At 73.3% G+C, this 56209-nt stretch carries 51 protein-coding genes (1 of these 51 running past the window's edge); 29 read left to right on the forward strand and 22 right to left on the reverse strand.

The genetic code is table 11. The annotated features are described in order from the left end of the window. Positions 1-86: 86 nt before the first annotated feature. Both K5S26_RS15715 and K5S26_RS15720 read left to right on the forward strand, forming a co-directional pair. Positions 87-719 (forward strand): SDR family NAD(P)-dependent oxidoreductase, encoded by a 633-nt coding sequence (locus K5S26_RS15715; RefSeq protein WP_308123023.1) that lies wholly within the window; start codon positions 87-89, stop codon positions 717-719. Beyond that, complete coding sequence (locus K5S26_RS15720) at positions 719-1204, forward strand: hypothetical protein (RefSeq protein WP_221859913.1); 486 nt, start codon at positions 719-721, stop codon at positions 1202-1204. The genes K5S26_RS15715 and K5S26_RS15720 overlap by 1 nt, the downstream gene beginning before the upstream one ends. A 31-nt stretch (positions 1205-1235) precedes the next feature. On the opposite strand, the gene K5S26_RS15725 is transcribed toward K5S26_RS15720, so the two are convergent. Beyond that, a complete protein-coding gene (locus K5S26_RS15725) occupies positions 1236-1703 on the reverse strand; it encodes an Lrp/AsnC family transcriptional regulator (protein ID WP_221859915.1) in 468 nt (155 codons plus the stop codon). Between the two features lie 140 nt (positions 1704-1843). On the opposite strand from K5S26_RS15725, the gene K5S26_RS15730 reads away from it, so the two are divergent. From K5S26_RS15730 to K5S26_RS15740, 3 genes are read left to right on the forward strand one after another with little or no spacing between them, the layout of a single operon-like run. Beyond that, complete coding sequence (locus tag K5S26_RS15730) at positions 1844-3205, forward strand: flavin monoamine oxidase family protein (protein ID WP_221859918.1); 1362 nt, start codon at positions 1844-1846, stop codon at positions 3203-3205. Positions 3206-3252: 47 nt separating this feature from the next. Continuing rightward, positions 3253-4812: an APC family permease gene (locus tag K5S26_RS15735; protein WP_221859920.1), complete on the forward strand. Its 1560-nt coding sequence runs from the start codon at positions 3253-3255 to the stop codon at positions 4810-4812. Continuing rightward, entirely contained in the window at positions 4809-6167 is a 1359-nt protein-coding gene (locus tag K5S26_RS15740; RefSeq protein WP_221859921.1) for an NAD-dependent succinate-semialdehyde dehydrogenase, read from the forward strand. The genes K5S26_RS15735 and K5S26_RS15740 overlap by 4 nt, the downstream gene beginning before the upstream one ends. A gap of 123 nt (positions 6168-6290) precedes the next feature. Here the strand turns inward: K5S26_RS15740 and K5S26_RS15745 are convergent, their stop codons facing one another. Then, complete coding sequence (locus K5S26_RS15745; protein ID WP_221859923.1) at positions 6291-7175, reverse strand: Lrp/AsnC family transcriptional regulator; 885 nt, start codon at positions 7173-7175, stop codon at positions 6291-6293. A 227-nt stretch (positions 7176-7402) separates the two neighbouring features. Here K5S26_RS15745 and K5S26_RS15750 point away from each other — a divergent pair, with 227 nt between their 5' ends. The 3 genes from K5S26_RS15750 (at position 7403) to K5S26_RS15760 (ending at position 11284) form a co-directional block, all read left to right on the forward strand. After that, positions 7403-8947, forward strand: a complete 1545-nt coding sequence (locus tag K5S26_RS15750; RefSeq protein WP_221859925.1) for a purine-cytosine permease family protein — start codon at positions 7403-7405, stop codon at positions 8945-8947. 62 nt (positions 8948-9009) lie between these two features. After that, positions 9010-10038 (forward strand): dimethylarginine dimethylaminohydrolase family protein, encoded by a 1029-nt coding sequence (locus K5S26_RS15755; RefSeq protein ID WP_221859927.1) that lies wholly within the window; start codon positions 9010-9012, stop codon positions 10036-10038. Next, positions 10028-11284, forward strand: a complete 1257-nt coding sequence (locus tag K5S26_RS15760; RefSeq protein WP_308123026.1) for a M20 family metallo-hydrolase — start codon at positions 10028-10030, stop codon at positions 11282-11284. Before K5S26_RS15755 ends, K5S26_RS15760 begins: the two co-directional genes overlap by 11 nt. Before the next feature lie 129 nt (positions 11285-11413). Here K5S26_RS15760 and K5S26_RS15765 read toward each other — a convergent pair whose 3' ends face one another. Next, positions 11414-13099 carry an amidase gene (locus K5S26_RS15765; protein WP_221859929.1) on the reverse strand — a complete coding sequence of 562 codons (1686 nt, stop codon included), beginning with the start codon at positions 13097-13099 and terminating at the stop codon, positions 11414-11416. After that, a complete protein-coding gene (locus tag K5S26_RS15770; protein ID WP_221859931.1) occupies positions 13096-14169 on the reverse strand; it encodes an agmatine deiminase family protein in 1074 nt (357 codons plus the stop codon). Before K5S26_RS15770 ends, K5S26_RS15765 begins: the two co-directional genes overlap by 4 nt. 66 nt (positions 14170-14235) lie before the next feature. Between K5S26_RS15770 and K5S26_RS15775 the strand changes: the two genes are divergently transcribed. From K5S26_RS15775 to K5S26_RS15785, 3 genes are read left to right on the forward strand one after another with little or no spacing between them, the layout of a single operon-like run. After that, a complete protein-coding gene (locus K5S26_RS15775; protein ID WP_221859933.1) occupies positions 14236-14859 on the forward strand; it encodes a TetR family transcriptional regulator C-terminal domain-containing protein in 624 nt (207 codons plus the stop codon). A gap of 52 nt (positions 14860-14911) precedes the next feature. Beyond that, positions 14912-16024, forward strand: coding sequence for an L-cysteine desulfhydrase Cds1 (gene cds1, locus K5S26_RS15780; protein WP_221859935.1), 1113 nt, complete (start codon positions 14912-14914; stop codon positions 16022-16024). Next, positions 16021-16674, forward strand: a complete 654-nt coding sequence (locus tag K5S26_RS15785; RefSeq protein ID WP_308123027.1) for a nucleoside/nucleotide kinase family protein — start codon at positions 16021-16023, stop codon at positions 16672-16674. Before cds1 ends, K5S26_RS15785 begins: the two co-directional genes overlap by 4 nt. Positions 16675-16688: 14 nt before the next feature. Here K5S26_RS15785 and metX read toward each other — a convergent pair whose 3' ends face one another. After that, a complete protein-coding gene (gene metX / locus K5S26_RS15790; RefSeq protein ID WP_221859939.1) occupies positions 16689-17900 on the reverse strand; it encodes a homoserine O-acetyltransferase MetX in 1212 nt (403 codons plus the stop codon). A gap of 154 nt (positions 17901-18054) precedes the next feature. Further along, positions 18055-19386 (reverse strand): bifunctional o-acetylhomoserine/o-acetylserine sulfhydrylase, encoded by a 1332-nt coding sequence (locus K5S26_RS15795; protein WP_221859941.1) that lies wholly within the window; start codon positions 19384-19386, stop codon positions 18055-18057. 172 nt (positions 19387-19558) lie between these two features. Here K5S26_RS15795 and K5S26_RS15800 point away from each other — a divergent pair, with 172 nt between their 5' ends. The 4 genes from K5S26_RS15800 to K5S26_RS15815 are packed head-to-tail and all read left to right on the forward strand — an operon-like array spanning position 19559 to position 22240. Continuing rightward, positions 19559-20335 (forward strand): SDR family oxidoreductase, encoded by a 777-nt coding sequence (locus K5S26_RS15800; RefSeq protein ID WP_221859943.1) that lies wholly within the window; start codon positions 19559-19561, stop codon positions 20333-20335. Positions 20336-20360: 25 nt separating this feature from the next. Then, positions 20361-20861 carry a phosphoribosyltransferase gene (locus K5S26_RS15805; RefSeq protein WP_221859944.1) on the forward strand — a complete coding sequence of 167 codons (501 nt, stop codon included), beginning with the start codon at positions 20361-20363 and terminating at the stop codon, positions 20859-20861. Positions 20862-20881: 20 nt separating this feature from the next. Then, the gene (locus tag K5S26_RS15810; RefSeq protein WP_221859946.1) at positions 20882-21595 is read left to right on the forward strand and encodes a uracil-DNA glycosylase; all 714 of its coding nucleotides are present in this window, start codon (positions 20882-20884) and stop codon (positions 21593-21595) included. Between the two features lie 9 nt (positions 21596-21604). Further along, entirely contained in the window at positions 21605-22240 is a 636-nt protein-coding gene (locus K5S26_RS15815; protein ID WP_221859948.1) for a GNAT family N-acetyltransferase, read from the forward strand. Between the two features lie 16 nt (positions 22241-22256). On the opposite strand, the gene K5S26_RS15820 is transcribed toward K5S26_RS15815, so the two are convergent. The 10 genes from K5S26_RS15820 to K5S26_RS15865 form a co-directional block, all read right to left on the reverse strand. Continuing rightward, entirely contained in the window at positions 22257-23336 is a 1080-nt protein-coding gene (locus K5S26_RS15820) for a TIGR03364 family FAD-dependent oxidoreductase (protein ID WP_221859950.1), read from the reverse strand. Then, entirely contained in the window at positions 23333-25147 is a 1815-nt protein-coding gene (locus K5S26_RS15825) for a PhnE/PtxC family ABC transporter permease (protein ID WP_221859952.1), read from the reverse strand. Before K5S26_RS15825 ends, K5S26_RS15820 begins: the two co-directional genes overlap by 4 nt. Beyond that, positions 25144-26037, reverse strand: coding sequence for a phosphonate ABC transporter ATP-binding protein (gene phnC / locus K5S26_RS15830; protein ID WP_221859954.1), 894 nt, complete (start codon positions 26035-26037; stop codon positions 25144-25146). The genes K5S26_RS15825 and phnC overlap by 4 nt, the downstream gene beginning before the upstream one ends. Positions 26038-26125: 88 nt before the next feature. Next, a complete protein-coding gene (locus K5S26_RS15835) occupies positions 26126-27082 on the reverse strand; it encodes a PhnD/SsuA/transferrin family substrate-binding protein (protein WP_221859956.1) in 957 nt (318 codons plus the stop codon). Between the two features lie 268 nt (positions 27083-27350). Next, a complete protein-coding gene (locus K5S26_RS15840) occupies positions 27351-28160 on the reverse strand; it encodes an ABC transporter ATP-binding protein (protein ID WP_221859958.1) in 810 nt (269 codons plus the stop codon). Next, positions 28157-28972, reverse strand: coding sequence for an ABC transporter ATP-binding protein (locus tag K5S26_RS15845; RefSeq protein WP_221859960.1), 816 nt, complete (start codon positions 28970-28972; stop codon positions 28157-28159). Before K5S26_RS15845 ends, K5S26_RS15840 begins: the two co-directional genes overlap by 4 nt. Beyond that, positions 28969-29886 carry an ABC transporter permease gene (locus tag K5S26_RS15850; RefSeq protein ID WP_221859962.1) on the reverse strand — a complete coding sequence of 306 codons (918 nt, stop codon included), beginning with the start codon at positions 29884-29886 and terminating at the stop codon, positions 28969-28971. The genes K5S26_RS15845 and K5S26_RS15850 overlap by 4 nt, the downstream gene beginning before the upstream one ends. 1 nt (position 29887) lies before the next feature. After that, positions 29888-30838, reverse strand: coding sequence for an ABC transporter permease (locus tag K5S26_RS15855; RefSeq protein ID WP_221859964.1), 951 nt, complete (start codon positions 30836-30838; stop codon positions 29888-29890). A 30-nt stretch (positions 30839-30868) separates the two neighbouring features. Beyond that, positions 30869-32398, reverse strand: a complete 1530-nt coding sequence (locus K5S26_RS15860) for an ABC transporter substrate-binding protein (protein WP_221859966.1) — start codon at positions 32396-32398, stop codon at positions 30869-30871. Between the two features lie 49 nt (positions 32399-32447). Further along, a complete protein-coding gene (locus tag K5S26_RS15865) occupies positions 32448-33383 on the reverse strand; it encodes an alpha/beta fold hydrolase (RefSeq protein WP_308123028.1) in 936 nt (311 codons plus the stop codon). A gap of 214 nt (positions 33384-33597) precedes the next feature. On the opposite strand from K5S26_RS15865, the gene K5S26_RS15870 reads away from it, so the two are divergent. The 3 genes from K5S26_RS15870 to K5S26_RS15880 all read left to right on the forward strand — a co-directional run bounded on the left by K5S26_RS15870 (position 33598) and on the right by K5S26_RS15880 (position 35375). Beyond that, positions 33598-34098 carry a carboxymuconolactone decarboxylase family protein gene (locus K5S26_RS15870; protein ID WP_221859970.1) on the forward strand — a complete coding sequence of 167 codons (501 nt, stop codon included), beginning with the start codon at positions 33598-33600 and terminating at the stop codon, positions 34096-34098. A 7-nt stretch (positions 34099-34105) separates the two neighbouring features. Then, a complete protein-coding gene (locus tag K5S26_RS15875) occupies positions 34106-34819 on the forward strand; it encodes a tyrosine-protein phosphatase (protein WP_221859972.1) in 714 nt (237 codons plus the stop codon). Positions 34820-34883: 64 nt separating this feature from the next. Next, a complete protein-coding gene (locus K5S26_RS15880; protein WP_221859973.1) occupies positions 34884-35375 on the forward strand; it encodes an SIP domain-containing protein in 492 nt (163 codons plus the stop codon). A gap of 19 nt (positions 35376-35394) precedes the next feature. Here the strand turns inward: K5S26_RS15880 and K5S26_RS15885 are convergent, their stop codons facing one another. From K5S26_RS15885 to K5S26_RS15905, 5 genes are all read right to left on the reverse strand, one after another. Continuing rightward, positions 35395-35817, reverse strand: a complete 423-nt coding sequence (locus K5S26_RS15885) for a Fe-S oxidoreductase (protein ID WP_221860029.1) — start codon at positions 35815-35817, stop codon at positions 35395-35397. Positions 35818-35909: 92 nt separating this feature from the next. Beyond that, positions 35910-36734, reverse strand: coding sequence for an arginase family protein (locus K5S26_RS15890; RefSeq protein ID WP_221859975.1), 825 nt, complete (start codon positions 36732-36734; stop codon positions 35910-35912). Positions 36735-36885: 151 nt separating this feature from the next. Next, a complete protein-coding gene (locus tag K5S26_RS15895) occupies positions 36886-37623 on the reverse strand; it encodes a PspA/IM30 family protein (protein ID WP_221859977.1) in 738 nt (245 codons plus the stop codon). 122 nt (positions 37624-37745) lie between these two features. Then, positions 37746-39755 (reverse strand): TPM domain-containing protein, encoded by a 2010-nt coding sequence (locus K5S26_RS15900; RefSeq protein WP_221859979.1) that lies wholly within the window; start codon positions 39753-39755, stop codon positions 37746-37748. Continuing rightward, entirely contained in the window at positions 39755-41749 is a 1995-nt protein-coding gene (locus K5S26_RS15905; protein WP_246604112.1) for a TPM domain-containing protein, read from the reverse strand. The genes K5S26_RS15900 and K5S26_RS15905 overlap by 1 nt, the downstream gene beginning before the upstream one ends. A 249-nt stretch (positions 41750-41998) precedes the next feature. On the opposite strand from K5S26_RS15905, the gene K5S26_RS15910 reads away from it, so the two are divergent. The 5 genes from K5S26_RS15910 (at position 41999) to K5S26_RS15930 (ending at position 47684) form a co-directional block, all read left to right on the forward strand. After that, positions 41999-42832 carry a DUF3097 domain-containing protein gene (locus K5S26_RS15910; protein WP_221859982.1) on the forward strand — a complete coding sequence of 278 codons (834 nt, stop codon included), beginning with the start codon at positions 41999-42001 and terminating at the stop codon, positions 42830-42832. A 102-nt stretch (positions 42833-42934) separates the two neighbouring features. Beyond that, on the forward strand, positions 42935-43693 hold the full coding sequence (gene trmB / locus K5S26_RS15915) for a tRNA (guanosine(46)-N7)-methyltransferase TrmB (protein ID WP_221859984.1): 759 nt from the start codon (positions 42935-42937) through the stop codon (positions 43691-43693). Between the two features lie 99 nt (positions 43694-43792). Continuing rightward, complete coding sequence (locus K5S26_RS15920; protein ID WP_246604113.1) at positions 43793-44674, forward strand: CPBP family intramembrane glutamic endopeptidase; 882 nt, start codon at positions 43793-43795, stop codon at positions 44672-44674. Between the two features lie 39 nt (positions 44675-44713). Continuing rightward, positions 44714-46540 (forward strand): gamma-glutamyltransferase family protein, encoded by a 1827-nt coding sequence (locus tag K5S26_RS15925; protein WP_221859986.1) that lies wholly within the window; start codon positions 44714-44716, stop codon positions 46538-46540. A 73-nt stretch (positions 46541-46613) separates the two neighbouring features. Beyond that, entirely contained in the window at positions 46614-47684 is a 1071-nt protein-coding gene (locus K5S26_RS15930) for a serine/threonine-protein kinase (protein ID WP_221859988.1), read from the forward strand. A 289-nt stretch (positions 47685-47973) separates the two neighbouring features. Here K5S26_RS15930 and K5S26_RS15935 read toward each other — a convergent pair whose 3' ends face one another. Then, the gene (locus tag K5S26_RS15935; RefSeq protein WP_246604114.1) at positions 47974-48780 is read right to left on the reverse strand and encodes an SGNH/GDSL hydrolase family protein; all 807 of its coding nucleotides are present in this window, start codon (positions 48778-48780) and stop codon (positions 47974-47976) included. 143 nt (positions 48781-48923) lie between these two features. Here K5S26_RS15935 and argS point away from each other — a divergent pair, with 143 nt between their 5' ends. From argS to thrC, 6 genes are all read left to right on the forward strand, one after another. After that, positions 48924-50591, forward strand: a complete 1668-nt coding sequence (gene argS, locus K5S26_RS15940) for an arginine--tRNA ligase (protein ID WP_221859990.1) — start codon at positions 48924-48926, stop codon at positions 50589-50591. Between the two features lie 9 nt (positions 50592-50600). After that, positions 50601-51419 (forward strand): LmeA family phospholipid-binding protein, encoded by an 819-nt coding sequence (locus K5S26_RS15945; protein WP_221859992.1) that lies wholly within the window; start codon positions 50601-50603, stop codon positions 51417-51419. 209 nt (positions 51420-51628) lie between these two features. Continuing rightward, positions 51629-53119, forward strand: coding sequence for a diaminopimelate decarboxylase (gene lysA, locus K5S26_RS15950; RefSeq protein ID WP_221859994.1), 1491 nt, complete (start codon positions 51629-51631; stop codon positions 53117-53119). After that, the gene (locus tag K5S26_RS15955) at positions 53116-54465 is read left to right on the forward strand and encodes a homoserine dehydrogenase (RefSeq protein ID WP_221859996.1); all 1350 of its coding nucleotides are present in this window, start codon (positions 53116-53118) and stop codon (positions 54463-54465) included. The genes lysA and K5S26_RS15955 overlap by 4 nt, the downstream gene beginning before the upstream one ends. Continuing rightward, positions 54462-55469, forward strand: coding sequence for a homoserine kinase (gene thrB, locus K5S26_RS15960; RefSeq protein WP_221859999.1), 1008 nt, complete (start codon positions 54462-54464; stop codon positions 55467-55469). The genes K5S26_RS15955 and thrB overlap by 4 nt, the downstream gene beginning before the upstream one ends. A 49-nt stretch (positions 55470-55518) precedes the next feature. Beyond that, on the forward strand, positions 55519-56209 hold the 5' portion of the coding sequence (gene thrC, locus K5S26_RS15965) for a threonine synthase (RefSeq protein WP_221860001.1). It continues 761 nt past the right edge of the window; the window shows 691 of its 1452 coding nt (coding positions 1-691); the start codon lies at positions 55519-55521; its stop codon lies off the right edge, out of view.

The raw sequence follows: 56209 nt of genomic DNA on the forward strand, positions 1-56209 counted from the left end.
CCCCCCCGCCGGCCGGGGGGGGGGGGCGCGCCCCCCCCCCGCGCCGCCCCCCCCCCCCCGCCCCCCGCCCCCCCCCCCACCCGCGGGTGGTCGAGGTCGCACGCGGTCTCGCCGCCGCGTCCGGCTCCGACGACGCGGCGCACGGCCTCGTCTTCGACGCCGCGGACGAGCAGAGCATCGTCGAGCTCGTGCGCGACGCGACGCGTGTCCTCGGCCGGATCGACACGCTCGTGACGTCGCACGGCATCCTCACCGAGTCGCCGCTGCAGGACATGGCGCTGACCCAGTGGGACGAGACCCTGCGGATCGATCTGACGAGCGTCTTCCTCCTGTGCCGCGAGGTGCTGCCGGGCATGCGCGCCCGCGGGGACGGCCGGATCGTCAACGTGGCCTCGCAGCTCGGTCAGAAGGGCGGCGACGGGATGGCGCACTACGCGGCGGCGAAGTCGGGCGTGATCGCCATGACGAAGTCGCTCGCGCTCGAGGTGTCCCGCGACGGCGTGCTGGCCAACTGCATCGCGCCCGGCCCGATCAACACCCCCCTCGTGGAGGCGATCAGCGACGACTGGAAGACGGCGAAGCGCGAGGAGCTGCCCCTCGGTCGCTTCGGCGAGGTCGACGAGGTCGCGCCGACGGCGGTGATGCTCGCCTCGAGCCCGTTCGGCGACCTCTACGTCGGGCAGACGCTCGGGCCCAACAGCGGCGATGTGATGCCCTGATGTGCGGCGCGTGCGGCGGCGCGGTGCTGAGCGGAGCCGACAGGCTGCTCAACAGCGCCTACGGGCGCACCGTCGCCGCCGCGCTCGCCAACGAGCTGGCACCGCGCCTGGCCGTGCGGCCATGGGCGATCGGCTGGGTCGTCCGGACGCCGAGCGGAGGCGCAGGCAGCCCCGCCACGTCGGCCGAGCTGTTCGCGCGGCTCGCGGCGGGGCTGTCCGAGCGCCCCGGTGGCGAGGCATCGAGCCCGGTCGGCCTCCTCGCCCGCCTGCGGCAGCCGGCCCACAGGCCGGTCGAGACGGACCGCGCGACGTTCCCGGCGGCGGAGGTGCTCACTGCCGGAGGCGCGTCGCCCGCGCCTGCCGACCGAGTGCTCCATCACGTCTTCGCCGCGGGGCTCTCCGCGGCCCTCCGGGGCGTCGAGGAGCAGGTCGTGCTGGCCGATGCGGAAGGGGCATGGCGGCTGCGCTGCACGCCGCGTCATTGACTCCGCGGCCGGAGCCGCGGCGCGAGCGCGGTCAGCGGGTTCCCCAGTTGTACAGCTGCTTGTGCAGCTTCAGGTAGACGAGCGTCTCGGTCGACGTGATCCCCGGGAGCGTGCGGATCCGCGAGTTCAGCAGCTCGATGAGCTCCTCGTCGTCCTCGCACACCACCTCGGCGATGAGGTCGAAGGATCCGGCGGTGAGCACGACGTAGATCACGAAGGGCATGGCGCTGAGCGCCTCGGCGACGGTGCGGGTGTCGCCGGACACCCGGATGCCGACCATGGCCTGGCGTGCGAAGCCCATCTGCACCGGGTCGGTCACCGCGACGATCTGCATCACGCCCGACTCGGTGAGGCGCTGCACGCGCTGGCGGACGGCGGCCTCGCTGAGTCCCACGGCCTTGCCGATCTCCGAGTACGGGCGCCGCCCGTCCTCCTGGAGCAGCTCGATGATCGCCTTCGAGGTGTCGTCCAGCACGGGGGTCGCTCGTCGTGAGGCCATGCGACGAGTATCCCATTCGACGCGCGCCGGTGAAGATTCCTTACTCAAAGGCGTCGTTGGCTTCGAAATCAGTAGCTCAGATAAGTATCTGCAACGGATTTCGTTGTGCGGGGCGAGGCCGGTGGCCTATGCTCGCCCCCATGACGCAAGAGATCATCCGTGACGTCGCGATCGTGGGCGCCGGCCCCGCTGGTCTGACCGCCGCGACGCGGCTCAAGGCAGCGGGGCTCAGCGTGGCCGTGCTCGAGGCCCGCGACCGCGTCGGCGGTCGCACGTGGACAGACGACATCGACGGCGCGACCCTCGAGATCGGCGGCCAATGGGTGTCGCCCGACCAGGACGCGCTGCTCGAGACGCTCGACGAGCTCGGGCTCGAGACCTTCCCGCGGTACCGCGAGGGCGACAGCCTGTACATCTCGAGGACGGGAGAGCTCACCCGGTTCACGGGCGACATCTTCCCGGTGCCGCCCGAGACCGAGGCGGAGCTCGTGCGTCTCATCGGCACGCTCGACGCGCTGGCGGCCGAGGTCGACCCCGACCGCCCGTGGGAGCACCCACGTGCTGCCGAGCTGGACAGCGTCTCCTTCGAGGCGTGGCTCGAGGCCGAGACGACCGATCAGGAGGCACGCGACAACATCGCGCTCTTCATCGGACCGGCCATGCTCACGAAGCCCGCTCACGCGTTCTCGACCCTGCAGGCGCTGCTGATGGCGGCGAGCGCCGGCAGCTTCACGAACCTCGTCGACGCCGACTTCATCCTCGACCGGCGGATCGTCGGCGGCATGCAGGAGGTATCGGTCCGCCTCGCCGCGCAGCTGGGCGACGACGTGCTGCTGGGGCAGCCCGTGCGGCGCATCCAGCACGGGCCCGACGGCGTCGTGGTCACCAGCGACCACGCCGTGGTGCGGGCGCAGCGCGTCGTGCTCGCCCACGCCCCGGTGCTGTACAGCCGCATCACCTTCGACCCGCCGCTGCCTCGCCGCCAGCACCAGCTGCACCAGCATCTGTCCATGGGCCTCGTCATCAAGGTCCACGCCGTCTACGACCGGCCGTTCTGGCGCGAGGACGGCCTGTCCGGCACCGTCTTCAGCCCGTATGAGCTGTGCCACGAGGCGTACGACAACACCAACCACGGCGACGACCGCGGCACGCTCGTGGGCTTCGTCTCCGACCAGAGGGCCGACGGGGTGTTCGAGCTGTCCGAGGCCGACCGCCGCGAGCGGATCCTCGAGTCGCTGGCCGCGTACTACGGGCCCCAGGCGAAGAGTCCGGTCGTCTATTACGAGAGCGACTGGGGCGCCGAGGAATGGACGCGCGGCGCCTACGCCGCCAGCTTCGACCTCGGCGGCCTGCACCGCTACGGCGCCGACCTGCACACCCCGGTCGGCCCCATCCGCTTCGCCTGCAGCGACATCGCCGGCGCGGGCTATCAGCACGTCGACGGCGCCATCCGCATGGGCCGCCGCGTCGCGCAGGACCTCATCACCGAGCTCGGCACCTGACTCCCCACCCGGGACCGAGCGCACCCGACCCCAGAGGAAACCGATACATGACTCAGAGCACCCAGACCGGCGAACCCGGTCTCATCACGCAGGTGATCTCGAACAAGGGACTGGCGGTCGGCGCCGTCGGCCTGTTCGGAGCGACCGTGATCGGCGTCTCCACCGTCGCCCCGGCCTACACGTCCACGGCCTCGATCGGCCTCGCCGCGGCGGAGGTCGGGGAGCACGCGCCGGCCGTGATCCTGCTCGGCCTCATCCCCATGCTGCTGGTCGCGCTCGGCTACCGCGAGCTCAACCGGGTGATGCCCGACTCCGGCACCACCTTCACCTGGGCCACGCGCGCGTTCGGGCCGTGGGTAGGCTGGATGGCCTCCTGGGGCCTCGTGATCGCGACGATCCTGGTGCTCTCCAACCTCGCGGCCGTAGCCGTCGACTTCCTCTTCCTGCTCATCTCGCAGCTCACCGGCAACGCCGAGATCGCGAACCTCACGAGGAACCCCTTCGTCAACGTGGCCGTGTGCCTGCTGTTCATGCTCGGCGCGACCTACCTGTCGTACCGGGACATGAAGGAGTCGAAGGTCTTCCAGGTCGTGCTCGTGGTCTTCCAGGTCGCGGTGCTGCTGCTGTTCGCGGGGCTCGCGATCGGCGAGGCAGCGGCGGGCGACGCGCCGCACGCGATCCCGTTCGACATCGGCTGGTTCAACCCTCTCGGCGTCTCCGACCTCGGCGCCATCGTCGCCGGCCTGTCGGTGTCGATCTTCATCTTCTGGGGGTGGGACGTCACGCTCACCATGAACGAGGAGACGACCGACCCCGAGCGCACGCCCGGCCGCGCCGCCGCCCTCACGGTCGTCATCGTCGGCGCGCTGTACCTGCTGCTCACCGTCGCCTCGGTGATGTTCGCGGGCGTCGGCGACGAGCCAGGGGGCCTGCTGCACGAGGACGTCGTCGAGAACGTGTTCTTCGGCCTCGCCGACTCGGTGATGGGGCCCTGGGCGTTCCTGATCTCCCTCGCCGTCCTCGTCAGCTCGGTCGCCTCGCTGCAGTCGACGATCATCGGGCCCGCCCGCACCCTGCTGGCGATGGGCCACTACGGCGCGCTGCCCGCTGCCTTCGACTCGGTGAACCCCCGGCACAAGACCCCGGTGTTCGCGATCATCGTCTCGACCACGGTCGCGAGCGCGTTCTACGTGGTCATGCGCTTCGTCAGCGAGAACGTGCTGTGGGACACCATCCTCACGCTGGGCATGATGATCTGCTTCTACTACGGGCTCACGGCGTTCGCGTGCGTGTGGTTCTTCCGGCACCAGTGGCTCGACTCCGCCGGAGCGTTCCTGACCCGCTTCCTGGCGCCGCTCATCGGCGGCGTCACGCTGCTGGCGATGTTCGTGATGACGCTGCGCGACTCCTTCGACCCCGACTACGGCTCCGGCGCCAACATCGGCGGCGTGGGCATCGTGGGCATCCTCGGCGTCGTCATCCTGTTGCTCGGCGGGATCATCATGGCGATCATGGCTGTGCGCCGCCCGGCCTTCTTCCGGGGCGAGATCCTGCCGATGCAGTCGCCGGCGAGCCAGAGGACCACGAACGAGAGGACGAACCGATGACGTACGCCGTCGTGAACCCCGCCACGGGCGAGACCCTGGCCGAGTACCCCTCCGCGACCGACGCGGAGATCCAGGACGCGCTCGCCCGCGCGCACGCCGGCTTCGCCGCCTGGCGCGCGACGCCGGTCAGCGAGCGGGCCGCCACGGTCCGCCGCGTCGCCGAGCTGCACCGGGAGCGCCGCGACGAGCTGGCCCGCGCGATCGTGCGCGAGATGGGCAAGCCGCTCGCCGCGGCCGAGGGCGAGGTCGACTTCGCCGCGGACATCGTGGAGTTCTACGCGGACAACGCCGAGCGGATCACGGCCGACCAGCCGCTGGACATCCTGGGGGAGGGCTCGGCCGTCGTCCGCCGGTCGCCGCTCGGGGTGCTGCTGGGCATCATGCCGTGGAACTTCCCCGCCTACCAGGTGGCGCGCTTCGCCGCGCCGAACCTGGTGATCGGCAACACGATCGTGCTGAAGCACGCGCCGCAGTGCCCGGAGTCGTCGGCGATCCTCGCGGCGATCTACGCCGATGCCGGCCTGCCGGACGGCGGATACGTCAACGTGTACGCGAGCAACGAGCAGGCGGCGACGATGATCGCCGACCCGCGCGTGCAGGGTGTGTCGGTGACGGGATCGGAGCGCGCCGGCTCGGCCGTGGCCGCGCTGGCGGGACAGCACCTCAAGAAGGTCGCGCTCGAGCTGGGCGGCTCGGACCCGTTCGTGCTGCTGTCGACCGACGACCTCGACACCGTCGTGCAGAACGCGGTCGACGCCCGCCTCGACAACAACGGCCAGTCGTGCAACGGCGCCAAGCGCTTCGTCGTCGTGGACGACCTGTACGACGCGTTCCTCGAGAGGTTCGCGGCCGCGATGGCGGCGGCGCCCCTCGGGGATCCGCTCGCCGAGGACACGGTGCTCGGCCCGCTGTCGTCGTTCGCCGCGGCCGAGCGCCTGCAGGCGCAGGTCGATGGCGCCGTGGCGCAGGGCGCGCGCGTCGTCGTGGGCGGTGAGCGCTCCGGCGCCTACTTCCCGGCGACGGTGCTCGCCGACGTCACCCCCGACATGGACGTCTACCGCGAGGAGCTGTTCGGCCCCGTCGGCGTCGTCTACCGCGCAGCCGATGAGGCGGACGCGATCCGGATCGCGAACGACACCCCGTTCGGGCTCGGGTCGTACGTCTACACGACCGACCCGGCGCAGGCCGGACGCGTGGCGGACGCGATCGAGGCGGGCATGGTCTACGTCAACTGCGTGCTCGCCGACAGCCCCGAGCTGCCGTTCGGCGGCGTCAAGCGCAGCGGCACGTCGCGCGAGCTCGGGCTGCTCGCCGCCGAGGAGTTCGTGAACAAGAAGCTGATCCGCGTGGCGTGAGCCGTTCGTCTTCGCACGACGCAGGATCCACGTCGCATGACGCAGGATCCGGAGCGGCGGGCTCGGCACGCCGCCGGACGCCGTGTCCGTCCCCTCGGATCCTGCGTCGTGCGGAACGCGGCGTCACAGCGTGACGCGGGCGTAGGTCTCCTTCTTGACGTCGAGGTGCACCCAGGCCTCGGCGGTGCGCACGCCCGACCAGCCCCGCAGCTGCTCGACGACCGCCAGCAGCCGCGCCGCGCCCTCGGCGCGCACGGTGACGATGACGTCGAACGCCCCGAGCGACTCGGCCGCGAAGATGACCGAGTCGTGCGTCTGCAGCCGAGCGACGACGTCCGCGCCGGCGCCGTCGAGCACGATGCCGATGCCGAGCGCGGGCGTCCCGGTCGCCGAGCGATGCCGCACGACCGCTCCGATCCGCAGCGCCCGGGACGCGAGCAGGCGCACCACCCGGTGGCGCACCGCGGTGGGCGAACCTCCCACGCGGCGGGCGATCGCCGCGAACGGCAGCCGCCCGTCCTGCTCCAGCTCGGCGATGATGCGGCGGTCGCGCGCATCGACGGCGCCGTCGAACGGCCCGACCGGGCCGAGCACGTCCCGGACCACGGTGAGGTAGCGGGTCACGTCCGCGCGCCGGACGCCCGGCACCTCGCGGATCCGGGCGACGGCGCTCGCGATCGCGGCGTCGTCGCGCGCACGCAGCTCCAGCACGACCGGGGCGTCGCCCGTCACGAGCGACACGAACGTCGCGTCGTCCTCGGCGGCGACCGCATCGGCCACCGGCGCCGCGGGGCCGTCGACAGCGAGGCGCAGATACGCCATCGCGCCGAGGCCCAGCACGGCGGGATGAGCCGCCCCTCGCACCTCGAGCCGCCGCTCCGCGATCAGGCGGCGCACATGCTCGGCAGCCGTGGTGCGCGCCGTGTGCGTGGCCGCACCGAGCTGCGCGAACGACAGCCGGCCGTCGGCCTCGAGCAGGTGCACGATGCGCTCATCGAGGTCGTCCATGCGTATCCGCCTCTCCGTGGGCGCCGATCCCGATTCGCGGAAGTTCGGGCGCTGATCGATCGCATCGACCCGACATCCATCGGGATGAACGTCAGATTAGCGCTCATCCGACGTCGAATCGGGCAATGTTTCCGGCGCGTGACGCTCGACGTGATGTCGGCGCGACGTGCATCCCCTACAGTCGGGCCACGCTCGGCACACGCCGGCGCCCCGACGAAAGGCCCGCCATGGTCAGCACCGTCTCCGCCGCCGCGGGGCTCAACGCTCCGCCCTCGACCACCGTCATCGAGCAGTACGGCACCGGTACGATCCCCGACGCGGATCGCACGGCACGCCCGCTCGACCTGTTCCGCCTCGTCTTCGGCGGCGCGAACACGATCGCGACCGTCGTGCTCGGCACGTATCCGATCCTGTTCGGGCTCTCGTTCCGGGACGGCGTGATCGCGATCGTTCTCGGCCTCGTGGCCGGCGCCCTGATCCTCGCCCCCCTGTCGCTGTTCGGCCCGCGCAACGGAACGAGCAACTCCGTCGCCTCGTCCGCCCACCTCGGCGTCCACGGTCGTGTCGTCGGCTCGTTCCTGTCGCTGCTGACCGCGGTCGCCTTCTTCTCGATCTCGGTCTGGTCCTCCGGCGACGTGCTCGTGGGCGGGGCCGAGCTCGCGTTCGGACTGCCCGCGAGCGAAGGCAGCTACGCGGTCGCGTATGCGCTGTTCGCGGTGCTGGTGCTGGTCGTCTGCATCTACGGCTTCCGGTTCATGCTGCTGGTGAACAAGATCGCCGTGATCGCCGCGACCGCGCTGTTCCTGCTCGGCATCGTGGCCTTCGCCGGCACGTTCGACCCCGGCTACGCCGGCATCTTCGGGCCGGGGGCCGACGCCGCCACGCAGGCGCTCTACTGGCCGTCGTTCCTCGGTGCCGCGCTCGTGGTGATGTCCAATCCCGTCTCGTTCGGCGCGTTCCTCGGCGACTGGGCGCGCTACATCCCGCGCGACACCCCCAAGCGCCGGGTGATGGCCGCAACGTTCCTCGCGCAGGCCGCCACGATCGTGCCCTTCCTGTTCGGGCTGGTCACCGCCTCGATCGTCGCGACCGCGATCCCCGACGCGCTCGCATCGGGCGACTACGTCGGCGGCCTGCTGCAGATCTCGCCGTCGTGGTACTTCGTCCCCGTCTGCCTGATCGCGCTGATCGGCGGCATGTCGACCGGCACCACCGCGCTGTACGGCACCGGGCTCGACTTCTCGAGCGTGTTCCCGCGCTTCAGCCGCGTGCAGTCGACCGTGCTGATCGGCGTCATCGCCATCGCCATCATCTTCGCGGGCCGCTTCCTCTTCGACGTCGTCACCTCGATCTCGACCTTCGCCGTGCTGATCGTCACGTGCACCGTGCCGTGGATGGTTGTCATGATCGTCGGCTGGGTGACCCGTCGCGGCTGGTACGACCCCGACGCTCTGCAGGTGTTCAACCGCCGCCAGCGCGGCGGACGGTACTGGTTCGCGCACGGCTGGAACTGGCGTGGGCTCGCCGCGTGGCTCGTCTCCGCGCTGGTCGGGCTGCTGGCGGTGAACCTGCCGGGTCAGTTCGAGGGGCCGCTCGCTGCGCTCACCGGTGGAGTCGACCTCAGCATCCCGCTCGGGATCGGCCTCGCCCTGGTGCTGTACCTCGGCCTGCTGTGGCTGTTCCCGGAGCCTCGCGACGCGTTCGGCCCGGACGGGCCGCGGTTCGTGCCCGCCGGCCCCGCCGCCGGGATCCCCGTCACGGACGCGCGCTGATCGCGCCCACCCCCGCCGGCGCGACCTCGTCGGCATCCGCCCCACCTCGCAAGGAGAGCACCATGCCTGCTGCCCACGTCGTCGACCGGCCCGACCCGCTCGAGGAGATGAGCGACGGGCTGTTCCACGAGATCCTCGGCCCCGTCCCCTTCCCCGCGTTCTCCGAGCCCGATCAGCTCGAGCGCGTGTGGGGTCGGCGATGGGGAGCGGCCGACGAGGTCGGTCGGCTGCGCTCCGTGCTGGTGCGTCGCCCCAGCGCCGGTCTCGAGGCCATCGCTCGTGCCGGCCAGGCGGCGTACCGACCCGACCTCGGCGCCTTCCTCGACCCCGATCGGCGCTGGTACTGGGCCGGGCGCGAGCTGCCCGACCTCGAGACGCTGCACCGGGAGTACGACGGGTTCCTCACCGCGCTGCGCGCCGAGGACGTCGAGATCGTCGAAGCTCCCGCCCTGGAGGATCGCTTCACGAAGGCCGTGTTCACCCGCGACCCGCTCGTGACCATCCCCGGCGGCGCGATCATCGGACGGCTCGCCCCGGACATGCGCCGCGGGGAGGAGCTGTCGATCACGCAGACCGTCGCCGCGCACGGTCTGCCGATCCTCGGCACGATCACGGGATCCGGCCTCGTGGAGGGCGGTAGCTTCGTGAAGGTGCGGCGGGACCGCGCGTTCTTCGGGACGTCGGTGCGCTGCAACCCCGAGGGCTATCGTCAGCTCGCGCGCATGCTCGACCAGCACGGGATCGCGCTCGAGCGCGTGCAGATGCCCGGCTTCCAGATCCATCTCGACCTGTGCTGTCTGATGCTCGACGACGACCTCGCGCTGATCAACCCGCGCATCGCGCCGTACGACTTCCAGGTGCGGCTCCACGAGCTGGGCATCGAGACCGTCGCGGTCGAGCCGAGGGAGGACTGGGCGTGCAACGCGCTCGTGCTCGACCGGCGCCGGGTGCTGTTCCCGTCGCACCTGCCGCGCACGGCCGAGCTGCTCTCCCGGCACGGGGTCGAGGTCGTCCCGGTCGACTACCGGGAGATCAACAAGAACGGCGGCGGCCTGCACTGCTCGTCGATGGAGCTGCGTCGTGACTGGTGAGCGGATGACGACGGACGAGCGCGAGTACCTCGACGCCTTCGAGGCGGTGTCGCGGTTCGGCGCGACGCCGCGCCGAGGGGTGGACCGCGAGGCGGGCACGCCCGCGGACGGCGAGATGCGCCGCTGGCTGCGGGGCTGGCTGGCCGAGCGCGGCTTCCGGGTCGGCACCGATGCGATCGGCAACGTCTTCGGGCTGATCGAGTGGACGCCCGGCGCACCCTTCGTGCTCACCGGGTCGCACCTCGACAGCCAGCCGCTCGGAGGCCGCTACGACGGCGCCTACGGCGTGATCGCGTCGGCGTGCGCCGCGGCGCGGCTCGCGCGTCGAGTGGCGGCCGGGCAGGCCCCGCCGCCGTACAACGTCGCCGTCGTCGACTGGTTCAACGAGGAGGGGTCGCGCTTCCCGCCGTCGATGATGGGGTCGAGCGTGTTCACCGGCAAGCTGCCGCTCGAGGCGGCGCTCGCGGTGACCGATGCCCGGGGGATCAGCGTCGCCGACGCGCTCGACGCGCTGGGGGAGCGAGGCGATGCGCCCGCGCCCGCCGTGCGCGCGTACGCGGAGGTGCACGTCGAACAGGGGCGTGTGCTCGAGGACGAGGGCACGACGATCGGGCTGGTGACCTCCACCTGGGCGGCCCGCAAGTTCGACGTCACGGTCGACGGCGAGCAGTCGCACACCGGATCGACGGTGATGGCCGATCGTTGCGATGCGCTGGTCGGCGCGGCGCACCTGGTGCTCGCGGTGCGGGAGCTGGCGCAGCGGCATGCGGACGGCCCGCTGCACACCTCGGTCGCCCGTTTCGACGTCGAGCCGAACTCGCCCGTTGTCGTGCCGCGACGAGTCCGGATGAACATCGACCTGCGCAGCCCCGATCCTGCCGTGCTGGACGCCGCGGAGCGCGAGCTCGACGCAGCCGTGGTCGCCGCGCAGGCCGCCGCGCAGGTCGAGATCCACCGCGTGCCGACGCACGCCTGGGACCGGCAGCCGTATCAGGCGGCCGGCGTCGGGCTCGCGCGCGAGGCGGCCGCGGCGGCGGGGCTCAGCCACCGCGAGATCATGACGATCGCCGGGCACGACTCGACGAACATGAAGGATGTCGCCCCCACGGTGATGCTGTTCGTGCCGTCCGTCGACGGCGTGGCGCACAACGAGGGCGAGCTCACGCCCGACGGCGACTGCCTGGCGGGGGTCGAGCTGCTCACCGAGGTACTCGCGCGGCTGTGCGCCGGCGCCGAGATCGGCTGAGCCGGCAGGCCACCGCCTGCACGACGCAGGATCGCGAGCCCCGTCGCGGCGCGCGCGCCGTCAGGGGCGCCGCCCGTCCCATCCGGTCCTGCGTCGTGCGGCTCCCGGCGGGGCGGGGCGGCCGCGCGGTCAGGGCAGCGGCGGGGCGAGAGGCGGCGGGGTGCGCCGGGCGCCGGTGGCCTCGAACGCCGCGGCGAGCCGCAGCAGCGCGGAGTCGTCGTAGGCGCGGCCGGCGAACGTGAGGCCCACGGGCATCCGGGTGTCCGGCATCGTGCCCATCGGCACGGTCACGGTGGGGACGCCGAGGTGACGGATCGCGAGGTTGCCGTTCGCCACCCACACGCCGTTGCGCCAGCCGAGGTCTGCGGACGCCGGGTTCACGTCCATATCGGCGGGGGCGACGTCCGCCATCGCCGGGAACACCGCGGCGTCGAGCCCGAGGTCGTCCATCCAGCGCTCGAGGTCGGTGCGGCGCGACTCCTCCAGGCCGGCGAGGCCGGGCGCGAGGTCGGCGAAGTCGTCGAGCGTCGTGCCCGGGTGCCGGCGCACCCACTCGGGGTAGGCGGCGATTTCGTCGTCGAAGCCGGCGTACCGGTCGGGCAGGGCGCCGGCTGCCGGCGGGAAGACCGTCGCACCGTCGACGCCGGCGAGCCCCGGCAGCGCCGGGTCGCCGTTGGCGGCGAGGAAGTCGTCCCAGGCCCATGCCGACAGGTCGAGGATCTCTCGATCGAGGAACTCCGGAGAGACCAGCCCGCGGGTGCGGATGGTCGGGGCGCCCGGCCGGTCGCCCTCGTAATCGGTCACGAGCGGGAAGCCGATCTCGACGACCTCCGCCCCCGCGGCCTCCAGGGTCGCGCGGGCCTGCCTCCAGAGCTCCAGCACGGACGGCCGCGTCTTGATCGGCCGCCCGGTCGACCCGCCGATGCCGCCGTCCGGCGCGGTGCCGGCATCCGGGTCGGCGCCGATGTACATCCGTGGCACCCCGATCCGGGCGCCGAGGAGACGGGCGCCGTCTGCCAGCGCCGGATAGGACGCGGGGCGGACGTCCGATGCCCGGGGGATCGGCACCCAGGGCTGCGTGCGCCAGAAGTCGCCGCGCGGGGTCGGGTCGTCGGCGACGACCACGTCGAGGACCTCCAGGAGGTCGGCCATGGTGCGCGTGTGCGGCACGACGACGTCCATGGTGGGAACGAGCGGCCAGTTGCCGCGCACCGAGATGACCCCGCGCGACGGCGTGTACGCGCACAGCGCGTTGCACGACGCGGGCGCGCGGCCGCTCGACCAGGTCTCCTCGCCGAGCCCGAACGCCGCGAGGCTCGCGGCCGTCGCCGTCCCCGAGCCGTTCGACGAGCCGGATCCGAAGGCGCTCGTCAGGTAGTCGGCGCTGTACGGGCTCTCCGCGCGCCCGTAGAGGCCGCGCTGCATGCCGCCGTTGGCCATCGGCGGCATGTTCGTGAGCCCGAGGCAGATCGCCCCGCCGTCCCGCAGGCGCTCGATCGTGAAGGCGTCGCGCTGCGCGACCAGATCGGCGAACGCGGGGCTGCCCGCCGCCGCGGTGAGCCCGCGCACCAGGTAGCTGTCCTTCGCGGTGTACGGGATGCCGTCGAGCGGGCCGAGCGTGTCCCCGGCGGCGCGGCGCGCGTCCGAGGCGGCCGCCTCCTGCAGGGCGGCGGGGTTGCGCACGACGACCGCGTTGAGGGCGGCGTAGGCGTCGATGCGGGCGAGGTACGCCCCGACCAGCTCGACGGCGCTCGCGCGGCCGTCGTCGAGCGCCGCGCGCAGCTCGGCGATGGACGCCTCGTGCACCTCGATCACGGTCGGCCTCCCGCGGTGGCCGCCGGCTGCGCACCCGCCGCGCGGTTCGGCGCGACGGCCGGCTGCTGCTGGGTGATGCAGTGGATGCCGCCGCCGCGCGCGAAGATCTCGCGGGCGTCGACCGTGACGACGTCGCGCCCCGGGTACTCCTCGGCCAGGATCGCCGCGGCGCGCGAGTCGGCCTCGCGCTCGCCGAACCCGCACGCGATGACCGCGCCGTTCGCGGCGAGGTGGTTGACGTAGCTCCAGTCGACGGGGCCGTGGTCGTCGGTCAGCGTGGCGGGGGCGGGCAGGTCGACGATCTCGAACCGCCGTCCCGCCGCGTCCGTCTGCTCGGACAGCAGCGCCCGCAGCTCGCGGGTGACGGCGTGGTCGGGATGAGCGGGGTCGGGCTGGCTGTGCAGCAGCATCCGCCCTGGCGAGGGGAGGGCGGCGACGATGTCGACGTGTCCGTTCGTGCCGAAGTCGTCGTAGTCGCGGGTCAGGCCGCGGGGGAGCCAGATCGCGCGGCTCGCGCCGAGGGTGCGGGTCATCTCGGCCTCGACGCCGGCGCGGTCGGCGCCGGGGTTGCGACGCGGGTCCAGCTGCACCGTCTCGGTGAGCAGCACGGTGCCCTCGCCGTCGACGTGGATGCCGCCGCCCTCGTTCACGAGGTCGGAGGGGATGAGCGCGGCCCCCGTCAGCGCGGCGATCAGCCGGGCGTGGCCGGCCGACCGCTCCCACTCGGCCCAGGCGGGCGATCCCCAGCCGTTGAAGACCCAGTCGACCGCGCCGAGGCGCTCGCCGTCGGTGACGAACGTGGGGCCGTGGTCGCGCATCCAGAACTCGTCGACGGGCGCCTCGATCAGCTCGATCGCGGACGAGAGCATGCGCCGGGCGCGCGTCGTCTCGGACGGGTCCACGAGCATCGAGACGGGTTCGTGCTCGGCGATCGCGTGGGCCACAGCGGCCCACGCGGCGTAGCCGGCCTCGCGTTCCGCGGCACCGGCGCCGAGAGTGGTGCCCTCGCGCGGGAAGGCCATCCAAGTGCGTTCGTGGGGAGCGGTCTCCGCGGGCATCCGCCAGGTCATGCGCATCCTTCGTGATCGTATTGATCTAGCGATCAATATAAGCACGGTACCGACTACGCTGAAGGCGTGTCAACCGATTCGCGTCCGGCCCGACGCCCGCGCGCCCCGCGCCTCGCGCCCGAGGCCCGACGCGCGCTGATCGCCGACGCCGCCTGCGCGATCGCGGCGGAGGACGGCCTCGCGGCGATCACCATGCGCGCCGTCGCCGCGCGCGCGGGCGTCGCGCCGGCGCTCGTCGCCCACTACGCGGAGTCGGGGATGGACGGCCTGGTCGCCCTCGCGTTCGAGCGCATCGTCTCGCGCGAGCTCGTCGACGTCGCGGCGATCGTGGCCGCCCAGCCCGCCCCGCGCGCGGCGATGGCCGCGATGATCCGCACCCTCGCCGGCGGGGAGCGCGACGAGGTCACCGGCGTCTGGGTCGAGGCCTGGGCCCTCGGTCGACGCAACGAGGCGCTCGCCACGACCGTGCGCGCGCAGATGGACGCCTGGCAGCGGCTCGTGCAGGACGTCGTCGACGCGGGCGTCGCGACCGGTGACTTCCGCGTGACCGATCCGGCGCTCGCCGCCTGGCAGGTGCTCGGCATGATCGACGGCACCGGCGCGCAGTCGCTGGTGCGCTGGGGCGAGACCGGCGACCGCTCGGCGCTGCTGCTGCGGGCCGTCGAGGCCGTGCTGGGCGCGACGACCTGAGCGGGCCGGCCCTCCGACCGGGCGGGGCCGACGTCCTCGATACGCTGAGAGCATGCCCGACACGGACGCCGTCCCGCCCGCATCCCGCGACGCCTGGGTGCGCGACGCGATCCGGCTGATCGAGGCCGACGCCAACCGCAGCGCCGACACGCATCTGCACGTGTTCCCGCTGCCGCCCGAGTGGGGCATCGACCTGTACCTGAAGGACGAGTCGGTGCATCCGACGGGCTCGCTCAAGCATCGGCTGGCGCGCTCGCTGATCCTCTACGGACTCGTGAACGGTCGCATCGGACCGGCGACGGTGCTCGTGGAGGCGTCCAGCGGGTCGACGGCCGTGTCGGAGGCGTACTTCGCCCGGATGCTCGGGCTCGACTTCGTGACCGTCGTGCCCCGCTCGACCAGCCGCGAGAAGATCGAGCTGATCGAGTTCTACGGCGGCCGCTGCCACTACGTCGACGAGCCGGGCGCGATGTACGACGAGGCCGAGCGGCTCGCCGCCGAGAGCGGCGGGCACTACCTCGACCAGTTCACCTACGCCGAGCGCGCCACCGACTGGCGCGGCAACAACAACATCGCCGAGAGCGTGTTCGAGCAGCTCTCGGCCGAGCGCTACCCGGTGCCCGCCTGGATCGTCGTCGGCGCCGGCACCGGGGGGACGAGCGCCACGTTCGGCCGGTACGTGCGATACCGCCGGCATCCCACGCGCATCGCCGTCGTCGACCCGGAGAACTCGGCGTTCGCCGACGGCTGGCGCGCCGCGATGCGGGGAGAGGACACCGCCGCGGTCGTCGGTCGCCCCTCGCGCATCGAGGGCATCGGCCGCCCCCGGGTCGAGCCGTCCTTCGTGCCGGGCGTGATCGACGAGATGATCACGGTGCCCGACGCCGCGTCCCTCGCCGCGATCCGCCTGCTGCACGCGCGCACCCTGCACTGGGCGGGCGGCTCCACGGGCACCAACCTGTTCGGCGCCTTCCAGCTGATCGCCCGCATGCGCGAAGAGGGGCGGACCGGCAGCGTCGTCACGCTCATCTGCGACGGCGGCGCGCGCTACGCGCACACCTATTACGACGACACGTGGGTCGCGGCGCAGGGACTCGACCCGGCCCCGCACCTCGCCCGCATGGAGCGCTTCCTCGACGCGGGGGAGTGGGGCGACCCCGCGTGAGCGATCGTGGCGCCTTCCTCGACGATCTGGCGTCCACCGTCCCCCTGCCCGAGAGGGGCGGCGCCAGCGTCCTGGTGGGGATCGACGGCGTCGACGGAGCGGGCAAGACGGTGCTGGCGGACGACCTCGCCGCCCATCTGGCGCGCTCGGCGAACGTCGTGCGCATCTCGATCGACGGATTCCACCGCCGCCGGGAAGAGCGTCACCGCAGGGGGTCGCGCTCGCCGGAGGGGTTCTGGCGCGACTCCTACGACTACGACGCGTTCCGCGCCGAGGTCGTCGCGCCGTTCCGATCCGGCACCGGCACGTATCTCCCGGCGTCTCACGACCTGTCCAGCGACGCGATCCTGACCGGGCCGCGTCTGCCGGTCGTCGCCGGATCCCTGGTGCTGGTCGACGGCATCTTCCTCCACCGTCCGGAACTGCGCGACGCCTGGGACCACTCGGTGTTCCTCGACGTGCCGTTCGAGGAGTCCGCTCGACGCATGGGACTGCGGGACGGGCTGCCCGTCGACCCGGAGGCGAGCGAGAACGCGCGGTACGTCGGCGGTCAGCGGATGTACCTCGCGGAGTGTCGACCCGCGTCCCGCGCGACCGTGGTCGTCGACTACTCGGATCTCACGGCCCCGCGCATCCTGCCCCGGGGCTGATCCGGCGGGGCGCGTCAGGCGGGGGCGTCGAGCAGGCGGCGAAGATGCGCGCCGACGACGGTCGTCTCGATGAGGAAGCCGTCGTGGCCGAAGTCGCTCGCCAGGACGACCGCGTCGTCGCCGTCGAGCGTGCGGGCGATGCCGCGCGCGATCCGGTGCTGGCCGTCGACGGGGAACAGGCGGTCGGTGTCGATGCCCAGCACGAGGGAGGTCGCCGTGACGCGGCGCAGCGCCTCCTCGACCCCTCCGCGGTCACGGCCCACATCGTGCGAGTCCATCGCCTCGACCAGGCGGATGTAGCTGTTGGCGTCGAACCGCCGCGTGAACTTGTTGCCGTGGAAGTCGAGGTACGACTCCACCGCGAAGCGCCCGCCGTGACCCAGCGGGCTGACGCCCGACTGCCACGACCGCTGGAAGCGCTGGTTGAGCTCGGTGGGGCTGCGGTAGTTGAGCAGCGCCATCCGCCGCGCGAGGGCGAGACCGCGATGGGGCCCCTCGCCGTCCGCGGCGTCGTAGTACTCGCCGCCGCGGAAGCGGGGGTCGATGTGGATGGCCTCGAGCTGCACCGAGTTCAGCGCGATCTGGTCCGCGGTGTTGACCGGCGGCGCCGACAGTACGGCGAGCCGCGCCACCCGGTCTGGCTGCCCCACGGCCCACTCGAGGGCGTGCATCCCGCCCATCGAACCGCCGATCACGGCGGCCCAGACGTCGATGCCGAGCGCGTCCGCGAGGCGCACCTGCGCGGCCACCTGATCCCGGACGGTCAGGTAGGGGAAGCGCGACGCCCACTCCTCGCCGTCGGGGTGGATGCTCGCGGGGCCCGTCGAGCCCTGGCAGCCGCCGAGCATGTTCGGTGCGATGACGAACCAGCGGTCGGTGTCGATCGGGGCGCCGGGGCCCACGATGTCCTGCCACCATCCCGCGGTCGGATGTCCCGGTCCCGCGCCGCCGCTGACGTGGCTGTCGCCCGTCAGGGCGTGCAGGATCAGCACCGCGTTGTCCCGCGCGGGGCTGAGCTCGCCCCACGTCTCGTAGGCGAGGCGGAACGACGGCAGCGACCCGCCGCCCTCGAGCGCCAGCGCTCCGAACCCGGCGAACCGGCGGTCTCCGGCGGGGTCGCCGTCGCGCCACGCCCCGGAGGCGCGGGGACGGCCGACCATCGAACGGGCGTCCGCCTCGGTCACGAGGCTCGACGGCACCGTGTCCTCGGAGATCTGCCAGTCCATGCGCTTCATTCTGCCGTGCCCGCGCAAGGCGGCCGGACAGTGTTACGCGGGGCCCGGTCGAGGGGACCCGCGGGCTCAGACAGCGAGAATCCGTCCCCGCGCCGAGAATGCGTGTGATGCCTGCATTCTCGGCGCAGGGACGGATTGTCGGGGATCAGGCGCGTGCGGCGGCCGAGACGGCCCGCGCGGCGGCGAGCGCCTGGTCGAGGTCGGCGATCAGGTCGTCGACGTTCTCGAGGCCGACCGAGAGGCGCACGAGGCCGGGCGTGACGCCCGCCGTGAGCTGCTGCTCGGGCGAGAGCTGCGAGTGCGTCGTCGACGCCGGGTGGATGACCAGCGAGCGCACGTCGCCGATGTTCGCCAGGTGGCTGAACAGCTCCAGCGCGTCGACGAACGCGCGGCCGGCGTCCACGCCTCCCTTGAGCTCGAACGACAGCACGGCGCCGACGCCGTTCGGCGCGTAGCGGTTGGCGGCGGCGTACCAGGGCGAGGTCGGCAGTCCCGAGTAGTTCACGGTCGCGACATCGGCGTGGCCCTCCAGCCACTCGGCCACCTGCTGCGCGTTGTGCACGTGGCGCTCGACGCGCAGCGACAGGGTCTCGATGCCCTGGATCAGCTGCCACGCGCTCTGCGGCGCGATCGACGACCCCAGGTCGCGCAGCAGCTGCACGCGGGCCTTGATGATGTACGCCAGCTGGTCGCCGACGGCGTCGGTGTACACCGCGCCGTGGTACGAGGGGTCGGGGGTGGTCAGCCCCGGGAAGCGCTCCCCGTTCTCCGACCACCGGAACCGGCCGCCGTCGACGATCACTCCGCCGATGACCGTGCCGTGGCCGCCGAGGAACTTCGTCGCCGAGTGCACGACGATGTCGGCGCCGTGCTCGAAGGGACGGATCAGATACGGCGTCGCGATGGTGTTGTCGACGATCAGCGGCACGCCGCTCTCGTGGGCGATGTCGGCGACCGTGCGGATGTCGAGGACGTTGATCTGCGGGTTGCCGATGGTCTCGGCGAAGAACAGCTTGGTGTTCGGGCGGACCGCTGCGCGCCAGGCGCCCGGGTCGTCCTGGTTCTCGACGAACGTCACGTCGATGCCGAGCTTCGCGAGCGTGTACTTGAACAGGTTGTACGTGCCGCCGTAGATGGACGACGACGAGACGATGTGGTCGCCGGCCTGCGCGATGTTCAGCACCGCGAAGGTCTCGGCGGCCTGGCCGCTCGCGACCAGCAGGGCGCCGGGGCCGCCCTCGAGCGCGGCGAGGCGCTGCTCGACGACGTCCTGCGTCGGGTTCTGGATGCGCGTGTAGATGTTGCCGAACTCCGCCAGTGCGAAGAGGTTCTTGGCGTGGTCCGAGTCGCGGAAGACGTACGAGGTCGTCTGGTAGATGGGCGTCGCCCGGGCGCCGGTGACGGGGTCGGGCGCGGCTCCCGCGTGGATCTGCAGGGTCTCGAAGCGCAGCGACTGCGGCGTCTGGTCGTCGGTCATGGAAACCTCCGGTGTCGGGGTGAAGCTGGGGGCGCCCTCCTTCGGGCACGACACGACGCTAGGGGGCGCCGTGACATAGCACAATCGCCCGGACACGCGTCGTCACATAGCCGTCGCCGGGCGTCACATTCCGCCGCCGTCGTCGCGCCGCCGGCCCCGGTACGGTTGTCGTATGGCGAACAGGCGTGCGGTCGTGACCGGTGCGAGCTCGGGGATCGGCGCCGCCGCGGTGCGCGCGCTGCGGCAGTCGGGATGGGACGTCGTGGGCGTCGCGCGGCGCGCCGACCGGCTCGAGCGGCTCGCGGCCGAGACCGGGGCATCGGTGTTCGCGGCCGACCTGACGTCGCAGGCCGACGTCGACGCGCTCGCCGCGCACCTCGCGCAGTCCGGCGACCTGCACGCGCTCGTGCACGTGGCGGGCGGCGCGCGCGGCGCCGACCGCGTCGAGGACGGCGACCCCGCCGACTGGACCTGGATGTACGAGGTCAACGTGCTCTCGGCCCAGCGCCTGGTGAGCGCGCTGCTGCCGCAGCTGCGGTCGTCGATCCGCGAGGGCGCCGGCCACGCCGACACCCTCTTCGTCACCTCGACGGCCGCCCAGACGGCGTACCCCGGCGGCTCCGGCTACAACGCGGCGAAGGCCGGCGAGTCGATGCTCGTGAACGCGCTGCGCCAGGAGCTCAACGGCGAGCCGATCCGCGTCGTCGAGATCGCCCCCGGCCTCGTCCACACCGAGGAGTTCAGCCTCAACCGCCTCGGCAGCAAGGAGGCCGCCGACCGCGTGTACGCGGACGTGGAGGCGCCGCTCGTGGCGGCCGACGTCGCCGATGTGATCGCCTACGCGCTGAACGCGCCGGGGCACGTCAACCTGGATCTCGTGACGATGCGCCCGGTCGCGCAGTCGGCGCAGCACCTCCTCGCGCGCGGACCGCTGACGCCGCGCGGCTGACGCCTAGACACACGAAAGGACGCATGTGACAGACATCCGGGAGACCCTGACCTGGGACGGTTTCGGGGAGGCGACGCGCGACCTCGCGCGGCGGATCCTCGACGACGGCTTCGAGCCGGAGGTGGTCGTGGCGATCGCCCGGGGCGGTCTGCTGCCCGCCGGCGCGATCGCCTACGGGCTGGGCGCGAAGAACTGCGGCGCGCTGAACGTCGAGTTCTACACCGGGATCGGCACGGTGCTGGACGCCCCCGAGGTGCTGCCGCCCGAGCTCGACATGGCGTACCTCGACGGGCGCCGCGTGCTGCTCGTGGACGACGTCGCCGACTCGGGGCGGACGCTCGCCCTCGCGGTCGACCTGCTGACGGCGCAGGGGGCCGACGTGCGCTCGGTGACGATCTACACGAAGCCGTCGACGATCATCACGCCCGACTACGCCTGGAAGGACACCGGCCTCTGGATCGACTTCCCGTGGTCGGCCAAGGGCACGGTGCGGGAAGAGGACGCCGGCGCCGAGGCGTCGGCCTGAGCGGGACGGCGGGCGACGACATGGCCATGACGCTGCCGCAGCTCGCCGAGGCGGGGCTGATGGACGCCGGCTGGGCGGACGCGCTCGCGCCCGTCGCGGGAGACATCGCCGCCCTCGGCGACCGGCTCCGCGCGGAGGTCGCCGAGGGGCGGGGCTACCTGCCGGCCGGCGACAACGTGCTGCGCGCGTTCCAGCGGCCGCTGGCGGACGTGCGGGTGCTGATCGTCGGCCAGGACCCGTACCCGACCCCCGGTCATCCGATCGGGCTGTCGTTCGCGGTCGAGAGGCACGTGCGCCCGCTGCCGCGCAGCCTGTCGAACATCTACCGCGAGCTGCAGGACGACCTCGGCATCGAGCCGGCGGCGCACGGCGACCTGTCGGCATGGAGCGACCAGGGTGTGATGCTGCTCAACCGCGTGCTCACGGTGCGCCCCGGTACGCCCGCCTCGCACCGCGGCTGGGGCTGGGAGAAGGTGACCGAGCTGGCGATCCGCGCGCTCGTGGAGCGCGATGCGCCGCTCGTGGCGATCCTGTGGGGCAGGGACGCCTCGAGCCTCAAGCCCCTGCTCGCGCCGCAGGGCCGTGCCGGGTTGCCCTGGGTCGAGTCGCCGCACCCGTCGCCGCTGTCCGCGAGTCGCGGCTTCTTCGGCTCGCGTCCGTTCTCGCGGGCGAACGCCCTGCTGGAGCAGCAGGGGGCCGAACCCGTCGACTGGCGGATCCCGCCCGCGCCGTAGGCTGAGCCCATGCTGGAGGAGGAGTACCAGAAGCGCCGCGTGCTGCCGCGTCATCTGCGCAAGCAGACCGAGCCGGAGCGCCCTTTCTCGTATGAGATCCGTCCCGCGACGCTCGAGGACATCCCCGACATCCGCGAGATCTACAACTACTACGTGCGCAACTCGGTGGTGACGTTCGACGAGAAGGCCTGGTCGCACAAGCGGTGGCGCGAGAAGTTCGAGCACCTGCAGAAGCTCGGCCTGCCGTTCCTGGTCGCCGTCGCGCCCACGGGGCAGGTGCTGGGCTATGCGCTGGTGTCGCCGTGGGCCAGCAAGTCGGCGTACCGCTACACGGTGGAGAACTCCGTCTACCTCGGTCAGGCGGCGACGGGGAAGGGCCTCGGCCGCGCCCTGCTCGAGGCGCTCATCGAGGCGTCCGAGCAGATCGGCCTGCGCCAGCTCGTCGCCGTGATCAGCGACAAGGGCGCGGAGGCGTCCATCGCCCTGCACGAGAAGCTCGGCTTCGAGGAGGTCGGCCGGATGGGCAAGGTCGGCTACAAGTTCGACCGGTGGCTCGGCACGATCTACCTGCAGAAGCAGCTGAACCCCAGGAAGAAGCCGGGCATCCTGAAGCGGATGCTCGGGGCGGGCGCCTCGGAGGAGTGAGGCCCGCGGGGCCTCGTCAGAACAGCTCGGCCACGACGGCGTCGGCGAGCCCGAGCCCCGTGGTCATGCCGATGCCGGTCGTGACCGACACGACGCGGACGCCGTCCATCGGCGCCGCGCGCAGGAAGTCCTGCGGAGCCGAGGCGTACACGCCCTGCCAGCGCTGCCGGATCCGCAGCTCGCGGCCGAACATGCGGCCGGCCAGGCGGGAGAGCAGCTCGAACGCCGCCTCGTCCTGGAACGGCGAGACCGACAGACCTCGCGCATGCGTGTCGCCGACGAGCAGCGAGCCGTCGGGGCGCTCGGCGTACATCTGGTTCACGTCGCGCGCCAGCAGCTCGGGCTCCTCGGCCTCGATGCGCCGGCGCAGCGCCCCGGCCGCCGTCGTGCCGGCGAACGCCGAGTAGCGCAGCATCGACGACCCGGTCAGCACCGGCACCCCGAGCCCCACGCCGTCGGCCAGCATCATGTCGAGGGCGCAGCGCTCGATGCCGTGCCGATCGGCGACGTCCGGCAGCAGCTGGTCCACGTCGTGGTTGACCGCGACGACGATCGCCGACGCCGAGATCTCGCCCCGGGTCGTGTGGAGCGCGCCCGGCTCGACGCCGAGGGCGCCGGTACGCCAGCGGAACTCGACGCCTCGCCGCGCGAGGTGGCGGGCGAGCGCGGGGCCCGCCTCCCGCGGATCGACCTGCAGGTCGCGAGGCAGGTAGGCCCCGCCGAGCGCTCCCACGACCGGGACGCGGCGCATCACGTCGTTGCCGGAGAGCGCCGTGCCCTCGCCCGCCTCCGCCAGGACGGCGAGCTCCTCGTCGCTGCGCGCCACGACCAGCGTGCCCGGCGCGCGCAGCCAGAAGCCCGCCCGAGGCGCGTGGCGCAGCCAGAGCTCGCGCGTGCGCTCCGCGTGCTCCCGCGCCTCGCCGCGGTGGGCGGAGGTGCCGATGTGCCCGAAGTTGCGCACGGTCGCACCGGCGACGCCCGCTGCCCGGTCGACGACGACGACCCTCAGCCCGCGTTCCACGGCGGCCGCCGCGTGGCCCAGGCCGACGATGCCGGCCCCGACCACGGCGAGGTCGTAGGACTCCCGGGCGGTCACCTCAGCGCGCGCCGGATCAGCAGGGAGGCCGACTCGACCACGACGACCATCGCGACGATCACCAGCAGGAACGCGAGCATCTGGTCGAAGTGCCGGCCGTTCATCGCGTTGAGCAGCAGGAAGCCGATCCCCCCGCCGCCGACGATGCCGAGCACGGTCGCCGAGCGGATGTTCTGCTCGAGCAGGTACAGCACGTGGCTGACCAGCGACGGCACCGACATGGGCACGGTCGACGAGAAGAACACCTGCGGCCTGCTCGCCCCGCCCGCCATCAGCGCGCGCTCCGGCCCCGGCGGCACCTCCTCCATCGAGTCGCCGATCAGCTTCGCGAGCAGGCCGACGCCGCCGATGCCGAGCGCGAGCGCCGCCGCCTGGGGGCCGAAGCCGGTCGCGATGATGAACAGGATCGCGACCACGAGGTCGGGGATGGCCCGGATGACGAGCGCCACGCCGCGGAAGAAGTTGCGGACGCCGCCGTTCGGGGCGACGTTGCGCGCCGACAGGGGGCCGATGACGGCGGAGAGGATCGCGCCCATCAGCGTCGCGGCGAAGGCCACCTCGAGCGTCACGAGCGCGGCCGCGAGGACGCTCTCGAACGTCCTGTCGCCGAAGGTGATGGGCCAGACGGCGCGGTCGAGCTGCGCGTTGTGCACCTGGTCGATGCGCCAGTCGGAGAACAACCGGGTCAGGTCGGGCTGCACGTACACGAAGGACGCCACCACGACGGCGATGCCGCCCCAGACCCACACGGCGGTGCCGACGCGGCCCCGGTCCCAGGGGCGCCGCAGCGCGGCCTCCACGCGCGTCGCGCGGTCGTCGGGCCGCCGCTCGGCCGCCTTCGCCGCGAGCCCCATGGCTCCTCGCACGACCGTGTCGCCGACCCCGCGGCCGCGGGGCCGCACGCCGAGCAGCTTCGCGCGGATCGAGGACGACACGATCTCGAACACGATGCAGAGCGCGATGATGATGACCACGAGCGGGATCACGCGACGCATGCCCGCGGGGCCCGCGTGCATGGCGCCGCTCAGCTCGGCGCCGATGCCCGCCACGCCGACATAGCCGAGGATGACGGTGCCGCGCAGATTGATGTCGGCGCGGTGCAGCGCCACGGCGATCCAGGCGGGGAGCGCCTGCGGGAAGATCCCGGCCCAGAACTGCTGCGTGCCCGATCCGCCCGCCGAGCGTATGGCCTGCCGCGGCCCCTCGTCCGTCTGCTCGATCGCGTCGGCGAACATCTTCGAGATCATGCCGACCGAGTGGATGCCGACCGCGACGATCGCGGGCAGGATGCCGGACCCGAACCACAGGAAGATCAGGAACACCGCGATGGCGGCGTCGGGGATCGCGCGGCACACGACGCCGATGCCTCGGCACACGAGGCGCACGACGGGATGCGGCGAGGTGTTGGCGGCGGCGCCGTAGGCGACCGGCACGGAGAGGACGACCGCGACGGCGGTGCCGGCGATCGTGAGCGCGAGCGTCGTCAGGATGACGCCGACCATGTGCCAGATCGGCTCGAAGCCGACCCAGGTGATCGTGTAGACGGTGCCCTCCGAGCCGCGCACGCCCGACACGTCCCAGCCGGGCCACTGCATCGGCGTGGCCATCCCCAGGAACCGCGAGATGTTGCCCCACGTCGCGTCGAGGGTCTTGAAGCTGTAGTCGAGGCCGATGAACGACACCACGCCGAGCACCGCGATGGCGATCAGGGTCGCCGCGCTGACGATGGTGGACAAGCGGGGTCGGGGGCGGGGGACGCCCGCGATCCGCTCCGCCAGCGTGGAGGCGGGCGCCTCGGCGACCGCGGTCACGCCGGCTCTCCGTTCGCCGCGTCCTCGGCGGAGCGCTGCGCGGCGGCGCGGCGCATCTCCGCCGTGAGCACCTGCTCGCGCGCCTCGGCGAGCTCCGCCTCGACCGCGAGGATCTCGCTCGTCGACGTGGCGACCCGGCCGTAGATCTCCATGACCTGGTCCTTGCTGAGCCCCTCGGTGGGGGTGTCGAGCACGACCTCCCCGCTGCGCAGGCCCACGATGCGGTCGCCCCAGCCGAGCGCCAGATCGACCTGGTGCAGCGAGCAGACCACGGTGAGGCCGCGCTCGGCGGCGATCTCGCGGATGAGCCCCATGACCTGGTCGCTCGACTCGGGGTCGAGCGAGGCGACCGGCTCGTCGGCGAGCAGGATCTCGGGGTCCTGCATCAGCGCCCGAGCGATGGCCACGCGCTGCTGCTGGCCGCCGGAGAGCGTGTCCGCGCGCTGGTAGGCGCGGTCCAGCAGACCGACGCGGTCGAGGTGCTCAAGGGCCTTGCGGCGCAGGTGAGCCGGGTACGTCCAGATGCCGATGCGCGGGCCGCGGAGCGTGGAGAGGGAGCCGGTGAGCACGTTCTCGAGCACGGTGAGCGGCCCCACCAGCTCGAACTGCTGGAAGATGAAGCCGATCTTGCCGCGCAGCTCGCGCAGCGCGGTGCCCGTCAGCGCGGCGACCTTCTCGCCGAGGGAGACGACCGAGCCCGCCGTCGGGGTCTCGAGGCCGTCGATGTGGCGGAGCAGCGTCGACTTGCCCGATCCGGACAGGCCCAGCAGCACGACGATCTCGCCGCGGGCGACGGACAGCGACACCCCCGTCAGGGCGGCGCTCGACGCGCCGGGATAGGTCTTCCCCAGGCCGGTGATCTCGACGGCGGGGGCGGCGGTGTTCGTCATGTCACTTCAATCCGTGTCGGGGCGCGGGCCGGGCGTCGGCCGGGAGGGACGGCGGGGGCCGCTGTGGAGCGGCCCCCGCCGGATGGGATCAGGCCTGGCAGGCCTCGACCTTGTCGGCCACCTCGGTGCACAGGTCGCGGATCAGGTCGTAGTACGCGTCGTCGACCGCGCCGAATCCGAACCAGCCCTCGCTCAGGAAGTCGTTCAGCTCGATGCCGGCGTCGGTGAGCGACTCCTGCGTGCTGTCGGCGAGCTCCGCCGTGAGCTGGTCCTTGACGTCCTGCGGGAGCGCTGCCTGCATCACGATCGGCGCGGCCGGGGCGAGCACGCGCTCGACCTCTACCAGGTCGCCCGACTCGATCAGCGGGTCGGCGTCGATGTCCTGCGCGAAGCCGACCTGGCACTCGGCGCCCTCGGCGACCTTCGCGGCGTTGAGGTCGTGCGACCCGCCCTCGGGCGCGATGATGTTCTCGTCCGCCACCTCGACGCCGGCGCCGATGAGGCCGCCCATGGGGACGGCGAAGCCGGAGGTCGACGTGGGGTTGACGAAGCAGATCGGCTCGTCGGCGAAGTCGGCGAGGGTCTGGCCGTCCCACTCGGGGTTGGCGATCGCCACGGAGTAGTAGCCGGGCTCGGCGCCCTCCTCGGTGATCTGCGCGCCGATCGGCTCGATCTCCGCGCCGGCCGCCTGCGACTGGTAGTAGGTGAAGGCGGAGATCTGGGCGACGTCGATCTGGCCGGAGGCGAGGCCCTGCACGACGGCGGTGTAGTCGGTGGCGGGGAAGAAGTCGACCTCCTTGCCGGTGATCTCGCCGATCCACTCGGCGATCGGCTCGGCGTCCTGGTCGGCGCCCTCGTGGTCGGGGAGGACCGCGAAGACGAGCGTGTTCTCGTCCTTCGCGAACGTGCCCTCGGACGACGCCTCGGCGGGCGCCTCGCTGCCGCCGGCGGCGGGCTCCTCCGCCGGAGACGAGCACGCCGCCAGGCCGAAGGCGAGTGTGAGACCTGCGGTGAGCGCGAGACCGCGCTTGATGGTGGACTGCATGGGGACCTTCCGAGTGAGGGGTGCAGGAGACGTCGGCGCGACGGACAGGGTGAAGTGCGCCCGACGCAGGAACCATAGGAAGGCGCGGATGCGCCGGGGTGGCGGCGGTCTTTCCCGCGGGTGAACGCCCGGTGACGGGTCGGTGCCCCCACCCGGTTCTGCGCACCGACGTCCGACTCGGTGCCCGCCATCCGGCTCTGTGCACGACGAAGGAGGTGATGGGGCTGGTGCAGCTCGGTATCGCCGTTCGGGCGGGGCGGGGCGTCGGCTACTCGGAGGTGGGGTCGATCACGGGGATCGACGCCAGCAGTCGCCGAGTGTAGGCGTGCTGCGGCCGCAGCAGCACGTCGTCGGTCGGCCCATGCTCGACCAGCGACCCGTCCTTCATCACCGCGACCGCGTCGCACAGGCTCTGCACGACGCCGACGTCGTGCGAGACCAGCACCAGGGTGAGGCCGTCGCGGCGGCGCAGGTCCGCCAGCAGCCGGAGGATCTGCGCGCGCACCGTCACGTCGAGCGCCGACAGCGGCTCGTCCCCGACCAGCACGCGCGGCCGGTGGGCGATGGCACGCGCGAGCGCGATGCGCTGCCGCTGGCCCCCGGAGAACTCGTGCGGGTGCCGGGACGCCATCGCGGGCTCGAGCCCCACGTCCTCGAGAACCTCGCGCACCCGCGCCGAGCGGTCGCCCTCGATGCCGAGCGCCCACAGCGGCTCCGCGACGATCTGCTCGACGCTCATCCGCGGATCGAGAGACGCGTACGGATCCTGGAACACGACGCCGGTCTGCCGCCGCAGCCAGTGCAGCGACCGCGCCCGGGCGCCGGCGTCCACCGGCCTCCCGGCGAACTCGACCGTGCCCTCGGTCGGGCGGTCGAGGCCCAGCAGCAGACGGATCAGCGTCGACTTGCCCGAACCGGACTCGCCGATCACGCCGAGCGCCGACCCTTCGGCGACGTCGAGGTCGGTGGGGGCGAGCGCGACGTTCTCGCGGCGCGGCGAGAAGGGCGTCTCGCGCGGCAGCGCGTACCGGCGGCTCAGGCCGCGGGCGCGGATGATCGGCGAGCTCTTCTCGGTCATGTCGTCGCCCCGCTCTCCGGACCGGCCGTAGGCGCCGGGGGAGACCACAGCGTCGCGGTCGCGTCGCGCAGCAGCCCCTGCGTCACGGGATGGGCGGGCGCGGTGAGCAGGCGGGACACGGGCCCGTCCTCGACCACCCGTCCGTGCTCGAGCACCACGCCGTGCGTGGCGACCTGCGACAGCACCGCGAGGTCGTGGGTGATGAACACCAGCGACATCCCCGCGTCGGACACGAGCCCCCGCAGCAGCTCCAGGATCTCGGCCTGGATCGTCACGTCGAGCGCGGTCGTCGGCTCGTCGGCGATGAGGAGGCGCGGCTCACAGGCGAGCGCCATCGCGATGGCGACCCGCTGCCGCTGGCCGCCGGAGAGCTGGTGCGGATAGCGGCGCACGAGGGACTCCGGGTCGGGGAGGCGCACCCGGCGGGCCTCGGACACCGCGACGCGGCGCGCCTCCGCGCGGCCGACGTCGTGATGGATGCGCACCGACTCGGCGATCTGCCGCCCGACCGTACGGATCGGGTTGAGAGCCGTCTGCGGCTCCTGGAACACCATGCCGATCTCGTCGCCGCGCAGCCTCGCGAGCTCCCGGTCGGGCAGGCCGATCAGCTCCCGGCCGTTCCAGCGGATGCTGCCGTGCGCGGTCGCGCCGTCCGGCAGCAGCCCCAGGACCGCCAGGGCCGTCAGCGACTTCCCCGAGCCCGACTCGCCGATGAGGCCGAGCCGAGCGCCGTCGGGCACGGCGAACGACACCCCGTCGACGAGCGTCCGCCCGTCGATGCGCACGACCAGCCCCTCCACCTCGAGCGTCATGCGATTACTCCGGGGGCGGTGTGCGGGATCCCCCGGCGGCCCCGCCCCTGCAGCGTGGGGTCGGTCGCCTCGCGCAGCGCGTCGCCCAGCAGGTTCAGCGCGAGCACCGTCAGCGTGATCGCCAGGCCCGGCCACACCACCGACAGGGGGTGCACCTGCAGGTACGGCTGCAGGTCGGCCAGCAGCAGGCCCCACGAGGGCTCGGTGACCGAGGCGCCGAAGCCCAGGTACGACAGGCCGGCCTCGGCGAGCACCGCCACCGCCATCGACCAGGACAGCTGCACGATGAACACGGGAGCGACGTTCGGCAGCAGGTGGCGCCGCAGGCTCTGCACGGCCGTCAGCCCCGACGCGCGCGCGGCCAGCACGTAGTCGCTGGCGTTCACCCGGCGCAGCTCCGGGCGCGTCACGCGCGCGATGCTCACGCCGAAGCCGATGCCCACCGCCCAGACGACGACCCACAGGGACCCGCCCCAGACCGACGAGATCATCATCGCGATCAGCAGCACGGGGAAGGCGACCAGGATGTCGATCGCGACGGCCACCGACTCGCGCGTCCATCGCGGGGTGAGCGCCCCGAGCGCGGCGAGCAGCACGCCCACGGCCGTGGCGACGATCCCCGCGCCCACGGCGACGAACACGGTCGTCTGCGCCCCCGCCATCAGCAGGCTGAGGATGTCGCGCCCCGTGCCGTCGGTGCCGAGCAGGTGCGGCCATCCCGGCATGCCCCAGCGTCCCGCGAGGTCGGTCGTCCGCGGGTCGAACGGCGTCCACGCGAGCGAGACCAGCGCCGTCACCGCGATGACGGCGGCGACGGCCAGGCCGAAGCGCCCGGCGGCGATGCGCCACAGCCGGGCGAGCGGGCCCGCCGGCTCGCCGACGTCTTCCGCCCTCGTCGCTGTCGCGTCGGCCATGTCAGCCCGCCTCCCGCTGCCGGGGATCGATGGCGTGATGCACCAGGTCGACGGCGAAGCCGATCAGCAGCACGAAGCCGGTCAGCACCAGGAGCTCGCCCTGCACCATCGCCAGATCGCGCGAGCCGACGTCGGACGCCAGCATCCGGCCGATGCCGGGCAGGTTGAAGACCCGCTCGATGACGACGGCTCCCACCACGGTGCCCGCGACCTGCAGCCCGAGGACGGTGACGATCGACAGGCCGACCGAGGGCAGTCCGTGCCGGATCAGCGCCTGCGTGCGCGTGAGCCCCTTCGCGGCGCCGGTGCGCACGAAGTCCTGTCCGATCGCCTGGAGCGTCGCGCTGCGGACGAACCGCAGCAGCATCGCGCCCTCGACCACGCCGATCGTGAGCGCCGGCAGCACCAGTGCGCGCAGCGCCTGATCGGGGGACGCCCACCCCGAGCGCGGGAACCCCTGCGCGGGCAGCCACCCCAGCACGACGGCGAAGACGACGACGAGCATCATGCCGGCCCACACGACCGGGACCGCAGCGAGCCCTTGGGCGAGCCCGCTGATCAGGGTGCCCGAGGCCCGGCCGCGCCGCAGGGCGGACAGCACGCCGAACGGCATGGCGATCAGCAGGGCGACGAGCATCGACAGCACGCCGAGGGGCACCGTCACCTGCGCCTTCTCCCACAGCTGGTCGGCGACCGGCGAGCCGGTGAGCAGCGACGAGCCGAGGTCGCCGCGCACGATGCCCCCGAGCCAGCCCAGGTACTGCTGCCAGAGCGGAAGGTCCAGTCCCAGCTGCTCGCGGATCCGCGCCACCTGCGCGGCCGATCCCTGCGTGCCCGCGATCAGCTGCGCCACGTCGCCGGGCATGACCCGCAGCACCGCGAAGATGAGCGCGCTCGCCGCGAGCAGCCCCACCACGAGGAGGGCGAGCCGCGTCAGCAGGTACTTGGCCACGGGCGGACCGGGGTCAGGGGATCGCCGGGGTCACTCGCCCGCGAGGGTCACGGACGACAGATCGATGCGCGACGTCGTCGAGTCGACGGGGAAGCCCGACACGCCCTCGTACACCGCGGTGAGCTCGCCGGCCGAGTACAGCCAGTCGGCCGCATGGTCCTCCGACACGATGCGCGCCGCCTCGGCGAGCAGGGCGCTCGACTCGGCCTCGTCGATGGTCGTCATCGCCTCGGCGTACAGGTCCTGCACCTCGGCGTTGTCGTAGTCGAAGTAGTAGTCGGGGTTCGCCCAGTTCGAGAAGTCGCGCGGCTCGGCGTGCTCCACGAAGCTCAGCTCGTAGTCCTTGTTCTCGTACACGTCGTTCAGCCAGGTCGAGAACTCCACCGGGTTGACGCGCAGGTCGACGCCCACGTCGTGGAACGCCGAGACGAGGTACGCGGGCACCGTGGTGCCGTAGTGGTTCGAGATCGTGAGCGTGATCTTCAGGTCCTCCTGGCCGGCCTCGGCGAGCAGCTCCTTCGCGCGCTCGGGATCGAACGGGGCCACGTCCGACAGGTCCTCGTACCCCGGGTCGAGCTCGGGGATCGGGCCGTAGAGCGTCGAGCCGGTGCCGAGCGCCTGCACGAGGGCGTCGTGGTCGATCGCCAGTCGCAGCGCCTCGCGGACGCGGACGTCGTCGAGCGGCGGTGCCGCGTTGTTGAAGGCGAGCGTGCCCTCGGAGGTCGAGCGGCCGTCGGTGAGCGCGAAGCCGTTCACGCCGTCGAGCTGGGGGGCGAGGTCGGGCTCGACGCGGGTGAGGACGTCGAGGTCGCCGTCGAGCGCCGCGTTGACGGCGGCGGTGCGGTCGGGGATGTAGGAGAACTCGACGGCGGCGACACCCGCCGCGTCGCCCCAGTAGTCCGCGAAGCGGGACAGCGAGATGGCGCTGCCCTGCGACCAGCTGTCGAGGGTGAACGGGCCGGTGCCGTTCGCGGCGGTCTTCAGATCGGTCTGGTCGCCCTCGTCGAAGACGAGTCCGGCGGGCCCGGTGAGCCAGAACAGCAGGTTCTGGTCGGGCTGGTCGAGCGTGAGCACGACCGTGCGGTCGTCGGGCGCCTCCACCGCCGTCACGTGCGCGAGGTCGCGGTGGCCGTTGAGGCTCTCGTCGTCGCGGACGGCGTCGAACGAGCTGACGACGTCCGACGCCGTGAGCTCGCCGCCGCCGTGGAACGTGACGCCCTCGGCGAGCGTGAAGGTGTAGGTGAGGCCGTCCTCGGAGATGTCGTACTCGGTGGCGAGGGAGGGCACGATCTCGTTGTCGGTCGTGCGGGTGACGAGTCCCTCGTAGACGTTGTCGATCAGCACCTGCTCGAGCGCGACGCCCGAGGTGCGGCGGATGTCGAGGTTCTCGGGCTCGAGCACCAGGCCCACACGCAGCGTGGCGTCGGGGTCGGCCTCGCCGGCGGACTCCGCCGGGGCGGGGGACGCGGCGCAGCCGGCGAGAGCCAGCAGGGCGACGGCCCCGATGCCGACCGCGACGGTTCGGGGCGACCGCGCACGGCGTGAGGTGAAGATCTGCATGGGTGTCCTCTCGGAGGGGCGGCGCAAAGCGCGCCGGCGGGATCGGCCGTCAGCGGCCTTCCGCGGTCGGGGAGATGAGCGCGGCCAGGGCGACCGGTGCCGCCTCCTGGACGTTGTGGGGTGCGTCGATCGAGACGATCTCGGCGCGGGGCACCCGGCGCGCGAACTCGGCGGCGGCCTGCTCGTCGACGAAACCGCGCGCCGCGCGCACCAGCGTGATCGGCGCGGCGACCGCGGCGAGGTCCTCCCAGCCGGATCCATCGACCACGGGCGGGGCCGCGTCCGCCGCCGACAGACCCTGCTGCGCGATGCGGGCGAAGTGATGCTTCCACTCGACGGTGCCGGGCCCGTAGTCGCCGTCGTCGAGCACGCGGGTGTTGTGGAAGACGCCCCGACGAGCGTCCTCGAGCGCGCCGCCGAGCCCGAACGACAGGGCGCGTTGCACGGCGTCCTCGCGCGACGGGAAGGACGTCTGCTCGTAGAACCGCCGCAGCTGCGCCGAGCCGGCCCCGCCCGCGACCCCCGGCGTGATGTCGACGATCGTCAGCGACGCGACGAGGTCGGGACGACGGGCGGCGAGGGCGGCGGCGGTGAGACCGCCGAGGGAGTGGCCGACGAGGTGCACGGGCGCCTGCGCCCACTTCTCGAGGGCTTGGGCGGCGTCGGGGGCGAGGATGCGAGGCCGGTAGTCGGCGTCGCTGCGCCAGGAGGAGTCGCCGTGTCCCGGCAGGTCGACCGCGAGGGTGTCGGCGCCGATCGCGATCGCGGTGTTGTCCCAGGTGTGGGCGTTGAGGCCGGCGCCGTGCAGCAGCACGATGCCCGGCCGAGATCCGCCGCCGAATCGAAGCGCGCTGAGCGTCCGCCCGTCGTCGAGCGCGAGCGAGACCCTGGCGACCGGAGGCACGGGACGGCCGAGCCGCGCCGCCTGTCCGGGCAGGTACGAGAACTCGTCGCCGTGCGGCGATGGCGGGGTGTTCTCTGTCACGGGATCGGGTGCTTCCTGGTCGGGGCCCGACGGCGCGGGCGGATCTGGGACCATTGTGCCGCTGCGCGTCCCAGCCGAGGAAATCGCGGGACAAATAGCTCAGCTTAACTCTGAAATATCCAGCTATATGTAAGTAATATCGCGTGCTAGCTGTGCACATTGATTTTCGCCCCTTCCTCGATCGGTGCGGACCCCGGCTGGGTAGGGTGGCTGCATGGGCCAGTCGAGGGTGCATCTGTCGAAGTCCGAGCCGACCGCGTACAAGGCGCTCGACGCGTTCTCGAGGGAGGTCGGCTCCATCGCCCACGCCAACGGCGTCGACGAGCGGCTGAAGGAGCTCGTCCTGCTGCACTGCTCGCAGCTCAACGGGTGCGCGTACTGCGCGCGCATCCACTCCGATCGCGCGCTCGCCGCGGGTGTCGGCGTCGACGACCTCACCCAGCTGCCGGCGTGGCGGGAGTCCGGCGTCTTCTCCGAGCGCGAGCGCGCCGCGCTCGAGCTCGCCGAGGCGTTCACCTTCATCCATCGGGGCGGCCTCCCGGACGACGTGTACGACCGCGTGGGTGCCGTGCTGACCGAGAAGGAGTACCTGGGGGTCAGCTGGCTGAGCGTGTCGATCAACGCCTTCAACCGCGTGGTGATCGCCGGGCGTTACGCGGTGCCGCCGCGCGAGGCGGCCGCGGAGGCCACCGGCGCGGCCTCGGCGGGGGTGTGATGCGGGCATGAGCATCGTGCCGGGCGCGGTCAACTTCCGCGACGTGGGAGGCCTGCCCGCGGGGGCCGGCGTGACGCGGTCCGGCGTGCTCTACCGCTCCGGCAGCCTGGCGGGCATCGAGTCCACCGGCGCGGAGGCGTTCCGCGCACTCGGCGTGCGTCGCGTCGTCGATCTGCGCTCCGACGACGAGGTGTCGCGCGCGCCGAGCGGCGTGGAGGGCGTCGAGACGCTGCACGTGCCGCTGTTCCTCGGTTCGCTCGCCTCGTTCTTCCTCGAGGACCTCTCGCTCGCGCAGCTCTACGCCGCGCTGCTGGAGCGGTCGGGGGATCGGATCGTGACCGCGGTGCGCGGCATCCTGGGTGCTCAGCCGGTGGTGGTCCACTGCACCGTGGGCAAGGACCGCACCGGGATGACCGTCGCGCTCGCGCTTGCGGCGGCGGGGGTCGAGGAGGACGCCGTCGTGGACGACTACGCCCGCACGGAGTCGCTCCTGCCCGCGTGGCGCAACGAGAGCACGCTCGCTCGGATCCGATCGGCGTACCCGGGAGCGCGCCATCTCGAGGAGCTCGCCACCCGGTCGCCCGCCCCGGTCATGCGCGAGGTGCTGACGCTCGTCCGCGACGAGCACGGCTCGGCTGCCGGGTATCTGAGGTCCCACGGCCTGGGGGAGGACGAGCTCGCGCTGCTGCGCCGGAACCTGGTCGTCGAGGCGGCCGGCTGAAAGCCTCCTCCGTATTCTCGGGTGAGGTAAGGCAACCCTTCGGTGGGCGTATGATGGGGGCATCATGACCTCCACCGAGCAGCGAGCCCCCGAGCACGCGACGCCGCACAGCGCCGCGACCTGCCGTGCGCAGCGCCACACGCGCGTGCAGCATCTGGTGACGGCCGACGAGCACTCGCTCGTCGATCTCGAGGTCCTGCTCTCGACGCTGCCGATCTGCGCGACCGGCCGGGTGTTCGTGGAGGTGCCCGACGCCGCCTGGATCTCGGACATCGCCGCGCCGCCCCGCATGGTCGTGACCTGGCTCGACCGATCCGCCCGCTCGGGCGAGCCCGGCTCGGGCCGCTCCTGCGCGCCCGGTGCGGCCATCGCGCGAGCCGTCACCGCCTGGGCCGACGAGATGCTCTGCATCGACGACGACGAGACGCGCTTCGACCTGCTGGGCGGCTACCTCGGTACGGCGGACATCGTCGACCACCTCACGGACCGCCTCGGCGTGGGTGCCGAGCGCATCCACGCGCCCGAGCGCTTCGGTCTCTTCAGCGGCCGCCGCTGATTCAGGCGGTCGCGCGCCGTCAGTCCTGCGCTCTTGCCGTACGGCGACGCGCGCGAACGTAGCCGCCCGCGCGGAGGCCGGCGGCGATCTCGAAGCGGTTGCGCAGCGGGTCACGCCCGGCGAGCAGGTACAGCAGCGGCATCAGGAACCCGTAGCGGCGCCATTGCTCGCGGTGGACGCCCTCGTGGCGCAGCAGCTCGTCGCGGAGCGGCCGGTCGCCGGTGAGGAAGCAGCCGCCGACGCAGACGCCGCCGCGCGGGAACGCCCAGGCCGGCATGCCCCGGAAGACCCAGAGGCCCGCGTGCCGCTCGACGACGCCGGTGCTCCAGAGGGATCCCCATGCCCAGCCGACCGCGGTGCCCCACCGGTAGCCGACGAGGCTCACGGGTGAGTCGAGCAGGAACCCGGGGATCAGGCGGTCGAGGCGGTCTCCCGCGCGCAGCGCGCGCTCGGCGTGCGCGCGCACCGGCTCCGTCAGGGCATCGAGCTCCGCGTGCGGGTGCGCGTCGGCACCGGGCTCCCGTGACGCGGCCGTCACGCCAGCGCTCCGACGACGCGCAGGATCGTGCCCAGGTCGTCCACCGCTGCCTCCGGACTGCGGGGAGTGAACCCCGCGATCGTCGCGCCGGCGAGGGGAAGGCGGGCACGCACCGCGCCGATGGCCGCCACGAGCGCCGCGGGGGTCACGCCGAACGGCTCGGGGGACGAGACGCCGTCGATGTCGGCCGGGTCCAGCACGTCCAGGTCGACGTGCACGTAGACACGGCGCGCGCCCGTCGCCGCGACGGCATCCGCCAGTGCCTCCGGGGCGTCCAGGTCGGACGGGGCGAGCGAGGTCATCTCGGAGTCGGCGAGCTGCTCGTCCTCCTCCGGGTCGAGCATCCGCACTCCCGCCAGGACCACGTGCGCGGGCGACACCGCGCCCTCGGGCAGGGCCAGGCCGGCGGCGCCGTCGCCCAGCACCGCGCGCAGCGACATGCCCGCGAAGGCGCCGCTCGGAGAGGTGGCGGGGGTGTGCAGGTCGGCGTGCGCGTCGAACCACACGACCGCGAGCGGACCCTCGCCCTGCCCGGCGGCGTGGCCGATCGCGGGAACGGAGACCGAGCAGTCCCCGCCGATGACGATCGCGGGGGTGGGGACGTCGGCGAGCGCCGTGGCGAGCGCGTCGCGGGTGCGCAGGAGCGCGCTCGCGCGCAGCACGCCGGTGCCGAGCGGCTCGCCCGCCTCGAGCGGCACCTCGACCGCGGTGCAGGCGGCGCGCGGCAGATCGCCGGCGATGGCCTCCGTGCCGTCGACGTGCGCCATCGCACGGGAGGAGGGGGATCCCTGCCACTGGGGCACCACGACGAAGCGAGCCATGCTCTCATCCTGCCTCGAACGGCCCGCGGTCGTGTGCACGACGCAGGATGAGCCGGGGGACACGCCCGGGACACGCGCCGCCGGGCCGGGTGGTCCTGCGTCATGCACGACGCCGCCCGCCCCCGAGCGGGGACGGGCGGCGTCGAAGGGGTCAGGAGCCGAGCTGGCCCTGGGGCGTGCCGCCCGACTTGAGCTGGGCGAGGCGCGCCTCGACCTCGGTCAGCTCGCCGAGGTCGTCGAGGCTCTCGAACTGGGCGTCCAGGCTCGACGCGGCGAGCTCGGCGCGGCCCGTGGCCTGGGCCTCGACGCGGCGCACCTTCTCCTCGAAGCGACCGAGGTCGCTCGTCGGGTCGAGCACGTCGATCGACTTCACGGCGTCGTGCACCTTGGTCTGCGCCTCGGCGGTCTTCTGGCGGGCCAGGAGCTCCGCGCGCTTGCCGCGAAGCTGCTCGAGCTTCACCTTCATGCCGTTGAGGCCGGCCTTGAGCTTCTCGACCACCTCGCTCTGCGACTCGAGCTGCGGCGCGGTCGCCTTGACCTCGTTCTCGGCCGTGATCTGGCGCTGCAGGGCGACCTTCGCGAGGGCGTCGAACTTGTCGGCGTCGACCGTGTCGCCCGACGTGCGCAGCTCGTCGGCCTTGCGGCTGGCGGCGAGCGCCTTGTTTCCCCACTCGACCGCCGCCTGCTTGTCCTCGGCGTGGTCGCGCTCGAGCAGGCGCAGGTTGCCGATGGTCTCGGCGATCGCGGCCTCAGCGTCGGCGATGTTGTTCGTGTAGTCGCGCACGAGCTGGTCGAGCATCTTCTCCGGGTCCTCGGCCTGGTCGAGGAGAGCGTTGATGTTCGCCTTCACGAGCGTCGAGATGCGCCCGAAGATGGACTGCTTTGCCATGATGTGCCTTTCGTGTGGCCTTGCGGTGGAGAGGGTGGGCTCGAGGCGGGGTGTGTCGACTCATCGCGACGCTCCTCCCTCAACGACCCTAGGCGGTTCGCGGCGAGCCGCGAACGACGTTTTCAAAAGCGACGACCGCCGGATCTGCCGGAAGATCTGCTGCTGGAGAAGGAGCGGGACGAGCGCCCCGACGAGCGCGAGGAGAAGCCCCCGCCCCGCGAGCCGCGCGACGACGAGCGCGACCACGAGCCGGAGGAGGAGCCGCCCCACCCGGACGAGGAGCCGCCTCCCTCGCCGCCGAACAGGCCCGACAGCGCGCCGAGCGCCGCTCCGCCGAGGGTGAACAGGACGAGCAGGCCGATACCCGCTCCCGGCTCGTCCGCGTCGCCCAGCACGCCGAGTCCGCCGAAGAAGCCGACGGCGCCGCCGCCAAGCGCCCCGACGCCCGCCTTGGCGCCCGTGTCGTCGTCATCGGCCGCGGCGGCGACGTACGAGGGCCGCGCCGCGCGCTCGGTCGCCGACCGATCCGACGGGGACGTCGCGGCGGTCGTGCCGGGGCCGGCCGCCTGCCGGGCCTGCTCGGCGAACGACGACGCGGCGCGGGCGTGCACGGCCTGCTTCTCCGGGTCGTCGACCGCGGCGCGGGCGAGAGCGAGCTCCTGCTGCGCGCGGTGCAGCGCGGTCAGGCCCTGCGCCGCCACGCGACCCGGTCGCGCGGCGATCGCGCTCTCCGCGACGCGCACCGAGGCGGCGGCGCGGTCGAGCTCGCGGTTGCCGGTGATGTCGTCGTTCGTGCGCGCGAACAGCGGCAGCACGCCCGGGCCGTCCGCACCGGGCGCGCCGGCGGGAGGCACGGTAACCCCGGTCTCGGCGACGAGCTGCGCGGCGCGCGCGGCCACGGCGGCGTGCAGCTGCGAGACCTCCGCCAGGTCGCGCTCGATCTCGTGCACCGCCGTGCCGATCGCCGTCGCCCGACCACGTGCCGCGGCGTCGCGCAGCCTGCCGAGCCATTCGTCCGCGTGGCGCAGGTGCTCGCGCATCTCCTCCGGGTCGTCGTCGATGCCCGCGAGCTGGTCGGGCGTCTGCTGGGCGCGCAGCGCGGTCAGCTGGGCGTCCGCGGCCGCGACCAGCTCGTCGGCCTCGGCGCGAGCCCGGGTGAGTCGCTCGACCGTGGCGGTCGCGTCCTTGGCGAGCCCTCGCAGGTCCTTCAGGGCGCGGGTGCGCTCGTCCAGGGAACGGTCCACCGCGCCGCACAGCGACAGGATCTCCTCGGTCCACGACCGGGTCTCGGCGTCGGTGTCGGGGATCGCGTCCTCGAGCTTGCGCTGCAGCTCGAACGCGCGGTCGAGCTGGGTGCGCCCTTCCGCGAGCACCTGGGCGAACTCGTGCGTCGCCTCGTCGCCGAACTCCGCCGTGACGAAGCCGAGCTCCTGCTCGCTGGTGCGCAGCGCCTCGTCGGTGCGCACCAGCGTCACCGAGGCGCGCCGCTTCTGCCCCTCCAGCGTCCGCAGCTCCAGGGCGCGGGCCGCGCGCCGCCGCCCGTGCAGCACGAGCTGCACGATGACGAACACCAGCAGCGCGAGGCCGAGCGCCCCGAGGACCCAGACCCACCACGGCGGCGGCACCTTGTCGAACTCGTCGGCGACGTACTCGACCCCGCCGGCCCAGTCGTCCTGGGCCAGGTAGGCGGACCCGAGCCGATCCTCGATCTCGAGCACGCGCGACTCCGAGAGCGGCCCGCCGCCCTCGTACTCCGCCGAGATCGCCAGGGCGCGTCCCTCCGTGGCGATCGCGAGCAGGTACTGGTCCGCGCCCAGGTTGTTCTCGAGGGACATGCGATCGGCCCAGCGCAGGGCGTTGGACGGATCGGCGAACTCGTCGACGAACACCACGTACAGCTCGGGGCGGTCGTCGGTCTGGGCGAGCCGTTCGAGCCGCTGCTCGAGCCGGCGTTCCTCGGCGTCCGAGAGCACGCCCGACCAGTCGGACACGTAGCCCGCGTCGAGATCCCCGGGCGGCGTCGCGGCGACCGCGGGCGGCGTGACGGCCAGGGCGCCGATCGCGACCGCGCCGGCGACCGCCGCCAGGGCGAGGCGCCGGACCGTGGCCGTGAGGCGGTGCGCGCGACGCATCAGAAGCGTCCGCCCCCGCGCCGCCCGCCGCGCCCGCCGCCCGAGCTGCGTCCTCCGCTGCGCCCCGAGCTGCGTCCTCCGAAGGACCCGCTGTGCCGGGACGATCCGCCGCGCCCGCCGTACGATCCGCCGCCGAGCATGCCGCCCATCCCGCCGCCCCATCCGCTCGGTCCGCGCGAGCGCGAACCGCCCACGCTGCCGCTGATCAGGCCGCCGATGAGGCCGCCCACGATGCCGTCGACCATCCCGCCGCCGCCGACCACGCCGCCGCCGAGCCCGCCGCCCCAGTCGGCCGACTGCGCGTCCGACTGGGCGAGCCTGCTCGCCTCCGCGGCCAGCTGCAGCGCTCGCTGAGCCCGCTGCAGCGCCTGAGCCGGGTCGCCGACCTGCAGGGCCTCCGCGCGCGTCAGCTCGGCGCCCGCCTCCGCGAGCCGCGTGCGCGCGTCAGCGCCGACCGAGCCGCGCCGGGCCGCGATGAACTCCTCCGCCCCCGTGACCTGGCTGCGCGCCTGCAGCAGCGTCTGCCCGAGCAGCTGCTGGGCGCGCTGCGCTCCCGCCACGACGCCGTCGATCTGCGTGTTCGCGTTCTGCAGGGCCTGCAGCAGCGCCTGCGGGCTGCGGGACGTGCCCTCGAGGTTCTGCCGCGCGGTGGCGACGGCCTGCTCGGCGGCCGCGATCGCCGCGGCGACCTCGCTCGTCGAACCGAGGGTGCGCGCCCGGGCGAGGTCCTGCTCCAGCTCGGCGACGAGCGCGACCGCCTGCTGCTCCGCCGCGGTAAGCGTCCCGTCGAGGTCCGCGACCGCCTGCTCGAGCTGGGCGGCCTGAGCGAGCGCCTGCTCGGCGCCGCGGATCGCGACGGCTGCCTCCCCGCCGTCGCCGGCGTCGATCAGCCGCTGCGCCTCGGCGAGCTGCTCGTCGGCGAACGCGAGGCGCGCGCCCACCTGGACCGGGTTGTCGGAGACGATCGCGACGGCATCCGGCGCGTAACGCCCGCCCAGCTGTGCCACGGCCGCCTCGACGCGCTCAGCGGTGCCCTGCGCCTGTGTGCGCCGCCGCTGCGCCTCGGCGAGCGCCGCCGGAGCGTCCTGCTCGATGCGGCGCAGCTCGGCGAACGCCGACTGCTTGTCGCTGAGCGCCGCCGACGCGGTCTCGCACAGGCGCACGATCTCGGCGTTCCAGTCCCGTACCTCCTGCTCGGTGTCCTTCTCGCCGTCGTCGAGCTTCTGCTTCAGCTCGAACGCCTGCGCGAGGGCCGCCTTCGCGTCCTTCAGCGCCTGCTCGAACTCGCCCGTCGCGTCCGAGCCGAACTGCGCCACGGCGAAGCCGAGCTCCTGCTCGCTCGCGCGCACCGCGTCGTCGGTCGCGACGAGGGCCGTCGCGGCACGCCGCTGCAGCTCCTCGGTCGGCACCTGCGGCTCGGCGCCGTCCTGGCCCGTGCCGCCCGCGCCCTTGCGGCGTCGCGACACGAACCAGACCGTGCCGCCGACGGCGGCGACGCCCACGACGCCGCCGATCACCCACGGGACGGCGGACCCGGACCCGCCGGTCAGCCCGTCCGCCGCCGCGTCGATCGCGCCGGACCAGTCCTCCGCGCTGAGGAACGGCTGGATCTCGTTCTCGATCTGGCCCAGGCGGTCGTCGCTGACCGGGCCGTCGGAGTCGCCGGAGAGGTAGAAGGTGCGCCCGGAGGTCGACGCCGCGAGCAGATACTGGTCGATGCCGAGCCCGTTGGCGATCGCGGTGTCGTCCGCCCACTCGCGCGCGTCGGAGGGGTCCTCGAAGTCGTCGACGTACACGACCCACAGGTCCAGCCCCGACTCCGCGCTCAGCTGCTCGAGGCGCTGCTGCGCAGCCGCCTCCTCGGCGTCCGACAGCACGTCGGAGCCGTCGTAGACATAGCCGCTGCCCAGCTCGACCGGCTCCTCCGCCGCGGCCGGCAGCGCCGCGAAGGCGGTGGCTCCGACGACTCCCAGAACCGCGATCGCCCGAAGCATCCTGGCTGCCCTCGCTCGCATCGCGCACCCTCTCCGTGCCGGCGTCCCCGAGACGCATGGCCTCGCGTCGATCCTATGCACGCACGGCATGCGAGAAAGGCGTCCTGGGCATCTTCACAAGACGCCTCCCGGGACGCCGCGCGTCGGAGCTCGTCGTGCGGCGGGCGGCGCGGCGCGCGTCGCACCGCCTCCCGGTGCGTGGCGACAATAGGCTGGTGCGTCGCCGCTGGACCCGAGGAGGACGTCGCCATGGACGATCGATACGGCACCGACGTGCTGGCCGCCGGATGGCGCGAGCGCGGTGCGAAGAAGGTCAAGACCGTCCCCGCCGAGGTGGATCTGGTGGTCGAGGTCGGCGTCGACGGCTTCTGCGGGGCGATCACGCGCCTCGAGGCGGGCAACGTCGAGCTGGAGGACGGGAAGGGGCGCCGCCGGATCTTCCCGCTCGGCCGCGGGTTCATGATCGACGGCGAGCCCGTCGAGCTCGTCGTCCCCGTCTCCGCGCCGCAGGGCCGACGGCGCACCGCCTCCGGCTCGTTCGTGGCGGAGGAGCAGCGCGCCCGCGTGGCGCTGCCGCACCGCATCCTCGTGGAGGGCAAGCACGACGCGGAGCTCGTGGAGAAGGTGTGGGGCGCCGATCTGAGGGTGGAGGGGGTCGCCGTCGAGTTCCTCGAGGGGGTCGACCGCCTGCCGGACCTGCTGCGCGATGAGCCGCCGGGGCCCGACCGGCGCTACGGGGTGCTCGTCGACCATCTCGTGCCGGGCTCGAAGGAGTCGCGGATCGCCCAGACCATCGAGCGCGGCCCGCACGGGGCGCACCTGCTGATCGTGGGCCACCCCTTCATCGACGTCTGGCAGTGCGTGAAGCCCGCGTCCGTCGGCATCCGTGCCTGGCCCGAGGTTCCCCGCGGTGAAGAGTGGAAGGCGGGCGTGTGCCGCCGCCTCGGCTGGCCGCACGCCGAGCACGCGGACATCGCTCGCGCCTGGCAGCACATCCTGTCGCGGGTCACGACGTTCCGCGACATCGAGCCCACGCTGCTCGGCCGGGTCGAGGAGCTCATCGACTTCGTGACGTCTCCCTAGGGCGCGGTCCCTACGGAGACGTTCCGGAGGGGCCGCTCCGGAGGCGCCGTCGCTGACGGGACCGTGCCGCGGATCCGCAGGCACGCCGAATACGCTGGGGGGATGCCCGATGAGCCCTCCGACGCCGCGCCGGACGCCCCGCGCTTCCGCGACAAGCCCGTCTCGTTCGTGCGCCGCAGCGGCCGGATGTCCGAGGCGCAGGAGCGCGCGTGGGCCGAGCTCGCGCCGTTCTACGCGCTCGACGTGCCCCGCGACGTCGCCTCGACCTCGGTGCACCCCGACGCCCGCCTCGTGCCCGCCGAGACCTACGGGCGCACCGCGCCGCTGATCGTCGAGATCGGATCGGGCCAGGGGCACGCGATCGTCTCCGCGGCCTCGTCCCGCCCCGATGACGACTTCCTGGCGGTCGAGGTCTTCCGCGCGGGGCTGGCACGGACGATGCTCGACGCCGACCGCGCCGGAGCCCGCAACCTGCGCCTGGTCGAGGCGAACGCGCCCGAGGTGCTCGAGACCCTGCTGCCGGAGGGCTCCGCCGACGAGGTGTGGGTGTTCTTCCCCGACCCCTGGCACAAGAGCCGCCACAACAAGCGTCGCCTGGTGAAGGACGGGTTCGGCGCCGTCGCCGGGCGCGCGCTCCGGGACGGCGGCGTGCTGCGCCTCGCCACCGACTGGGAGGACTACGCGCTGCAGATGCGCGACGTGCTCGACGCCGCCTCCGAGCTCGAGCGGGCGTTCGACGCCGACGGCGACGCCTGGGCGCCGCGCTTCGACGGCCGCGTCATGACCGCGTTCGAGCGCAAGGGGCTGAACAAGGGCCGCGACATCCGCGACCTGGCCTACCGCCGGGTCGCGCGAGGCTGACCCGCACCGGCCGAACAGCCCGGCCGAACAGCCCCGCCGAGCGGCCCTGTTGCGCGCTCTGCGCGACGCGGCCCGGTCGCCGACCGGCAGAATCGAAGGATGGCAGCCGAGGGAGCGCACGCACCGGAACCCGCCGATGCGGCATCGTCCGGTGTGCGCCGACTCGACCCGCTCGTCCTGATCGCCGGCCTGCTGGTGTGCCTGGCGGCGCCGGCGTTCTTCGTCCTGCTGTGGTGGTGGCTCGGCGCGACGCTGCTGGCCGCCGGGCTCGCCGTCGCCGTCGTCGTCGACCGCCGCGACCCCGCGGGGCTGCGACGGGCGCCCGGCCTGACCCGTGACCTCTCGCTGATCGCGGTCGGACTGCTGATCGTCGCGTCGATGTCGATGAAGGCCGAGCTCGACGACCTGTCGATGCTCCGCTTCACGGCCGTCCTCGGGGGAGCGGTCGCCGTTCCCTACCTGCTGTCGCGGTTCGTCTACCGGGACCGGGCGATCCGGTTCCCCTGGCGGGGCGGCGGGCGCTGGGGCCGGCTGCAGTGGGGCTGGCTCGTCGCCGTGCTCGTGCTGGGGTGGCTGATCCTGCCCTTCTACTTCATCTCGAGCGGCGTCTACCTGAACTGGCCGGTCGTCGACACGCCCTCCCTCATCGGGCGGCTGTTCGTCGGCGTCGGGGCCGTCGGCATCTGGGACGAGCTGTTCTTCATCTGCACCGTCTTCGCGCTGCTGCGGCGCCATCTGCCGGACGGGGCGGCCAACCTGCTGCAGGCCATCGTGTTCGTGTCGTTCCTGTGGGAGCTCGGCTACCGCGAGTGGGGTCCGGTGCTGACGATCCCGTTCGCCCTCCTGCAGGGCATGATCTTCCTGCGCACCCGCTCGCTGGCGTACGTCGTCACCGTGCACCTGCTGTTCGACGCCGTCGTCTTCCTGGTGCTCGTCCACGCGCACAACCCCGGGGTGCTCGACGCGCTGTTCCTCGTCTGAGCCCGGCGCCGTCGCCCGACCAGCTGATTGACTGGCCGCATGAGCTTCACGGCGCCGCCTCCGCACCTCACCCGGCCCGATCTGCGCGGGAGCTTCGGGATGGTCGCCTCCACGCACTGGATCGCCAGCGCGAGCGCGCAGGCGGTGCTGGAGCGCGGCGGCAACGCGTTCGACGCGGCGGTCGCCGGGGCGTTCGTGCTGCACGTCGTCGAACCGCACCTGAACGGGCCCGGCGGCGACATGACCGCGGTGTTCGCGACCGCCGCCGACCCCGCCTCGCCGATCGTGCTGGCGGGGCAGGGGCCGGCCCCTGCCGGCGCGACGATCGAGCGCTATCGCGCGGAGGGACTCGAGCTCGTGCCGGGATCGGGGGCGCTCGCCGCAGCCGTGCCCGGCGCCGTGGACGCCTGGCTGATGCTGCTGCGGGACCACGGCACGTGGCGCCTCGGGGAGGTGCTCGCCTTCGCGATCGGGTACGCCCTCGACGGCCACCCGGTGCTCGACCGCGTGTGCGCGACGATCTCGGGCGTCGCCGACCTGTTCCGCGACCACTGGCCGACGTCTGCCGAGCGCTGGATGCCCGGCGGGCGTCCGCCGGCGCCGGGCCAGATGGTCCGCTCGACCGTCTACGGCTCGATGCTGCAGGAGCTGGCGTCCGCCGGCGAGACCGGCACGCGCGAGGAGGGCATCGACGCCGCGCGGGCACGGTGGCGCGAGCGCGTGGGAGCCGCAGCCTCGGAGTTCGTGGGGGATCCGCATCGGCACTCGGACGGCGCCGACCACGCGGGCGTGATCACGGCGGCCGACGTGCAGGCGTTCAGCGCCTCGTACGAACCCGCCATGACCGTGCGGTTCCGGGGCCACACGATCGCCAAGACCGGCGCCTGGGGGCAGGGGCCCGTGCTGCTGCAGGCGCTCGCCATCCTGGACGGCCTCGAGGACGACCGCCTCGACCCCTCCACGGAGCTCGGCGCGCACACCGTGCTGGAGGCTCTGAAGCTCGCGCTGGCCGACCGCGACGTCTGGTACGGCGAGGACGCCGATCCTGCCGTCCTCGCGCACCTGCTCTCGCCCGGCTACGCGGCCGAGCGCCGGTCGCTGATCGGCGAGAGCGCGTCCCGGGAGGTGCGTCCGGGCGAGGTGCCCGGTCACGTCCGACCCTCCCTCCCGCCGCTGCGCGAGGCCTACGCAGGGCCGGCGGCGGGCTCCGTCGGGGAGCCGACCGTGCCGGCTGACGCGGCGGAGGACGGGCTCGAGACCGACGCTCTCGGCCGCACGCGCGGCGACACCTGCCACATCGACGTCGTGGACCGCTGGGGCAACATCGTCTCGGCGACGCCGTCGGGCGGCTGGCTGCAGTCGTCACCGGAGATCCCGGCCCTGGGCTTCTGCCTCGGCACGCGGCTGCAGATGACCTGGCTCGACGAGGCCTCTCCGTCGCGCCTGCGACCGGGGGCCCGGCCCCGCACGACCCTCACCCCCACGCTCGTGCTGCGCGACGGCGAGCCGGTGATGGCCCTCGGATCGCCCGGCGGAGACCAGCAGGACCAGTGGCAGCTGCTGATGCTGCTGCGCGTCCTCGTCGGCGGTCACACGCCGCAGCAGGCGATCGACGCCCCCGCTCTGCACACGACGTCGATGCCCGGCTCGTTCTGGCCGCGCACCTGGACGCCCGCGGGCGCCGTCGTCGAGGGGCGGCTGGGCGACGACGTCATCGCGGGGCTCGTCGCGCGCGGACACGCGGTCACCCGATCCGGCGACTGGTCTCTGGGGCGCCTGTCCGCCGTCACGCGCGACCCGTCGAGCGGATGGCTGGGCGCCGCCGCCAATCCGCGCGGCGCGCAGGGGTACGCCGTCGGCCGCTGAGCGGCGTTTTGCACACCCGGGCGCCGTCGTCAAGCCTGAGCGGCGAAACGGTCGGTCGCGGCATGCTGGCTGCATGGCATCGGCGAGCGTCTGCGAGGCGGGCCCGGACATCCGGACCCCGCTCGCCGACGCGCGGACGGGGACGGTGCTCGACGGCCGGTACCGGCTGGAGGAGCTGGTCGGCGAGGGCGGCATGGGGCGGGTCTACCGCGCGTGCGACGAGGTGCTCGAGCGCACCGTCGCCGTGAAGATCTTCCCGTCCGCCGCCGTCGACGACGCGGACCGCGGGCGCCGCGCCGCGGAGGCCCGGCTGCTCGCGGCGCTCAGCCACCCCTCGCTCGTCACGCTGTACGACGCGCAGGCCAGCCGCGACGGCACGGGCTATCTCGTGATGGAGTACGTCGGCGGCGGGGCGCTGTCCGACAGGATCCAGCGCGGCCCGCTCACCACGCGTCTCGTGTCCGAGATCGCCGCCGACATGGGGGAGGCGCTGCACGCCGTGCACTCCGCCGGGGCCGTGCACCGAGACGTGAAGCCGTCGAACGTCCTGCTGCATCCCGCCGAGACCGGCGCCGCGGGCAGGGGGCGTCGGATGCGCGCGACGCTCGCCGACTTCGGGATCGCGTACCTCGCCGACGGGGCGCGCGTGACGACTCCCGGCATGGCCGTCGGAACCGCCGCGTACTTCTCGCCGGAGCAGGCGCGCGGCATGGATCCCTCGCCCTCCTGCGACGTCTACGCGCTGGGACTGGTGCTGATCGAGGCGCTGACCGGCCGCCGGGCGTTCCCGCAGACGACGCCGATCGAGGCCGTGGTGGCGCGACTGCACTCCGCGCCGGAGGTGCCCACCGCATTCGGTGAGGCCTGGACGACGCTCCTCACCGACATGACGGCGCCGGACCCCGCCGATCGCCCGAGTGCCCAGCAGGTCGCCGACCGCGCGCGGCTGCTCGCCCAGGCGCCGAGCGAGCCGTCGCCCGCGAGCGCAGAGGGCGCGGCCAACCGTGTTTACCGGGAGCCCTCGCCGGCCGCGCCGATCGCGCCGTCGGCACCGACGACGCGGGTGCGCTCGCGCCGTCGTCCGACGCTCGCGCAGCTGGTCGTGCAGGGCGTGGGCGCCGCGGTGCTCGGCCTCTCGCGCTGACGCAGCCCGAGCCCGCGCCGCATCCGTCCGTCGCCCGCGTCATCCGGTGCGAGACCGCCTTTATGGCGCGCGACAAGGGCCGTTCCGCACCGATCGCGGATGAGAGAAGGGGGGGGGGGGGGGGGGGGGGGGGGGCCGCCCCCCCGGGGGGGGGGGGGGGGGGGGGGGAACCCCCGACCCTTGGCACCGGAAGCCAATGCTCTATCCACTGAGCTACGGGCGCATACAGACCGAGGATATCAGCCGCGGAGGGCTGCTCCGGACGACGGCGCCGGCCGCGAGCGGGTGGTCAGGGGCCGGCGGGCTCCGGCGCGCCGGCGTCGGCCGCCTCGAGGCTCGTCGCCGGGTCGACGATCCGGTCGAGCGCGTCGGCGAGACGCTGCGCGAGGTAGGCGTGCCCCGCCAGCGACGGGTGGTTTCGCGCCACCTCGCTGGTGTCGATCACGGTCTCGTAGTTCTGCGTGGTGATCCACTCGTCCTGCAGCGGCGAGATGTACCACCACTGCCGCTCGGCGGCGAGGGCGGCGAGATCGCCGTCGATCCGGGCCGTGGGCTCCTCGACGGGCAGCACCTGCGGCGCGGGGCCGAGCACCACGATCGGCGTCTCGGGGTAGGTCGCCGCGAGTGCGTCCCATGCGGCGTTCACGGCGTCGCGGTAGCCCTCGGCCGGCTCCCAGCGGTCGTTGATCGACCCCTGCAGGATGATCAGGTCGTAGGACGCCTCGGGGTCGAGCTCGGCGATGCGGGAGCCGAAGTCGGGGCGGTCGGGGCGCACGTAGCCGCTGCCGGGCACGCCGTCGACGACGGTCGTGCCGGAGATCAGGTCGGCCAGCACGTAGGCGTAGCCGCGCTCGATGGGCGTGGCCGACATGCCGTACGTCCACGAGTCGCCGAAGACCAGCACCTCGGGCTCCTCGGGCAGGTGGATCGCCGCGGGGGTGATCGCCGCAGGCTCCGCGGCGGCCGCCTGCTCGACCTCGGCGACCGGAGCCGACCAGGGGCGCAGGGCGCCGACGACGATCGCCGCGACCACGGCGACGACCGCCATCGCGATCAGCGCGAGGACGGTGCGATGGGGGCGGATCGCGGACGCCATGCGAAGTAGAGTATGCGATCCCGCTGAACGGATGACGACGTATGACCGAACGCTCCCGCACAGCGGGGGTCGGGCGCCCGCCCCGAGCGGCCGCGCCTCGGCGCGACGGGCGGTCAGGAGGCACGCCCTAGACTTGTCGGGCTATGACTCCGGATGCCCTCGCCGCCGCCCTGCTCGCCGTCGTCACGCCCGTCGCCGAGCGTCGACGCCCGGACGAGGCGCTCGACCTGTCGGCCGCCGACATCACCCTGGAGCGGCCGCGCAACCGCGACCACGGCGACTGGGCCACCAACGTCGCGATGAAGCTCGCCAAGCGCCTCGGCGCGAACCCGCGCGAGCTCGCGCAGGAGCTCGCCGACGGCCTGGCCGCGGCCGAGGGCGTCGCGAGCGTCGAGGTCGCCGGCCCGGGCTTCATCAACATCCGGCTCGAGGCCGGCGCGGCCGGCGCCCTCGCGCGGACGATCGTCGAGGCGGGCGCCGACTACGGCCGCAATGACGCGCAGGCCGGCAACACGATCAACGTCGAGTTCGTCAGCGCGAACCCGACGGGCCCCCTGCACATCGCCCACACCCGCTGGGCCGCCCTCGGCGACGCGATCGCGCGCGTGCTGGCGTTCAGCGGCGCGACGGTGTCCCGCGAGTACTACATCAACGACGCGGGCGCGCAGATGGACCGCTTCGGCGCCTCGATCGTCGCGTCGCTCAAGGGCGAGGACAAGCCCGAGGGCGGCTACGCGGGCGAGTACATCGACGAGCTCGGCCGTCGGGTGCTCGCCGAGCGCGCCGACATCCTGTCCCTGCCCGACGACGAGCAGGTGCGGGTGGCGCGCGACGTCGCCTACCCGATCCAGCTCGCCGAGATCCAGGCGTCGCTCGCGTCGTTCAACGTGCACTTCGACGAGTGGTTCTCGGAGCGCACGCTGCACGCTCCCGGCGCCGACGGCGCGCAGAGCCCCATCGACCAGGCCGTCGACCGCCTGCGGGCGCAGGGCCACGTCTTCGACGAGGACGGCGCCGTCTGGGTGCGCACGACCGACTTCGGCGACGACAAGGACCGCGTCATCCGCCGCTCGAACGGCGAGTACACCTACTTCGCCGCCGACGCCGCGTACTACCTGAGCAAGACCGATCGCGGCTGGGCCGACAAGGTCTACCTGCTCGGCGCCGACCACCACGGCTACGTCCACCGCCTGAAGGCGCTCGCCGGCGCCGCCGGGGAGGACCCCGAGAAGAACATCGAGGTGCTGATCGGCCAGATGGTGTCCATCAACGGTGCGCGGCTGTCGAAGCGCGCCGGCAACATCATCGAGATGGACGACATCATCGAGTGGATCGGCACGGACGCGCTGCGCTACTCGCTCGAGCGCTCGCCGGCCGACTCGCCGCTGGACCTCGACCCCGACCTGCTGCGCAAGCGCACCAACGACAACCCCGTCTTCTACGTGCAGTACGCGCACGCCCGCATCCACAACGTCGGTCGCAACGCCGCCGACGCCGGTGTGGACCGCTCGGAGTTCGCGCCCGAGCTGCTCACGCACGAGACCGAGTCGGCGCTGCTCGGCGCGCTGCAGGAGTTCCCCCGCGTGGTCGCGTTCGCGGCGGAGGTGCGCGAGCCGCATCGCGTGGCGCGGTACCTCGAGGAGCTCGCCGGCCTCTACCACCGCTGGTACGACAACTGCCGCGTCACGCCGCTGGGCGACGCGCCGGTCGAGCCGGTGCACCGCACGCGCCTGTGGGTCAACGACGCGACCGGCCAGGTGCTGCGCAACGGCCTCGACCTTCTGGGCGTGAGCGCCCCGGAGCGGATGTAACAGGAGCGGATGCAGACGATGACCTCGGCGACCGCACCGATCCCCGTGACGACGCCGGCGCGCCGCCGCCGTCGCTGGCCGTGGATCGTACTCGCCGCGGTCGTGGTGCTGCTGATCGCCGCGGTCGTCGTCGCCGAGGCCGTCGCCCGCGCCATCGTGCCCGACCGCGTGCGCGAGACCGTCACGACCGAGCTCGGGCTGCCCGAGGACCACCCGATGGACGTCGCGGTCGGCGGCGGCCTCGTGCTCCCGCAGCTCATCGGCGGGCGCCTCGACGACCTGCGCATCTCCAGCCAGGACGTGCCGCTGCCCGCGGGATCCGGGGTGTCGGGGCTGACGGTCGACGCCGACGTGCACCTCACCGGCGTGCCCCTGCGCGACGGCGTCTCGGGCGGGCCGGGCACCGCCGAGATCCGGATCGAGGCCGACGACCTCGAGTCGCTGCTCGCCACCGCCGTGCTGCCGTCGGCGCTGGCCGACGCGACGATCGAGCTCGCCGCCCCGGACGTCGTGCTGTCGAGCCGGATCTCGCTGCTGGGAGCGTCCATCCCGATCGAGCTGTCGCTCGCTCCGGGGGCCGCGGACGGCGACCTGACCCTCGAGCCGACGGGCGCCGCGGTCGGGGGAGCGGACCTCTCGCTCGACCAGCTCGCCGCCATGGCGGGCATCGAGGTCGGACCGGTGCCGGTGTGCCTCGCCGACCGCCTGCCTGCCGGGCTCGCGCTCACCGACGTCGCCGTCGAGGACGGCGCGCTCGTCGCCCGGCTCGACATCGCCGCCGAGATGCTGACGGACGACGCGCTGCTCGATCCCGGCACCTGCGGCTAATCCGCCCGAGCTGTCGTCGCCCGCGCACGACGCAGGATGAACCGCGCCTCTCGCCCCGACGGCCGACGTGTGCCCGCGCGCGTCCTGCGTCCTGCACGGGCGTGGTCGGGACGGGCGCGGAGCGGGTCGCGCGGGTGCCCTAGACTCGGGGGCACCTGCGGCGCGTGAACACCCCGCGCGCGGACACCCCCAGCCCCGATTGGTGAGCAGTGCACGACGCAGCCGTACCCGAGCCCGGCCAGACCGGCGCGCTCGCGCCCGACTGGCTTCCCCTGCCGGACGACCCCAACGACCTCGCGCCGGGGGTGTGGCCCGCCTCGGCGCGGCGCGACGACGACGGCGCCCTGATCGTCGCCGGGGTCGCCGCCCCCGAGCTGGCGCGGGAGTTCGGCACGCCCGTGCAGGTGCTCGACGAGGACGAGGTGCGCTCGCGCGCCCGGGAGGCGCTGCGCGCGTTCGGAGACGCTGCCGCCCGACACGGCGGGCGGGCGCGCGTCTACTACGCCGGAAAGGCCTTCCTCAGCGCCGAGGTCGCGAGGTGGATGGTCGAGTCGGGGCTGAACGTCGACGTCTGCTCGATCGGCGAGCTCGAGGTGGCCCTCGCCGCCGGCGTGCCCGCGGCCCGCATCGGCTTCCACGGCAACAACAAGCGCGTGTTCGAGCTGGAGCGCGCGATCGAGACGGGCGTCGGCACGATCGTCGTCGACTCCGAGATCGAGATCGAGCGGCTGGCGGCGATCACCGAGCGGCTCGACCGGCGCCAGGCCGTGCTGGTGCGCGTCAACAGCGGCGTGCACGCCGAGACGCATCACTTCCTCGCCACCGCGCACGAGGATCAGAAGTTCGGCTTCACGCTCGAGGCCGCCCACCGCGCGGCCGAGCGCATCCACGAGCTGCCCCTGGTCGACCTCGCGGGCCTGCACAGCCACATCGGCTCGCAGATCTTCGGCGTCGACGGCTTCCGCGAGGCCGCCTCGCGCGTGCTGGAGCTGCTCGCGCTGCTGCGCGAGGAGGGACGCTTCACCGCCGAGTCGGCCGACGGCGCCGTGGAGCCGGTGCTCAACCTCGGCGGCGGCTTCGGCATCGCCTACACGCGCGCCGACACCCCGACCCCCATCGGCGAGCTCGCGGCGGGCATCGTCGACGCCGTCGCGGACGAGTGCGCCGTGCGCGGCATCCCGCTGCCGGTGCTCGCGTTCGAGCCCGGACGGTCGATCGTCGGCACGGCCGGGGTGACGCTGTACGAGGTCGGCACCACCAAGTCGGTCTCGGTGGACACCGGCTCCGGACCCGCCGAGCGCCGGTACGTCAGCGTCGACGGCGGCATGAGCGACAACGCCCGCCCGGCGCTGTACGGCGCGCAGTACTCCGCTCGACTCGCCTCGCGCGAGGGCGCCGGGGCACCCGTGCTCAGCCGGGTGGTCGGCCTGCACTGCGAGTCGGGCGACGTCGTCGTCGACCACGAGTACCTGCCGGGCGACGTCACGCCCGGCGACCTGCTCGCCGTCCCCGCGACGGGCGCCTACTGCGCCCCGCTGGCGAGCAACTACAACCACATCCCGCGCCCGCCCGTCGTGGCGGTCACGGGAGGTCGGGCACGGGTCATCGTGCGCGGCGAGCGGATCGAGGATCTGCTCGCCCGCGACACGGGCATCCGTCCGGCGGCTGCCGCCGCGCCCACGCGAGAGGGAGAAGAATGATCGATCACCGCCGTCTGCGGGTCGCCCTGCTGGGGGCCGGCTCCGTCGGATCGCAGGTCGCGCACCTGCTGCTCACCCAGGCCGCCGAGCTCGCCGAGCGAAGCGGCGCCGACCTCGAGCTGGCCGGCATCGCGGTGCGCGACGTCGACGCCCCGCGCGACGTCGACCTGCCGCGCGAGCTGCTGACGACCGACGCCGAGGGCCTGATCGTGGGCTCGGACATCGTGATCGAGCTGATGGGCGGCATCGAGCCCGCGCGCGCCCACATCCTCACGGCGCTGAACTCGGGCGCCGACGTCGTGACGGGCAACAAGGCGCTGCTCGCCACGCACGGCGCCGAGATCTTCGACGCCGCCGACCAGGTCGGCGCATCGGTCTCGTACGAGGCGGCGGTCGCCGGCGCGATCCCGATCGTGCGTCCCCTCAAGGACTCCCTCGCGGGCGACCGCGTCGTGCGGATCATGGGGATCGTCAACGGGACGACCAACTACATCCTCGACCGCATGGACAAGGAGGGCGCCGACTTCGCCGACGTGCTCGCGCAGGCGCAGGCGCTCGGCTACGCCGAGGCCGACCCCACGGCGGACGTGGAGGCGTACGACGCCGCGCAGAAGGCCGCGATCCTCGCCAGCCTGGCGTTCCACACGTCCGTGCCGCTGGAGGCGGTGCACCGCGAGGGCATCACCTCGATCGACAAGGCCATGATCGACGGCGCGCGCGCCGCGGGCTACGTCATCAAGCTGCTCGCCGTCTGCGAGCGGCTGCCCGCGGACGGCGACCAGGGCGAGGACGGCGAGGAGATCTCCGTCCGCGTCTACCCGGCGCTCGTCGGCCGCGACCACCCGCTCGCGAGCGTCCACGGCGCCAACAACGCCGTGTTCGTCGAGGCCGAGGCCGCGGGCGCGCTGATGTTCTACGGTGCCGGCGCGGGCGGCATCCAGACCGCTTCCGCGGTGCTCGGCGACGTGGTCTCGGCCGCCCGCCGGCACATCGCCGGGGGCGTCGGGGTGGGGGAGAGCCCGCGCATGAGCGTGCCGGTCGCGCCGATCGGCCGCATCACCACGCGCTACCAGATCACGCTCGAGGTCGACGACGAGCCGGGCGTGCTCGCGCACGTCGCGAGCATCCTCAGCGAGGGCGGCATCTCGGTCGCCACGGTCGAGCAGACCGTGGAGCAGCCCGCCGAGGAGGCCGCGGCCGAGCAGGCCCCCGCCCCGCGCCGCGCACGGCTCGTGATCGGCACCCACCACGCGCGCGAGCAGGCGCTCGGCGACACGGTCGCCCGCCTGTCGTCCAGCGACGTCGTCGAGCGCGTGGTGTCGGTGCTGCGCGTCGAGGGGGAATGACCGTGCCGTCCGCGGGGGAGCGCACGGTGCACGTGCGCGTCCCCGCGACCAGCGCGAACCTCGGCCCGGGCTTCGACACCCTGGGCCTGGCGCTCAGCGTCTACGACGAGCTGGACGTCACGGCGCTGCAGCCCGGGGCCCTCGAGATCGAGGTGTCGGGGTCGGGCGCGGAGCACATCCCGCGCGACGAGTCGCACCTCATCGCCCGCACGATCCGGTACTGCTACGAGGCGGTGGGGCGCCCGGCGCCCGGCCTGCGCATCGTCGCGCGCAACGGCATCCCGCACGGCAAGGGACTCGGGTCGTCCGGTGCGGCGGTCGCCGCCGGCGTGCTCGCGGCCAAGGGCCTGCTCGCCGGCGAGGCCGAGCTGAACGAGACCGACCTGCTGCGCCTGGCGACCGAGCTCGAGGGGCATCCCGACAACGTCGCCCCCGCGCTGTTCGGCGGGCTGACGATCGCCTGGACCGAGAACAGCGTGCCGCAGCACAAGAAGCTGCTCGTGCACCGCGGCGTCGCGCCCGTCGTGTTCGTGCCCGACCGCACGATGTCGACCTCGACGGCGCGCAGCGTGCTGGCCGCCGAGGTGTCGCGCGAGGACGCCGTGTTCAACGTCTCGCGCTCGGCGCTGCTGATCGCGGCGCTGACGCAGAGCCCGGATCTGCTGCTGTCGGCGACCGAGGACAAGCTGCACCAGGAGCGCCGCGCTCAGGCGATGCCCGAGACGTTCGCGCTCGTGGGCGCGCTGCGCGATCGCGGTCTCGCGGCGGTCGTCTCCGGGGCGGGGCCGAGCGTGCTCGTGCTGGCCGACGGCCCCGGGCAGCGTCTGGAGGCGGACGCCGTCGTGACCGAGATCACCGGCGGGAGCTGGCAGTCGCTGATGCTCGCCGTCGACTTCAAGGGCGGCACGGTCAGGGAGAGCGCTTCCGCTGACAGTGCGTCCACGGACAGCACGGTGCCCCCGGCCGACGATGCGAGACTGGAGAACCCCCATGGCGTCGCGTGAGTCCGTGGTCTCACACGGATCCGTGGCGTCCGAAGACGTGAGGAGCCCGATGCGGTACATCTCGACCCGGGGCGGCGGCGAGCCGCTGTCGTACAGCGAGGCGCTGCTGGAGGGGCTCGCGCGGGACGGCGGCCTCGCGGTGCCCGCCGAGCTGCCGCACGTGGACGGCGAGACGCTCGAGCGGTGGCGCGCGCTGACCTATCCGCAGCTCGCCACCGAGGTGCTCGCCCTGTTCGCGACCGACATCCCGCGCGATGACCTGGCGCGCATGACGGCCGCGGCCTACGAGTCCTTCCCCTCCGAGGTCGTGCCGCTGCGCCCGATCGGCGACGGCCTCACGCTCGTCGGGCTGTCCGAGGGGCCCACGCTGGCGTTCAAGGACATGGCGATGCAGTTCCTCGGCCAGGTGCTCGAGTACGCCCTCGAGCGCTCCGGGGCCGTGCTGAACGTGCTCGGCGCGACGTCGGGCGACACGGGATCGGCGGCAGAGCACGCCCTGCGCGGCAAGGACCGCATCTCGGTGTTCATGCTGTCCCCGCTCGGGCGGATGAGCCCGTTCCAGCGCGCGCAGATGTTCTCCCTGGACGACGCGAACGTGCACAACATCGCGATCGCCGGCGTGTTCGACGACTGCCAGAACCTCGTCAAGCAGCTCGCCGGCGACCTGGAGTTCAAGCGGGCGCAGAGCCTCGGCGCGGTGAACTCCATCAACCTCGCGCGCATCACGGCGCAGGTCGTCT

The organism is Microbacterium marinilacus, from assembly GCF_019753765.1.
GTDB lineage: Bacteria > Actinomycetota > Actinomycetes > Actinomycetales > Microbacteriaceae > Microbacterium > Microbacterium marinilacus.

What these genes read in the sequence shown, in the direction of transcription:
- K5S26_RS15720 (WP_221859913.1), top strand. Translation starts at nt 719, where the DNA reads ATGTGCGGCGCGTGCGGCGGCGCGGTGCTGAGCGGAGCCGACAGGCTG.
- K5S26_RS15725 (WP_221859915.1), bottom strand. Translation starts at nt 1,703, where the DNA reads ATGGCCTCACGACGAGCGACCCCCGTGCTGGACGACACCTCGAAGGCG.
- K5S26_RS15730 (WP_221859918.1), top strand. Translation starts at nt 1,844, where the DNA reads ATGACGCAAGAGATCATCCGTGACGTCGCGATCGTGGGCGCCGGCCCC.
- K5S26_RS15735 (WP_221859920.1), top strand. Translation starts at nt 3,253, where the DNA reads ATGACTCAGAGCACCCAGACCGGCGAACCCGGTCTCATCACGCAGGTG.
- K5S26_RS15740 (WP_221859921.1), top strand. Translation starts at nt 4,809, where the DNA reads ATGACGTACGCCGTCGTGAACCCCGCCACGGGCGAGACCCTGGCCGAG.
- K5S26_RS15745 (WP_221859923.1), bottom strand. Translation starts at nt 7,175, where the DNA reads ATGGACGACCTCGATGAGCGCATCGTGCACCTGCTCGAGGCCGACGGC.
- K5S26_RS15750 (WP_221859925.1), top strand. Translation starts at nt 7,403, where the DNA reads ATGGTCAGCACCGTCTCCGCCGCCGCGGGGCTCAACGCTCCGCCCTCG.
- K5S26_RS15755 (WP_221859927.1), top strand. Translation starts at nt 9,010, where the DNA reads ATGCCTGCTGCCCACGTCGTCGACCGGCCCGACCCGCTCGAGGAGATG.
- K5S26_RS15770 (WP_221859931.1), bottom strand. Translation starts at nt 14,169, where the DNA reads ATGACCTGGCGGATGCCCGCGGAGACCGCTCCCCACGAACGCACTTGG.
- cds1 (WP_221859935.1), top strand. Translation starts at nt 14,912, where the DNA reads ATGCCCGACACGGACGCCGTCCCGCCCGCATCCCGCGACGCCTGGGTG.
- metX (WP_221859939.1), bottom strand. Translation starts at nt 17,900, where the DNA reads ATGGACTGGCAGATCTCCGAGGACACGGTGCCGTCGAGCCTCGTGACC.
- K5S26_RS15795 (WP_221859941.1), bottom strand. Translation starts at nt 19,386, where the DNA reads ATGACCGACGACCAGACGCCGCAGTCGCTGCGCTTCGAGACCCTGCAG.
- K5S26_RS15800 (WP_221859943.1), top strand. Translation starts at nt 19,559, where the DNA reads ATGGCGAACAGGCGTGCGGTCGTGACCGGTGCGAGCTCGGGGATCGGC.
- K5S26_RS15810 (WP_221859946.1), top strand. Translation starts at nt 20,882, where the DNA reads ATGGCCATGACGCTGCCGCAGCTCGCCGAGGCGGGGCTGATGGACGCC.
- K5S26_RS15815 (WP_221859948.1), top strand. Translation starts at nt 21,605, where the DNA reads ATGCTGGAGGAGGAGTACCAGAAGCGCCGCGTGCTGCCGCGTCATCTG.
- phnC (WP_221859954.1), bottom strand. Translation starts at nt 26,037, where the DNA reads ATGACGAACACCGCCGCCCCCGCCGTCGAGATCACCGGCCTGGGGAAG.
- K5S26_RS15835 (WP_221859956.1), bottom strand. Translation starts at nt 27,082, where the DNA reads ATGCAGTCCACCATCAAGCGCGGTCTCGCGCTCACCGCAGGTCTCACA.
- K5S26_RS15840 (WP_221859958.1), bottom strand. Translation starts at nt 28,160, where the DNA reads ATGACCGAGAAGAGCTCGCCGATCATCCGCGCCCGCGGCCTGAGCCGC.
- K5S26_RS15845 (WP_221859960.1), bottom strand. Translation starts at nt 28,972, where the DNA reads ATGACGCTCGAGGTGGAGGGGCTGGTCGTGCGCATCGACGGGCGGACG.
- K5S26_RS15850 (WP_221859962.1), bottom strand. Translation starts at nt 29,886, where the DNA reads ATGGCCGACGCGACAGCGACGAGGGCGGAAGACGTCGGCGAGCCGGCG.
- K5S26_RS15860 (WP_221859966.1), bottom strand. Translation starts at nt 32,398, where the DNA reads ATGCAGATCTTCACCTCACGCCGTGCGCGGTCGCCCCGAACCGTCGCG.
- K5S26_RS15870 (WP_221859970.1), top strand. Translation starts at nt 33,598, where the DNA reads ATGGGCCAGTCGAGGGTGCATCTGTCGAAGTCCGAGCCGACCGCGTAC.
- K5S26_RS15875 (WP_221859972.1), top strand. Translation starts at nt 34,106, where the DNA reads ATGAGCATCGTGCCGGGCGCGGTCAACTTCCGCGACGTGGGAGGCCTG.
- K5S26_RS15880 (WP_221859973.1), top strand. Translation starts at nt 34,884, where the DNA reads ATGACCTCCACCGAGCAGCGAGCCCCCGAGCACGCGACGCCGCACAGC.
- K5S26_RS15890 (WP_221859975.1), bottom strand. Translation starts at nt 36,734, where the DNA reads ATGGCTCGCTTCGTCGTGGTGCCCCAGTGGCAGGGATCCCCCTCCTCC.
- K5S26_RS15895 (WP_221859977.1), bottom strand. Translation starts at nt 37,623, where the DNA reads ATGGCAAAGCAGTCCATCTTCGGGCGCATCTCGACGCTCGTGAAGGCG.
- K5S26_RS15900 (WP_221859979.1), bottom strand. Translation starts at nt 39,755, where the DNA reads ATGCGTCGCGCGCACCGCCTCACGGCCACGGTCCGGCGCCTCGCCCTG.
- K5S26_RS15905 (WP_246604112.1), bottom strand. Translation starts at nt 41,749, where the DNA reads ATGCTTCGGGCGATCGCGGTTCTGGGAGTCGTCGGAGCCACCGCCTTC.
- K5S26_RS15910 (WP_221859982.1), top strand. Translation starts at nt 41,999, where the DNA reads ATGGACGATCGATACGGCACCGACGTGCTGGCCGCCGGATGGCGCGAG.
- trmB (WP_221859984.1), top strand. Translation starts at nt 42,935, where the DNA reads ATGCCCGATGAGCCCTCCGACGCCGCGCCGGACGCCCCGCGCTTCCGC.
- K5S26_RS15920 (WP_246604113.1), top strand. Translation starts at nt 43,793, where the DNA reads ATGGCAGCCGAGGGAGCGCACGCACCGGAACCCGCCGATGCGGCATCG.
- K5S26_RS15925 (WP_221859986.1), top strand. Translation starts at nt 44,714, where the DNA reads ATGAGCTTCACGGCGCCGCCTCCGCACCTCACCCGGCCCGATCTGCGC.
- K5S26_RS15930 (WP_221859988.1), top strand. Translation starts at nt 46,614, where the DNA reads ATGGCATCGGCGAGCGTCTGCGAGGCGGGCCCGGACATCCGGACCCCG.
- K5S26_RS15935 (WP_246604114.1), bottom strand. Translation starts at nt 48,780, where the DNA reads ATGGCGTCCGCGATCCGCCCCCATCGCACCGTCCTCGCGCTGATCGCG.
- argS (WP_221859990.1), top strand. Translation starts at nt 48,924, where the DNA reads ATGACTCCGGATGCCCTCGCCGCCGCCCTGCTCGCCGTCGTCACGCCC.
- K5S26_RS15945 (WP_221859992.1), top strand. Translation starts at nt 50,601, where the DNA reads ATGCAGACGATGACCTCGGCGACCGCACCGATCCCCGTGACGACGCCG.
- K5S26_RS15955 (WP_221859996.1), top strand. Translation starts at nt 53,116, where the DNA reads ATGATCGATCACCGCCGTCTGCGGGTCGCCCTGCTGGGGGCCGGCTCC.
- thrB (WP_221859999.1), top strand. Translation starts at nt 54,462, where the DNA reads ATGACCGTGCCGTCCGCGGGGGAGCGCACGGTGCACGTGCGCGTCCCC.